The following is a 55,280-nucleotide window of genomic DNA, read 5'->3' as shown; positions in this document are numbered from 1 at the left end:
TCTTAGCCCTGAAAGGGCGTAATCAAAAACGGAGCTCATTCATGCTTTCAATTATCAAATGTAGCATACTATTTAACTTGCACCTTCACCCCTTCAAACATCACCTCATTCTCACTCACTCTCAATTCCTTTCCACTCGAAGTAGTCACATTCTTTAAGCTGACTTCCTTGGATAAGATATAAGGGAATTTCTCTTGGTAAGAATCATCTTTCCTTTGTGGGTTGAAATTGCCGAAAATAGCTGGGCCGGGATAATGCTCAGGATGATTGGAGTCTTCGATTCGTAGGTTTTCAATGATGATCTGTTCTGGCATATAGCAGGTATAGCCAAAGTCATGCTGACCGGAATTGGATCCGCTGATCAGGGAAGCGCTGACTGGCCTGCCTGCTGCGGGTACGAAAGTACAGTCTCTAATAATCAATTTCCCTTCCCATGTACTGCCATAATCCGGCCGTAGGTTGATCAGGTTTCTGCCTCGGATTTCCGAGTTTTCCACAGTGAAGGTTCCAGTGCCGATGGCATTGATCCCCATGTGCCCAAGTGTGGAGTTGCGGATGGAGGCATTTGCCACTCCCATATGTGCATCAAAGCGGGATAAGGTACATTTATCAAAAAGCAGGTTTTTGCTGAAATTGGATCCCATGATGCCCCAGAAGGTACGGTCATCGATGTCGTTGGTTTGCTTGCAGTTGATAAAGGATACGTTTAAAGCTTTGTTCACGATAATATCATAGGATCCCATGGAAACCGTGGTTCCTGCTCTGCCGATGGTCTGGTAGGTTTTATGCCCTGTTAAGGTGGTGTTCTGGACGGTTACGTTAGTACAGTTACTAATATTTAAGAATCCATTGTAGGGAGCTCCCTGATCTCCTTCGCCAGTAATTTTATGTTCTAACCCATCAATTACCACATTGGATCTCTCTATGGAGATGTTTCTACTATAATAGTTGTACTGGGATTCTTCCTGATTGGCAATCGTGGTAAAGCGACCGCCTGTGATCTTTAGTGTTTGATTATCGATAGGAAGAATGGCCATTTCCGTGATCTGGTCAAAATCCCAGATGATAGGCGTGTTCATATCCACGTTTCCATTTTTATCGATCAGAAAAATATCCGTCTGAGATGTGCCATTGTTCACATTGGGGCCAAAACGAATGTATCTTTTCGTGTTTGAATCAGTGACAGTGATCAATGCCGGCCCCGGTAATTTCAAATCGACATTCCCCTGATTTCTTTTCATTGAACTTATGGTCTTCACCTTGTAAGGTTCCAGACTGGAACTGACCAGGAAAACAGGCGCGGTCCGATTTTCAGCCTCCCTGTCATCCACGATAAAGGATGCTTCACCAAAATCTGTATCGGTCTGGATTATCACGGTGAGCTCTTTTCCTCCAATGTAGTAAGTGGCTCCCTTGTCAGCTTTTACCGGCAGTCTATTTTCATTTGCAAATCTATGTGCTGCGGCGATGGCATCTATGTCATCTGTCTTGCCATCTCCTTTGGCACCAAAGTCACTGTACCGAACTGTTTCCGAATTGATCAATTTGGAGTTTGGTGTTGATGAACAGAACTGGATTTTTTCAGGAATTGCCGCGAAAATAAAATGTAGAATTAGGATGTAATAGATCATCTTGGGCTGAATAAATTAAATGCAATGAGGTCATTAAGATGCAATTAATTATGGGGATTTGAAACAGTACAAAGACATGGGTCGTCCGAAGAGTAATAAAATATAACAAAAGCCGAACTGCATACGATGATATTTCGTATTTTTGTTAATAACATTTAAATATATGAAAGTCACTGCTTTAATTGAAGATGAATTGATCCAAGATGTGATGGAGGTCTCTGGAGCCAAAAACATTACTGAAGCGTTGAGGATAGCACTTCGGGACTATTTATCCCGAAAGAAATTACTTGAATTGGCTGATCAAATTGTCGCTGAACCAATAGCTTTCACGTATGGTGCTGACAAATTGAGAGAAACCAATCAGCAATGAAGCAGGTTCTTGTCGATACCTCAGTGTGGATAGAGTTTCTAAAAGGTAATCAGGATTTTTTCGCTCCGATGATTGATTTGATGGAGAAAGGCGAAATATATTCTTTGGAATTGATCTTTGCCGAGTTACTTCAAGGGGTAAAGAATACCAGAGAATTAAATTTGATCAAAGATTTCTATAGACAACTTCGGATTTTGGATCAGCCGGGATTGATTTTTGAGTCTGGAGATTTTTCTAGAAAAGGGGGATTGATCAATCGTGGAATAGGATTGATTGATGCAGTAATCATTCATTCAGCTGAAAGATTTGGGTTGGAGATTTGGACTCTTGATCGCAAGATCTTAGCTTTTTCGGGTTATAACAGAATTTATAAACCGTAGTTGACTTCAGTGCAAGGGGATACTACAGACTATTTTTTGAAAGATTTGCTTGGCACAGAAAGCAGATTTCATTTTTAGCGTCCCTTTGAGATTCTCCTATCAACCGGTTTTTTGGCTAGTTGGTAGTATTCCTTTTGATTTTTTGGAAATCATTTCCTAACTCATAAGAAAGCCCTCAGCCTTATGACAAGCAGAAGATTATTTCTCCAAAAACTCAGTGCAGGAGTTGCCATTCCAAGCCTAGTTTCCTTTAATTCTCCGACCCAGGTTACTTCGAAATCAATAAACCACTTTCTGCAAGGAGAGGCATTTTGGGGTGATTTACGTAAAAAATTCCCCTTACAGAACAATAGGGTTTACTTGAACAACGGAACCTTTGGGCCATCTCCAACTGTGGTCTTGGAAGCTTTGCAAAATTCCTTTGTCGAGACAAATATCAGTGGAGAATATGGTCATATTGGGTCAGAGCGTGAGAAATTGGCTGCTTTTGTGGGAATCAAAACTTCGGAGATTTCACTTACCCATAATACTACTGAGGGGATTAATATTATGGTTTGGGGGCTTCCGTTGCAAGCCGGAGATGAGGTGATTATCACCTTCCATGAGCATGTTGGGAATGCACTGCCTTGGTTGAATCGGGCAAAATTACATGGAATTGTATTGAAGCCTTTTGAGCCCAAAGCTACTCAAGCTGAGAATCTGGATTTGATCAAAAGCCTGGTGACCTCCAAAACCAAAGTGATCGCAATACCACATGTCACTTGCACTGCAGGGTTGGTTTTTCCTATCAAAGAGATTTCTGCTTTTGCGAGAAGTAAAGGGATATTTACTGCGATCGATGGAGCACATGGAGCTGGAACATTCGATCTGAACTTGAAAGAGCTGGGTTGTGACTTATATGCAAGCAGCTATCATAAATGGGTATTGGGACCAAATGGAACAGGCTTTCTATATGTGGGGGAGGAGATTTTAGAGCAGATCCAAGCTTATCAGGTTGGGGCGTATTCTGATTTGGGGTGGGATATGCATCAAAACCCGCCAGAGTTCAAAGGCTATGTGCCTACTGCGCATAGATTTGACTATGGCAGCCAAAGTTTGCCAATGATACGGGGTGCTGTAGCGGCTGCTAATTTCCATGTAGAGATAGGGAAAGGGAGAATAGAAAGTAGAGTAAGGGAGCTAAATCAATACTTGTTTGAAGGACTTGCTGAAATGGATTCTCAGCTGGATATTTTAAGTCCACAAGAGCAAGAATCCCGTATTAGTATGGTTACTTTCAAACCGAAGAATATGGATTACCAGCAAGCTGCCGGTTTGATCAGTCAGCAAGGTTTTCGGATCCGCCAAGTCCCCGAGAGTAAACTGGATGCGATCCGAATTTCCACTCATATCTACAACAGCAAGGAGGAAATAGACAGTTTTCTAGAAGTGACTAAAAATGTGTTGGTTTAAGGTTTTTGCTTTTTCTTCAGCCTCTAGAAATCTAAACTGGCTAATTGCCATGATTAAATCGAGCGGTAAGGGTCTGTCAAATGGGAATTGAATGGCTCCCTTGGAAGTCACATAGCCCTTAAGTTCTTTTTTGAACTCACTTACACCGCTATTGGTAGGGTAAAAGCCAATGTGCTTTTTAGCTGCTGCAAAATAAACCAACACCTCAGTGGTCTTGTACGCAGGCATACTGTAGCTGATGACTTCTTTGGCTTTAGGGATAGATTTCAAGATAATCGCCCGCATTTGCTCTAGCTTTTCTCTCACTTCAGGAGGGTGCCAGCCGAGGTATTCTTCTACGGAGGATGGTTTAGGGTTCATCATTTTAGAGGGGCTAGATTTTCGTCATTAGACTTATGATTGAAGAAGATAAGGTTCCCTATATCCAGGGGTCAAAATGCCACCTTATTCCAGTTTATCCGCAGCAGGAACCAATTTAGCACTCAAATCCGGGTTTTCCATATCCTTGTCCAATGGAAACATGGGACGGTTGATACGCTTGTAGCCAAGACGTTCCAGATCCTGATCTACTCCGCCCGGAGTCAAGGCCATGATCCAATCTGCCCGCATATCATACAATTCAGGAACGAGGTAACCGATTTTGACCACCACGATATCAGCTTCTCTTGGATTTAACCCAAGGTTGGTGAAGTCACTTTCGTTATGATAAGGCTTACGTTTTTTGGTGACGATCACATGCACCGAGCCTGCTCTCACGACAACTTCAACTTCTGCTGCCCCATCCCCTTCCTTGATCGCTTCAACAGTGCCTTTTAGCGTCACAGGAGGAGCAAATCTATCATCGATCGCTGCTCCTGCCGTCCCTTCGACTTTAGCTCCCACGCCAGCTGCAATCGCCTTTTCTACAAACTCAGGGCCGGGAATAGATGCATAAATCAATGTGGGCCCATTCTCCGATTTAAATTCAGGTCTTTTCAGGATTTCAGTCAACGTCCAAGTCACATCGCCTGCACCACCGGCAGTGGGATTATCGCCCATATCAGAAATCAAAAATGGTTTTTTTTCACTGGCAATTGCCATGTCCAGACTTTCTTTCAAGGAAGCCACTGGAGCTACAAATTCGAATTCATTACGAACATCCCAGAAGCTCTTTGCCAATTCCTCAGCTGATTCTGTCACGGTTTTTTCATCATCGCCGGTCACCATTACTACGGCATGGTTTCTAGGTTCATCTGCCCATGCATAGCCAATCCAGATAGCGGCATCGATCACACCTTCCTTTTTGGTTATGGGATCTACTTTTGCATAGAGGCTTTTACCTGGATCAATTCTCGTACTGGTCTTTTCGCCAGGAAGCAATATAGGGACAGGTATCCAAGCTTTATAGGCAGGCTTTCCCTTTCCGCTTTCGAGGCGATCCAGAAGATTTTCTACCGCTCTTTGTTTTGATTCCAGCGCATCCTCATGAGGTGCCATTCTGTAGCAAGTGATCAAATCCGTATTTTCTGCAAGTCTCCAAGATACATTCCCGTGCAGATCCATGGAGGTAGAAATCAATGTTTTGGGACCAACAACATCCCGTACCCGAATGATGAAATCTCCCTCCGGATCATCCAATCCGACCACGCTCATCGCTCCATGGATATCAAAGAAAAGGCCATCATAAGGCAAGTTTTCTTTTAGCATGTCCAGCGTTTTCCCGACCAATTCTTCGTATGCTTCACGGGTCACTATGCCACCTGGAATAGCATGGCCTCGAAGTGTCGGAAACCAATCGGCCCTGCCACGGTTCTCTGAAGTAGAATCCAAAAAAGGGTAATAATTGAAAATGTCAGTGCCAACTCTGGTCCGGAAGGCGGCCACATCAGAAGTAGCAGGAGAGAATGTGCTGGATTCTATAGCCAAGCCTGCGATGGCTATTCTGGGAAGCGATTGTGATTCTTCTTTGGGAGAACAGGATATTAAAACTGAAATGAGACAAAGATGTGCGATTAGATTTCTCATAGTTGTAGTGATGTGGTCGTACAAAGTGTGATAGGTAAATCACAGCTTTCAATTTAAGCCATCATCTCCAGACATTCATGATTTTTTTTAAGAACGGCGTTATTCTAAGTCTAGAATTTTTTAAAAGAAATTTTATTTGTTGTTGCGTGGATTTGCTAAAACCTGCGTGGTATGTGCGAACCTATCCAGCCAGCCCCGGTGATCTTTCCTGATGAAGGTCACCATGACGGTCCCGAAAAACCAGATAGCCAAGAAAAGCAGGTAAAGGAATAAATACAGCCTGTCGTCAAATCTTGTATCAATGAGGAATTTGGAAATCTCACCAACCAAGAAAGGAAGAATCAAAAATATACCGTACCTGGCTAAGAGATCCTTATAGGTCAGCTTGAGACCATCCATTCTTATGATCCGAATCCCGAGAAGCTTCTTCCCAATGGTTTGTCCATTGCTGATTTTGCTTACAAATACGAAATAGAAGAAAATCAGACCGACTTTCATCAATGATAACACCCAAATATTGTCACTAAGCCCCTCTATGATATAGGAAGTGAATAAAATCACCAGTAGTGAGTCCACAAAAATCGCTAAAAAACGCTGTGTCAAGGTGACTTCTGTTTGATTCAGCAGAGGTTTACTTGATACATTGGGTAAAATGTCAGAATATCTTGCGATCACAAAACCAATGAAACACCCAAAAGTATTGGTGATCAAATCATCTACTTCGAAATGCCTATACCTGCATGGATACAATCCATAAAGAGCTGTCAACTGGGTGATTTCAAAAAAAAGCGAGGTGAGGAAACCAATCAAAGTGGCTATAGCGGCATTTTTGATTTGGAAGAGGTATTTAAGAAAAAAACCTAGAGGCATTAATAGCAAAACATTGAATGTTGTCACCATAAAGGCATTGCTTCTTACAATGCTAAAAAGAGAGATATTGCCTCGAACCTCCCGAAATGTGTCTTTTACAAAGCGAAAAGGGAAAAAACTCGGGATCAATTTTCCAATCCTCCGTTCACAAAATCCTTCTGTAATCTCCGGGAGGGGAAGAACAGTCAGAAAAAAAGCAGTCATCGCATAAAACGAGAAAATGTAGAATACCACGCTTCTGTCAACCTGTACATAGCCGATTTTTCTGTACTGGATATAGACAAACGGGACAATGCTCAGTAGAGCCACAAAAGGGAAATAAATAATTGAAGTCCGTATTGCTTCAAAATAGTTGTTCATGCTCTAGTTATTGGCTTCAATGGAATGCTGTGGTTTATGATGCTTCCCTGTTAAAAAAAATAATTTCACAATAACCGATCCTTTTGGGCATAAATTCATAGAATAAAGCATTGTTAGATTGTTAATTTTGGCTAAACATATTCTCACCTATGAAATCGAGCATGTCGAAAACGACACACAGGGAGGTGATTATTCACCGTGCGAGATTCCATGTGACCATAAAGATTCAAAATATAATCACATGAAAAGCGATATCACCATAGCAGATGCTCAGAAGCAGGTTGATCATTGGATCAAAACTGTTGGCGTAAGATACTTCAATGAATTGACCAATATGACCATCCTGATGGAGGAAGTAGGGGAACTGGCCAGAATCATGTCCAGGGTCTACGGGGAACAATCCTTTAAAGAATCTGATAAAGGCAAAGACCTCGGGGATGAAATGGCTGATGTGCTGTGGGTTCTCATTTGCTTGGCTAATCAAACTGGGGTAGATCTGACAGAGGCGATGAAGAAAAACTTTGAGAAGAAAAATATCCGGGATATTTACAGGCACAAGAACAACCAGAAGCTTAAGTAGCAGCTTTTTCAATTCTTAATGCGTGAAACAGGAATTGCCAGCAAAATGGAGGAGGACCATCTAAATAGTCTGGATTGTAAAAATCAGAGTTGGCTATCAAGCCAACTCTGATACCTTATACAACTTCTGTCCATACGGAAACTGAGCCTGGTCCACAGTGGAATTTTGCCCACCCTGATTCATCCACCCACACTTCATCATGGATTTTTCCTAACACATCTTTAAAGCTTCTACCGGCATATCTTGTCCCGATTTCCATGGAAATGGTGGCGCCATCGCTGGTGGACATTACTACGGCGCATCCTCCATGCTCGTCATTTCCTGTCCTGGTCCACCCAATTGCAGTTGCGGATTCGAAGTAGTCCCGCTGTGTTCCGAATGCGAAGTCTTTGCGGACATAGAGCATAGGCTCTAATTCGTCCACCCGGTTGATGAAAATCTCATAATCTTGCCCATCATCTCCTTTATCCCAATAGCTTGCTCCAAACAAATCTGGATAGAATACGCATGGATAGCCATCTTGGCGCAACAAAATCATTGCATAAGCTAATGGTTTAAACCAAGATTCTACAGGAGCTTCCAAGGCTTGAAGGGGCTGTGTGTCGTGGTTATCGACTAGTGTCACTGCAAGTTCCGGAGAGTGCGATACCAATGTTTTATCAAAAATCTGGCGTAAATCATACCCACTTCCTGAATTAGAGGCTATATGGAAATTATGTTGCAATGCCGAATCGAATAGGCTCATCGTGCCCTCAGTAGCATCGATGTACCGAGTAAGTAGATCCAGATGTCCAGGAGCCCAATATTCTCCTACTGCAAATATGTTTTTCCCGATCCGTTCCCTTAGAAAATGCAGGAACTCTTTGAAATACCATGGAGGGATATGCTTCACGGCGTCCAATCGTACTCCGTCGTAATAGGTCAATTCATGAAGCCATGTAGCATACTTGAGAAGCTCATCACGGACTGCAGGATTTCTGAACTCTATGTCACAAAACATCAAGAAATCATAGTTTCCTTTTTCGCTATCGATCATTTCCTCCCAATCATCTCCGTATTCACTCATAAGATTGAATATCCCGTGCTCTTGATTGCGGTGGTCATAATCTACTCCACTGAAGCAATGCTTATCCCAGATAAAATCAGAGTATCTGCCATTTCTTCCAGGGAAAATAAAGCGTGTGAAAGATTCTATTTCGTAAGGCTCTGAGATGTTTTCCAGCCGGTTTGCTTCATTCACTTTTACTACATGCATCAATTCTGGTTCGTCTCCACCAGCTTTGTGGTTGAAAACAAAATCAACAATCACTTGTACTCCTCGATCATGTAGTGCTTGGGTAGCTTCTATGAATTCGTCTTTGGTGCCGTATTTAGTTCTTACGCTTCCTTTTTGGTCAAATTCTCCCAAGTCAAATAGGTCATAGGAATCATACCCCACACTCATGCCCCCAAGTTGTCCTTTGGAAGCTGGAGGCAGCCATACACTGGTGATTCCTAGATATCCCAGATATTCTGCTTTTTCTTTTACCTCTTTCCAAAGGGTATCTTCTGGAGAATACCAATGGAAAAATTGCATCATCGTACCGTTTTTCATAGCTAAAAGTGGATTGGTTGGTGGTCAAGCTTATCGGTAAACGCTAAACCTAAAGAATGGTTTTGCACTATTTTTAAGTGCCTCAAAAAATAACTGCGATCCGATAAAAAATAGGAAAATATTTGGTATGCAAGTGAATTATGGAGATTTTACCAATTATTTATAGCCTTTAGTGATTCATTCTCCACTTTTCCGATCAAACTAAAAAGATCAAGAGTCAGGCAGAAATCTATATCTGAATCGATGTTGTGGTTTTGAAGGCGTTTGGCATGGGAAGCTTGGGAAAGGAAGCCTTTAAGGTCATGCCCTTCCTTCTCAAACAAGGATTTCATGGCTATGGCTCCGTCATCCTCGGCTTTATGCGTGGCTTCTAAAGCTTTTGCCAGCGCTCCCGCATAAAGTGAATCTTCCAGGTTGAATTTTCCTTTCCAGCCTGCACAGTGGATCAAGACGTCTTTATTACGGGATTGTATGTAGCTGACCGTAGCTTGAAGGTTGGGAAAGGCCCCAATTAAAATTTCATCAGCTCCAATTGATTTGGATATTGCCAATGTGCCATTCGTCGTAGTCATGGCGAGTTTTTGGCCATGAAATTCTCCTGAAAGGTAAGCCAGCGGTGAGTTGCCTAGCTGGAAACCATCAGCGGTAATTCCATTTCTCTCCCCTGCTATCAGGTATTTGTTGGCTGCCATTGCCCGGCATTCCTCCAGGTCTGCACAGGTTTTTATCTCAGAGATACCATTGGCCAGAGCCGCAACCATAGTGGAAGTAGCACGAAAAATATCGACTACTACCACTATTTTTCCCTGTAGTTCATGAAGATGGATCAGTTCTGGACTGAAGCAGATTTCTACTTGTTGCATTATGCTTTGAGAAGTGGGAGTTTCTCCACTTGAGCTTTAAGATTCTTGTTTCTCACTTGGATGAAAATCTCCGTTCCCACCTTGCTGTATTCTGTTTTTACATAACCCAAACCGATTCCCACTCCCATGCTTGGAGACTGGGTGCCCGAGGTCACTTCACCGATTTCAATGCCTTCAGCATCTACAATCTTATAGTGTCCTCTAGGAATGCCTCTTTCCTGCATCACGAAACCGACTAATTTTCTGGAAACTCCTGCTTCCTTTTTGGCTTTTAAGGCCTCTGAATTGGTGAAGTCTTTGGTCAATTTGGTGATCCAGCCCAGCCCGGCTTCCAGTGGACATGTGGTATCGGTGATGTCATTTCCATACAGGCAGTAACCCATTTCCATTCGGAGCGTATCTCTTGCACCTAGCCCTATGGGCTTGATGTCAAAATCTTTCCCAGCCTCGAAAACCGCATTCCAAACATGTTCAGCATCTTCATTTTTCACGTAAATCTCAAAACCGCCTGCCCCAGTGTACCCTGTCCCGGAAATGATCACGTCCTGCACACCGGCAAATTCTCCTACGGTGAAATGATAGAATTTTATCTCTGCTAGATTAACAGGGGTCAGTGCTTGAACAGCTTCTATTGCTTTTGGCCCTTGGATGGCGAACAAGGAAATATTGTCTGAAATATTTGTAAGCTTAGCTCCCATGGTGTTGTGCTTATTTACCCAAGCCCAATCTTTATCAATATTGGAAGCATTGACTACCAGCATGTATTTTTCGTCATTAAATTTGTAAACGATCAGATCATCTACAATTCCACCGATTTCATTAGGGAAACAAGAGTATTGTGCCTGTCCATTGACGATTTTAGCAGCATCGTTTGAAGTTACTTTTTGAATTAGGTTGAGCGCTTCGGGGCCTTCTACCAGGAATTCTCCCATATGGGACACATCAAAAACGCCAACGCCATTTCTTACACAGAGATGTTCCTCATTGTCTGAACTGTAGCGTACGGGCATATTATAGCCTGCAAAAGGCACCATTTTGCCACCAAGGGCAATGTGTAAGTCGTTAAGTTGGATTTTTTTGATTTGCTCTTCCATAATTTGGGTTAAATTTCCAGTGGGCAAAGGTAAGGATTGACACGAAAAATGCACTAAAAAAGGCAACCTGAGAGGCTGCCTTCTAATATTCATCAGGAAAATAGATTTATACAGAGAAGCTCTCTCCACATCCACAGGTTCTGCTGGCATTCGGATTCACAAATTGGAAGCCTTTGCCGTTCAGTCCATCGGTGAACTCCAAGGTTGTTCCTGCCAAGTAAAGCAAGCTTTTCCGGTCAACTAGGATTTTCACCCCCTTATCTTCAAATACATGGTCTGTTTCCACCTGGGTGCCATCAAACCCCAAGTCGTACATGAGACCTGAGCAGCCACCACCTTTCACAGAAACACGGATATTTTCATTTTCTGCACGTCCTTCCTCTTTTTTGAGCTCCAGGATGCGCTCTTTGGCTTTGTCAGAAACGATTATCATATCTTTATATATTACTTTGTTACTTTGTCTTAAGTTGAAGTATTGGGAAAACAGTCAGACTCCCAAAATGATTCAATGCAAATATAGCAATTTTAAACATGAGGAAAATCGAGCATATCGGCATCGCTGTGAAGAATCTGGAAAGTTCAAATTTGCTTTTCGAGAAATTATTGGGGAAAAAGCATTTTAAAACAGAGGAAGTTGACGGGGAAAAAGTAGCAACTTCCTTTTTTCAGATAGGGGAGACAAAAGTGGAACTGCTCCAAGCAGTTGATGAAAGCAGCCCAATTGCCAAATATTTGGAAAAAAGAGCAGAAGGAGTGCATCATATCGCATTTGATGTGGAGGATATCCATGCGGAAGTGCAACGGCTGAAGACTGAAGGCTTCGAAATCCTGAATGAAACGCCCAAACTTGGGGCGGACAATAAATTAGTGGTATTTTTGCACCCACGGAGCACAAATGGGGTGTTGATTGAGCTATGTCAGGAAGTGAGTTGAGAAGTCAGAGGGGGTAAGGTTGTAAAGTTTGGTGTACTTTGATATTCTTGATTGGTAGATTGAAAAATTGGAAAAATTCCCTCCTTAAGTTGTTTAAGGGTGGCAAGGTTGAAAGGTGGTAAAGTTTATAAAATGACATCAACTCTACTGTGCATCTCGTAAATCGTACTTCGTAAATCTAAATTATCATGAAGTGCCAAAATAATAAATGAGTTAAAACCGTTGCGCCGCTGTGTCGCCGCGAGAAAAAATACTATGTCAGAAAAGAGAACAGAAATAAGTGATCTGGGTGAGTTTGGATTGATCGATCATCTGAGTGAGAAAGTTGTTATTAAAAATCCAAGCACACTGAAGGGTATCGGGGACGATGCTGCGGTGCTTGAGGCTGGGGATATGGTAAAGGTAGTCACTACAGACATGCTTCTGGAAGGGGTTCATTTTGATTTATCCTATGCCCCCCTGCCTCACTTGGGCTTCAAGGCTGTGGCGGTGAACGTTTCTGATGTGGCGGCCATGAATGCTGTCCCCAAGCAGATCACGGTAAGTATAGCGCTTTCCAATAGATTCTCGGTAGAAGCGATTGATGCACTATATGAGGGGATCCATGCCGCATGTGAACACTATGGAGTGGATTTGATCGGTGGTGATACCACGGCTTCTAGAAGTGGTTTGGTGATTTCCGTCACTGCGATAGGTGAGGCTAAGCCAGAGCAAATCTCTTACAGATCAGGAGCCAAAGAGAATGATATTTTGTGTGTGACAGGTGATCTGGGTGCGGCTTTGGTTGGATTGCAGATCCTGGAGCGTGAGAAGGAAGTTTTTCTTGCGAACCCGGACATGAAGCCGGATTTAGGGAAATATACAATCGTGACAGGACGGCAGCTTAAGCCGGATGCCCGTGTGGATATCATCCATGAATTTCGTGAATTGGAAATAGTGCCGACCAGCATGATGGATATCTCGGATGGTCTGGCTTCAGAGATTTTCCATATCTGTAAAGCTTCAGGGGTAGGAGCGACGATCTATGAGGATAAGTTGCCGATCGACAAGCAAACGTTTGACACGGCCGTAGAATTGAACCTTGATCCGATCACCTGTGTGATGAATGGGGGAGAGGATTATGAATTGCTGTTCACGATTGATCAGAAGGACTTTGCGAAGCTGGAGAAACATCCGGATATCCACTTCATCGGACATATCACTAAAGCTGAAGAAGGGAAGTTCTTGGTGACCAAAAGCGGTACTGCGGTTCAGATCAAAGCGCAGGGCTGGAGGCACTTTTGATTGGAATTTCAATCAATATTGGTTTGAAGTCTTCAGGATTGGCCCTCGCTAGTAAAAAGCAAAACACCTCTTCAATTAATTTTGAAGAGGTGTTTTAATGTGTGAGAATCCTTCTTAGCTCATCTAGCCGAGATTAAGTCTCAAGAATTACTTTTTCAGCATTAACCAGCCCCTTGGATCTACAGTTGGCTCGCTGGTGCTATTAATCAATAGTGGTTGCTTACCTAGGTTTATAGTCTCTATTCCCTTTTCAGTTTTTAGTTCGACTGGCAGTTGGAAATCAATTCCTTGGAGTGAAACTTCGAAGCCCCTCTTTCCTTTTTTTAAGATTTTTACCTCTGGAATATCAGTTGAGTAAAGGTATAACTGAAAAAATCCTTCCAAATCTTTTCCTGTATATGAGTTGACAAAATCGATAAAGTCCCGGGTATTAACTTGGTTTTCGTAGGTAAATCTAGGGTCATTCGCGAAAGATTTCAACATCGGAAAGAAAACATCATCACCTAAAATCCAGCGTAAGGAGTGCATTATGAAAGCTCCTTTTGTATAAATTTCCGAGTGATAGGCTTCCTCTTCGGTACTGTTTACAGGACTGACTACTGGCTTGGAATGTGCGATCTGCTTTAGTGTACTTTCAGCTTTTTTTAAATAAGCTTCTTCTCCGCCATGCTCCCAATAAAACAGCCAGTCTCCGTATGCTGTAATACCCTCGTGAATCCAGAAATCTGCCCAGTCATCTACGGATACCTTATTTCCAAACCATTCATGACCCAATTCATGGTGTAATAAATTATCATAGTTGACAGAACCCATTTTCACGAATCTATAATTGTTTCCATACGCATTGATAGTCTGATGTTCCATGCCGAGATAAGGAGTCTCCACAATTGCAATCTTATCTTTTGGCCAAGGGTATGCTCCAAAATATTTCTCGTGAGTTTGGCTGGAAACGTTTAGTACCTCTAAAATATCTTTTGCCTTGGCTTTGTTTTCCTGCAAAACCCAGACATGCATTGGGATTTTGTCACCGGAAACAGAAGTGAAGTTTTTCTCTTCTTCATGAAAAATACCCATAGTAAAATTGATTCCATAATTGTTAATCGGATAATCCGTAGTCCAAAAATAAGTCAGCTTTTCATGCTCTTGTTTGATCTGATCAAGGCGGCCATTAGCTGCTACGAAGTAAGGTTTGGGAACGGTAATTAACAGGTCTACGCCTTGTGAAGCTTCTGAAGAAGGGTGATCCAGAGCAGGCATGAATATCTTGGCGCCTTCTCCCTGAGATGAAAGCCCTACCCAATCATTTCCTAGTTGATCTTTTTCCCAGGTAAAACCACCTTCCCATGGTGGGTTAATAGCAATTGGGGTTTTTCCTTCATAGAAAATGTCCACGGCATCACAAGAGCAATTAGTAACTAGAATATCTAGGAGGTCATTTTTATGGGAATACGCAACTTCCTCTCCATTGATTTGCACTTTTGTGACTTTATATTCATCGATTAGGTCTAGTCGAAGGGTATCCAGCTTATTAACAGACGAAAAAGTAACTGTGTTGTTGCCTTTTATTGATTTGCTTTCTGGATAAAGCTCTAGTTCCAAGCGATAATGTTTTACTTCAAACTTTTCTTGAAGCGGATCAATAGGGCCGCCCCAATCCCAGTTTTGGCCAAAGCCCCAAGAGATCGAGGCAAACAGTATTATAATAACAGAAAGAATAGTTTTCATAAAATTAGGGGTGTGGGTTTCAGGAGTAAAATCTAAGATATTTTAATTAATTGCTTTTGGATTTAAGCGGTTAAGTTTTGTTTCTATTAAAGGGGATGAGCTTTTGTGTGACTTTTCTTTAGTGATGAGTCTAAAACCAAAAAACCTCTTCAAAATCAATTGAAGAGGTTTTTTTATAATTTGAAATCTATTTCGGATTAACCGATAGATACTCTTTTGAATGCAGATACAGTCATTCCCTTGCTTACAGAGTCAAGGTACTGAGCAATAGATTTGCTGCTGTCTTTGACGAAAGTCTGGCTCAATAGCGTGTTTTCTTTGTAGAACTTGTTCAGTTTGCCCAAAGCGATCTTTTCAAGCATTTCTTCAGGCTTGCCTTCAGCTCTAGCCTGCTCTTTACCAACTTCGATTTCTCTTTCTACTACAGAAGAGTCCACCCCGTCTTTGTCAAGAGCCACTGGGTTCATAGCCGCGATTTGCATAGCTACGTCTTTTCCGGCTTCTTCCACATCTGTTCCGTTCGTATTGGTCAAGCCTACCAAAACACCTAATTTGCCATTAGAGTGGATGTAAGACACTACCGCTTCAGCAGAGATCACTTCATAGTGTGAGATTTCAAGTTTCTCGCCGATCTTACCGGTCATCTCAGTGATTTTCTCAGCTACGGTGATGTTCTCAAAAGGAAGGGCAAGGATTTCTTCTACAGAAGATGCGTTGTTTTCTACAGCAAGATCAAGTAGGGTATTGGCAAATGCACCGAATTCTTCATTCTTGGCCACGAAGTCAGTTTCGCAGGTCAAAGTAAGCAATGTGCCTTTGGCTCCGTTTTCTGTCACTTTAGTCACAGCCACACCTTCTTTGGTCTCACGGTCAGCTCTGGAAGCAGATACTTTCTGACCTTTTTTTCTGAGGATGTCCACAGCTTTGTCAAAATCGCCTTCTGATTCGGTAAGTGCTTTTTTGCAATCCATCATACCGGCACCGGTCATTTGTCTCAGTTTGTTTACTTCTTGTGCAGTAATTGCCATTGTATTGTCAGTTTAAAATTAAACGGATTATGTTTTGTCTAAAAAACTTCGAAGTTCAATAGGAAGACCTTCGAGGTTTTGTATTTTATAATTAGTAGCATTTTCATTAAGGGGAAACCTCAAAGGACAAATGCAGCTAAAACAAAAAAATTGAACATAGGCCGAAACCTGATGTTCAATTTTTAATTTATTTCAAATCAAGTTGTGGATTATTCTTTTGTTTCGGCGTCCACAGCTTTCTTAGCTTCTTCCTCTTCAGAAAGTTTAGCTTCTTCTTTGTCTTTCTTACGTTCTGAAAGACCTTCTTCGATTGCTGCGCCGAACGCTTTAACTAGTAAAGAAACGGACTTGAAAGCATCGTCATTGGCCGGGATCGCAAAATCAACCTCGTTCGGGTTAGAGTTCGTATCCACCAATGCGAAAACAGGGATACCAAGCTTTTTGGCTTCGGCAATTGCGATGTGTTCTCTTTTGATGTCCACTACAAAAAGCGCTGCAGGGAGTCTGCTTAGGTCAGCGATACCGCCAAGCACGTCTTCCATCTTGTCTTTCTGACGGGAAACCATCAAACGTTCCTTTTTCGCAAGGTTCTTGTAAGCTTCCTCTTTCATCAATTTGTCCAAACCGGACATTTTCTTCAATGATTTGCGGATAGTCGCGAAGTTGGTCAACATACCACCTAACCATCTTTCGGTCACGTAAGGCATGTTCAGTCTTTTCGCTTCAGTAGCTACAAGGTCTTTCGCTTGCTTTTTGGTAGCAACGAACATCACTTTTTTGCCGGAGCGTACGATTTGCTTGATAGCATTAGATGCTTCGTCGAGGCTAGCAAGCGTTTTGTTTAGATCGATGATGTGGATACCATTTTTCTCCATGAAAATGTATGGAGCCATTCTCGGATCCCACTTTCTCGTCAAGTGTCCGAAGTGGACACCAGCATCTAGTAAGTCTTTATATTCTAATTTGGCCATAATATAATTTGTATATTCTGAAGTAAATCCAGATTAACGTTTTGAGAACTGGAATTTTCTTCTTGCTTTTCTACGTCCTGGCTTCTTACGTTCCACCATTCTAGGGTCACGGGTAAGGAAACCTTCTTTTTTCAAGGCAGGTCTGTGTTCTGCGTCGAATTCACACAAAGCTCTGGAGATAGCCATACGGGCTGCTTCCGCCTGACCTTTGATTCCTCCTCCGTCCACGTTGATCTGTATGTCGTAGTTACCTTCTACTCCTACTAGAGCCAAAGGCTGCTTCACTACGATCTGGTGTAGATCAAAAGGGAAGTAAACTTCCAGAGATCTGTTGTTTACGGTGATTTCACCTTTGCCCGGAGCCATGTAAATTCTGGCTACAGAGGTTTTTCTTCTACCGATTTTGTTGATCATTTCCATAATAGACGATTAAAGAGTGATGGCTTTAGGCTGCTGTGCCGCATGGGGATGCTCAGATCCTTCATACACGTACAGGTTGCCGTATAATTTTCTTCCTAATCTGTTTTTAGGCAACATGCCTCGTACAGCCTTCTCGATCAAGATTGTTGAAGATTTCTCTTTCAATAGTCTTGGCGTAGAGATACGCTGTCCGCCTGGATAGCCAGTGTGTCTCACATAAACTTTGGAGTCCCACTTGTCACCAGTTAGTCTGATTTTGTCTGAGTTGATCACGATGACATTGTCACCACAATCAGCATGAGGAGTGAAGCTAGGCTTCGTCTTACCTCTCAAGATTTTCGCTACCTCACTAGCCAATCTACCCAAAACTGCTGCTTGGGCATCCACTACCACCCATTGCTTATCTGCAGTCGCGGCATTGGCTGATACGGTCTTATAGCTCAAAGTATCCACTGTGTAACTGTTTAATATTTAGCTTGTTAAATTTATTTCACCCTCAAAAAGGGACACAAAGATAGGAGTATTTTGTTTTCGATGCAAAATATTTCCAATACTAAGTCCTAATTTTCACAGGCTTAGCGTTTTACTACCGATAAATACAGGGCTTTTTTCCGCTTTTGGATTCGATATCTTTCAGCTGGTTTTTTCCAATTGATTGACCAAAACCTTGAAATCCTTCGGGTAAGGCGCATTTACGTTTATTTCTGTGCCGTCTATACCCTCAAAACCAATCGAATAAGCATGAAGCGAAACCCGCTGCATAATCGGTAATTCTTCTGTCTCTTTTTTTAAATTGAAGCGGCGCTTGATAGAAGAAAGGTATAAGGGGTTGCCTCCATATAAGGTGTCCCCACAAATAGGCGACTTCAGATAAGCCAAATGAACTCTGATCTGATGCAGTCTCCCAGTGATGGGCTTGCACTCGACCAATGTATGTGCGTAGTAAGTCTTCAACGTGTTGAAAACCGTCTGCGCGGGCTTGCCGTCCTTACTTACTTTGGCGATTCCTTTGTTGTTGGCCAAGAGATTTCGATCTACCAGCTCATCGCTGAATTCCTTGATCCCTTCCACCACCGCGTGATAGACTTTGTTGACTTTCCTGTTTTCAAACTGCATGGCTAAATGCCTGTAGGCCGCTGGATTCTTGGCAACAACTAGACATCCTGAAGTTTCCTTATCCAATCTGTGGCACAGTTGGGCATCGGGGGTGTATGCCTTGGCAAGGTCTAGGATGTTCTGCGCTTCGTGCCTGTCGTCTAAGCTTGACAGGTACGGCGGTTTATTGATTACCAGGTAATCCTCGTTTTCAAACAGAATAAGATTGTCAAAATCTACTTTCTTCATGGATTCTCCTGCCTCTTTCAATTGAGGCTGCAAAAGTAAGAAAAAAAGGATGTTTAAAAAACCTCTCCCGTTTTTATTGCAGGAAAATCGCTTTTACCCCAAAACCCTTCAAGGGATCGGCGGGAAAAGATTGAAACTGAATGAAATAATTGTATTTACTTTCTACTTAACCCTTGAAGGATTTCTCCCCTTTAGGATTATTAAAGGTAATTTCCCTGGCTTTTATTCTTAGGATGTTAATACTTTCAGTTTGTCTTCTGATGTGTTGGTTTTCACCAAAGGCAAAGAAAAACTAAAAATCGATCCCTTGCCGACTGTAGAGCTCACGGAAATCTTGCTTTTGTGGCCTTCTAAGATGTGTTTTACAATTGCCAAACCTAAGCCGGTACCGCCTTCTTTTTTGTTTCGGCTTTTCTCCACTCTATAGAATCGCTCGAATATGCGTTTCAGATCTTCTGGCGGAATCCCCTGCCCATCGTCTTTTACATCTACCTGAATGCTGTTTTTATGGGTAGTCATGGAGACTTTCACCTCCCCGCCATTATGATTGTACTTCATGGCGTTGAAAATCAAATTCTGGCAAACCCTGTAGATTTTTTGGCGGTCACCATTGGTCATGTAGGTTTTTCCGGGCTCTGCCTCGAACTCTATGTGCATGTCGCGTTTGGAGGCTTTGTGTTCCAGCTCCTCCATTACTTCTTCCAGAAGTTCTTTGAGGTCAAAATCCTCAAAATTGAATTTAATCACCCCGCTTTCCATCTGGTTTAGCGTAAGTAGATCCTGAACCAGAACATCCAGTGAATCCAGACTTTTTGCTGCCCGCTTCAGGAACCGCATCCTGACCTGCTTGTCATCTATGGCTCCATCCAATAAAGTATGGATGTATCCTTGTGTTGCAAAGATCGGTGTCTTTAACTCATGGGATATATCGGCTATAAACTCTCTTCTGAATTCCGCGTTTTTCTGTAGGGTGTCTATCTCCTTTTGCCGGGCTATTGCATAGGAGTTGATTACTTTGTTGATTTTTCTCAGAGGGGAAATAGAGGCTTTTCTGCTTTTGTCGCTGATCTCGGAGAGATCTTTTCGTTGGATTTTTTCCAGCAGGGAATAGATGTCTCCTATTTCTTTGAAAATCAAAAACTCCAGCATGAAAGAAATCAGCAAGTAGGACGAGGAAAACGACACTCCCCATGCCACAAAAAGTAAAATCGGAGTAGCTCCCTCCATCAGGGACAAGAAAGCCATAACCAGAGCCGAAATGGCTATGGAAAGGATCAAAGAAATTCCCCTGGAAGTGGTAAACATTTATTGGCCTAATTCGAATTTGTAGCCTACACCTTTAACAGTAGTGATGTATTCTTCTCCGATTTTCTCCCGTACTTTTCTGATGTGTACATCCACAGTCCTTGCCAAGACAAATACGTCAGCTCCCCAGATATTTTGGAGCAGTTCATCCCTACTGAAAACGATATTAGGGTTTTTGGCCAGAAAATACAACAATTCAAATTCCTTCTTTGGCAGGGTGATGGTCTTGCCTGATTTATCTATGGTGTAGCTTCCCCTGTCAATAATCAAATCCCTGATTTTGATCTGGACCTGTTCTTGTTCCTTTTTGGATTCGCGTCTGAACAAAGCGGAAATCCTGCTCATCAGTGCTCTAGGCTTGATCGGCTTGGTGATGTAATCATCTGCACCTACGTCAAATGCCGCCACTTCGGAGTATTCTTCCATCCTTGCAGTCAGGAAGATAATAAAGGTGTTTTTGAGTTCGGGGATTTGTCTGACTTGAAGGCAGGTTTCTACCCCATCCTGATTGGGCATCATGATATCCAGCAGGATTACATCAGGTAAAAATTTCGAGGCGGTCTTCACTGCTTTAACCCCATCTTCTGCTGTGGCCACTTCATACCCCTCTTTTTGAAGGTTGTATTTCAGAATTTCAACAATATCAGGTTCATCGTCAACAACCAGGACTTTGATTTTTTGCTTATCGCTCATCAGTGATGTCTTAATGTTTTGCTCAAAATTAAGAAATATTAAAGGATAGTAACCAAATAAAAATTTGTCTGTCCTGCTGCTATTCGATAAAAATGATAGTTAAGATTTCGAATTCGGTAGAAATGTTATCTGTATGTTACGGAAGTTTTACTTAATTGTGTTTTAATCCCTTGGCGGTGACAATGTCGAGATTCAATGAGCCTATGAAGAGATTTGCCTTGATCTTCACGGGTATTTTGTTCTGATCCTTGGTGACCCAGACCTTCACGGGGTATTCACCCCTGAACAGTTTATTCTTTGGTAGCTGTGGTGAAAAAATATAGGTCTCTTTCTTGCCAAGATTGGTGTTCAGCGTTTCTGCACCTTCGTAGATTAATTTTATGTTATATATTTCTTTATCGAAGAATCCTCGGATGATTATGGTGTCTCCCGCCTTCATTTTACTCAGATCTTGAGCCCTCAGGTAGTAAAAGCCACTGACCAAGTCCTGCACATGGCCTGGGAGATCAAATTTTTTGGTTTCTTTTAGGTTTTTGTTTTCCCTGTCGAATAGCTCTAGGGTGGCGTTATTGTTTTCCTGGTCAAAGTGTACATACTCATGTTTTCTGTACTTGCCTTCTTCAATATGCCTGTAAGACATGGATGGTAGCTTGGAATCTATATCTAAATAGGTACCCCAGTTATCATTCACTTTGCCGAAAATAGTCGCCGCTCCCTTGGTTTTACCGTACACATCTATTTTATAATGAGGCTTGTTGTTTTGCTCATGAGGTTTTTTGGAAATCTGCATCTTTGCGTCAGCTAGATTCAGCCATCCGTAAGACACCTCGAAAGACAACTCCTCTCCAAATATATATGGAGGGGGAGTGCTGTTCTGACCCTCTGCAGAGAGTCCGGCGAAGGTGAGAAAAAGCAGGAGAGTAAGTGTTCCTAGGATTCTTTTCATAAATTAAACTGACAATACCTGACGAAAAGAGTGGCATTTCGTAGGTATTACGAAAAAACGTGCCGAAAGGCGATTAAAATTACGAATTTGCCATTCCAAAACAATAGTACCGGACATCTTGCGAATAGTCCACCGTTTATTTACTTTCATATAACTATAGATACTAACAAATGCAAGCATGAGTAATAACGCTGAAAAATTAAAAGCCCTACAACTGACCATCGATAAGTTGGACAAAGCTTATGGCAAAGGTACCGTCATGAAGTTGAGTGACAACAAGGTCGTGGATGTCCCTGCGATTTCTACCGGTTCATTGGGATTGGATATTGCTTTGGGGGTAGGCGGAATTCCCCGCGGCAGGGTGATTGAAATATATGGGCCGGAGTCTTCAGGTAAGACTACGTTGACGCTACATTGTATAGCGGAAGCGCAGAAAGCCGGTGGATTGGCGGCTTTTATCGATGCAGAGCATGCTTTTGACAAGAGCTATGCGGAAAAGCTGGGTATTGATACAGAGAATCTTCTGATCTCGCAGCCAGACAATGGAGAGCAGGCTCTTGAGATAGCTGAACATTTGATCCGCTCCGGTGCGATTGATATTATCGTGATTGATTCGGTCGCCGCCTTGGTGCCAAAAGGCGAGCTGGAGGGCGAAATGGGAGATAGTAAAATGGGGCTTCAGGCCAGGTTGATGTCCCAGGCCTTGCGGAAACTTACCGGGGCAATCAACAAAACAGGATGTTCCTGCATATTCATCAACCAGCTACGGGAAAAGATCGGTGTGATGTTTGGTAACCCTGAAACAACCACCGGCGGGAACGCTTTGAAGTTCTATGCTTCCGTGAGATTGGATATCCGAAGAATCGGGCAGATTAAAGAAAGTGCGGATAATATCCTTGGCAACCGGACCAAAGTGAAAGTAGTCAAGAATAAAGTATCGCCACCGTTTAAAGTTGTCGAATTCGATATCATGTATGGGCAAGGGATTTCCAAAGTGGGAGAAATCATTGACCTTGGCGTGGAGCTGGATATCATCAAAAAGGCAGGTTCATGGTTTTCCTATAATGGGGAAAAACTGGGGCAGGGACGAGAAGCTGTCAAAACACTTCTGTTGGACAATCCTGAGCTGATGGAAGAACTTGAGTTGAAAATCAAAACTGCCTCGGGGCTGTCCTCATCGAAAGCTACCAGCGAAGCAGTAGAGCAAGAAGGAGAATAAATCCAGTCATTATAGCTACTTCCAATAATCCAATAAAAGATAGGGCGATCATTTGTTTGGTCGCCCTATCTGCTTTTATGGTGTCTTAGCATGTCCCAAGGGAAGAGCTATATTGGTTAGGTGCTCTTTATTGTGCCGTAAAAGGTTAGGGATGGATTCCTGAGCTACCTGGTTTAAGTCGTCCTAATAGCTTCCACAGGATCCATTCTGGCAGCAAGTGTGGCCGGTACTATTCCGGAAACTACCCCGATGGCTGTGGAAATACCAAGCCCTAGGATGATGTTAGCTAAGGAAAGCACGACTTCCAAACTTCCCAACTGTATAAAGGTGAGGCAATATACTATGAGTATTCCCGCTATTCCTCCTATCAGACTCAGACAAATAGATTCGAACAGAAATTGAAATAGAATAAAATAGTTTTTAGCTCCAAGTGATTTCTGGATACCAATGATATTGGTCCTTTCCCTGACGGAGACAAACATGATATTGGCTATGCCGAATCCGCCCACCAGGATGGAGAAGCCTCCGATCACCCAGCCTGCAACAGAGATTACGTCGAATATGGAGCCTATTGCATTCTGTATGAATTCAGTTTTGTTCAGTGCGAAATTATCCTCATCCCTTGGTCTTAAGCCTCTTTTGGCCCGGAGCAGTCCGGTCATTTCGTTTTCCAATGCTACGAGTCCAATGTCCTCTTCCAGTCCTTTCACCGCGATGGTGGGTTCTAGGCCGTTTCTCCCGGTATAGTACATTTTATTGAAGGCACCATAAGGGATCAAGCAGGCTTCGTCTTTAGAGGGAGCATCAAACAAGCCTTCTCCTTCCTCTTTAAATACCCCGATCACAGTGAATTTCATGCCCTTTATTTTGATCTGTTTTCCGATCACCTCCTGTTGGGGATAGAGGGTGTTTGCGATCTTCCTTCCTATAATGGCGAAATTCCTTGATGCCTTGATTTCAGATTGGGTAAAATACCGGCCTTCTTCAAGATCCACTTCATATACGTCTTGATAGGAATAAACAGCTCCAGTGAGCGACATTCCTTGGTAAGCATTGCTTCCCGCTTTCACCGTGGTATTGGACGATGCCGAGATGGTTACGGCCTCAGCTGCAGTGAGTCTTTGCTGTAGAAACTCATATTCAGCTACAGTGCCCGGAGGCCTTTGAAAGTATTTCCACCAAGGGTAATCCTGAGGGCCACTTGCAAAAGGAAACCGATCAACCCGCATCACATTTGTCCCTAAAAAAGAGAAGGAGGATTTGATGTTTTTTTCCAATGAATCCACTAAAGTGAAAACAGCAATGATGGCAAAAATACCCACTGTAACTCCCAAAAGAGATAAAATGGTGCGGGTCAGATTAGTCTTTAATGCTGAAATCGCAAAGCGAAAACTTTCCCATGAGAGTTTGAAAAAGAGCATGTTTTTGTATCTGGTTTAAAACAATTCGTTAAGTTAGCTGAAATTGCCTGATTTTGTTAGTATCTTTGCATTTTTTAGAATTATTCTAAATCACTCAAGACATCTAAAATACATAAAATACAAGACACCTAAAATATATCTATGAAGTCGAGCATGTCGGAAACGGCATAAAATTGGCATGATTATCAGCCATGCAAGATTCCACCTGCCTGCTGGCAGGCAGGTATGGCCTTTAAAAGACAAATAATAAACATATGAAATTATCAGATTTCAAATTTGACGTTCCAAAAAAACTAATATCCCTTTATCCTGCAGCTAATCGGGATGAATCCAGACTGATGGTTGTCCATAGGGATACGGGCAAAATCGAACACAGAGTTTTTAAAGATATCACCGAATACTTCGGTGATGGTGATGTCTTTGTCACCAATGATACAAAAGTTTTCCCGGCCAGACTATATGGCAACAAGGAAAAAACCGGAGCGGAAATAGAGGTGTTTCTTTTAAGGGAGTTAAATGCGGAATTAAAGCTTTGGGATGTTTTGGTAGATCCAGCAAGGAAAATCAGAGTAGGCAACAAGCTGTATTTTGGAGACTCGGATCTAGTGGCAGAGGTGATTGACAATACTACGTCCAGAGGGCGGACTATCCGGTTCTTGTTTGACGGAACAGAGGAAGAATTTCACAAGACCATTGATACTCTAGGAGAGACTCCGCTTTTGAAAGAATTTATAGAGAGAAAGGTGGAGGCAGAGGACAAGGAGAGATACCAAACTGTATTTGCCAAGAATGTAGGAGCGGTGGCCGCGCCTACCGCAGGATTGCACTTTACTCCCCACTTGCTGAAAAGACTGGAGCTAGAAGGAGTGGATGTGACTTCCATTACCCTCCATGTGGGCTTAGGTACCTTCCGTCAGGTGGACGTAGAGGACCTGACCAAGCACAAAATGGATTCTGAAAACTATGAGATTCCTGATAATACAGTGAAGTTGGTAAATAGATCATTGGATGCTAAAAAGAAAGTGGTAGCCGTAGGGACTACCTCTTTGAAAACTATAGAGTCTTCGGTCACGGCAAATGGCCGCCTGAAAGCTAGTGCCGGCTGGACGGATAAGTTTATCATTCCGCCATATGAATTCAAAATAGCCAACGCGCTGATTACCAACTTCCATCTTCCGGAGTCAACATTGCTGATGACAGCAGCGGCTTTTGGAGGGTATGATTTGGTGATGAAAGCATACAAAGAAGCCATCAAAGAAAAGTATCGTTTCTTCTCCTACGGAGATGCGATGTTGATTCTCTAAAATACAGAAAGCTCCGAAAGGGGCTTTTTTTATGGTTACACAGATATAACTTTGCAGTAAAACCTGAGGGCATATGAATCCTTACTTTTGCGGAAAATCAATATGACAAATAAAGCTGCGATCTTGGTGGCAGGAGGCAAGGGTACACGGATGGGTGGTCCTGTGGCCAAGCAATATTTACCTATTGGGGGTGAGCCGGTACTAATGCGTACGCTCTCTGCGTTCCATCGTGTAGATCCTTCCATTGATTTGATTTTGGTGCTGCCAGGGGATGATTTTTTATATTGGGAGGAATTGTGTACAGCCTATAAGTTCGCTGTTCCTCATCGTGTGGTAGCAGGAGGGAATTCCAGGTTTCAGTCCGTGCGAAATGGGCTGGGTGCTCTGAAACCAATAACTGAGCTGGTGGCCATCCATGATGGGGTGAGACCCTTTGTGTCCGGGAAAGTGATTTCCGAGAGTTTTGAAGTGGCCGAAAGAAGAGGGAGTGCCATTGCTGTGATCTCATTAAAAGATTCTATCAGGAAGCTTACAGATGATGGGAAATCGTTCTATGAGGAGCGCCAGTATTTCAGGTTGGTGCAGACACCTCAGACTTTTCAGGTAGAAAAAATCAAAAAGGCTTTTGCGGTGACCGAGCTGCAGCAGTTTACCGATGATGCCACAGTGTATGAGAATCAAGGCTGGCAGGTGACACTGATCTCAGGAAATGCTGAAAACATCAAAATCACTACCCCTGAAGATATGGATCACGCAGAATTTATTGCTGCTAGGGAGTTGACCCGTCGGTAAGGATTTATCCTGAAATTTCACCGACTTTTTAGGTGGGCTTACCGACTTTTGACTGTATCTAGCCTTTTTCATGTTTCAGGGCAGGATAGACTCCTGTATTTTCGATCATCTTTACTTTAACAACCAAGCGATGAAACGAAATAGAGTAAACAATAATGATGGAGGGATGATCTTCGGGTTCATAATCCTGGCAGTAGGTGTCTTGATTTTACTGAGGAAGTTAGATGTGTTTTATCCTGATTGGCTGCTTTCCTGGCCTATGATTTTGATAGCCATAGGGGTAATCACACTCGTGAAACATGAATTTAAGAGCATCTTTGGCGTATTGATGCTGGGTGTAGGTGTGTTCTTTCTGTTGGAGAGGGAATTTAATTTTCATTTCGGATTGCAGCGATTTATATTCCCAATAGCGTTGATCCTGGTGGGTATATACCTAATAACCCAAAAGAGAAGGGAGCAGCAGGTGCTTAGCGATATACAGCATAAAATCAGGAATAAATCTACGGCTTCCACAACTCCAGGTGAAGAAGACAAGAAAGAAGAGAAATCAGGTTTTTCCGGTGAATCCAGTGACACAAAAGCTTTTGCAGGCATGTCTGGGGTATCCGGGACCAGTTATTCGGATACAGCTTCTATTGATTCTATCATGAGCGGGATCAATAAACGGATGATTACAAAGAATTTTCAAGGAGGGAAACTGACAGCTGCTTTTGGAGGAATTGACCTGGACCTTACGCAGTCCGATTTTTCAGGGATGGTCACACTCCAGGTAGATGTGATTTTCGGAGGTATCAAATTGGTCGTGCCTCCTCACTGGGATGTGCGGGTGGAGGTGACCAATATTGCGGCGGGAGTAGAGGATAAGCGTATCTATCGCCAATCTGAAGTGGATCAGGATAAGGTCTTGGTGATCAGAGGGACAGTTTTCTTTGGAGGTTTGGAAATCAAATCTTATTAACGAAATTCCTTCCTGTAAAACTGTCAATCTTTTGTTTTCAAGAGCATTTTCCAACCCCGCTAAAAGTACCTGGATAGTCCAAGGAGCCGGAGTAATCTGGTTCCTCGGATCCTTTGGTGTGCTTGTTTTTTATGGGATTTCCCAGTCCATAGCTATCGTCGATGCCCTGGTCTTTGCTTTGGTCTTTATTTTTGGAGTAACCATCATAGACCGGACATTCAATTTTTATGTTCCTTCAGGTCGTAATAATAGCATGCTGTTAATATTCCCTTTGCTCTATAGTTTTGCGGCTATTTACTTTCATTATCAGCTCCTGAAGTGGATTTATGACGAAGAAGAATGGTATTTGGCTTTTCTTCGCGAAAATTATCTCCTACGATGGACGATTCTGGGAGTCACTGAAATTTTTGTGGCGGTTTTGGCTTTGGCGGTATCCAAGCTTGAAGAGCAAAAGGAAGTAAAAAACCGGGAAACAATGATGAATGAGCTTTCCAAAGAGGCTGAACTTTCCCAACTCCGCCAGCAGCTACAGCCTCATTTCCTCTTCAATAGCCTCAATTCCATCTCTGCCCTCACCGTAACCCAGCCTCAAAAAGCCAGGGAAATGGTACTGCAGCTGTCGGACTTTCTCCGGGGGACAATCCGAAAAGATCATCAAAAGTGGGTGAGTCTGGAAGAGGAATTGAATTACCTGAAGATGTACCTGGATATAGAGCGTGTGCGGTTTGGCCATAGATTAGAGATAGAATTTGATGTGGGGGATGAATCGAATTCCATGCGTTTGCCTCCCTTACTGATCCAGCCACTTCTGGAAAATGCCATTAAACATGGGCTTTATGAAATCACTGAAGCGGTCAAGATAAAGATTCATGCCTACAAGGAGCAGAATTATTTATTGGTGCTAATCGAAAACCCCTTCGATCCGGAGCTCGCCGCACCGACAGGAACAGGCTTTGGTTTGACTTCGGTGGAGCGCAGGCTGTTTTTGCTTTTTGGAAGGAAAGACCTACTAGAATCGAAAGCTATAGACTCTATTTTTACTGTAATTTTAAAAATCCCCCAACTGAAATGATCAAAACACTAATCATAGATGACGAGCCATTGGCTGCGAGTATTGTACAGGAGTTTTTAGCCGATTTTCCACAGTTTGAGTTGGTAGGGGTTTATGAGAATGGATTTCAGGGGCTTAAAGCCATACAAGAGCATGAACCAGACCTGATATTACTGGATGTGCAGATGCCGAAAATCACGGGGTTTGAAATGCTGGAATTGTTGGATGAGCCTCCGGCGGTGATATTCACCACAGCTTTTGACCAATATGCTTTAAAGGCTTTTGACACTATGGCAATTGATTACCTTCTGAAGCCATTTTCCAAAGTTCGTTTTGCGCAGGCTATAGAAAAGTTTTTGACTCAACAGGGTGGTGCCACAGTACCTAATCAGAACTTGAATGAGCTGGCCGAGAAAAGAAACCGCCTGGTTGTACGGGTGAAGAATGAAATCAAAATCATTCCCACCCATGAAGTGAGTTATTTTGAGGCCGAAGATGATTACATCGCTATTCATTCTACTTCGGGCAAATACCTGAAAAAAATGACGATGAAGTCATTGGAGGAGGCTTTGGATCCTCTCATGTTTGCACGTGTACACCGATCTTATCTGATCAATTTGAATGAAATCACTAAAATTGAGCCTTATGAGCGTGAAAATTACCTGGTGATGCTTCGGAGTGGCGAGAAAGTGCCGGTGAGCAAAACGGGCTATTCCAGGCTGAGGCAGGTGCTTGGGTTGTAGTTGTCGGTCGTTGTTTTTGGTTTATATTATACTGCGCTAATTTTGATCCCTTGCCGGTTCAAGTCTCCAGTTTGGTTCAAGTCCCCTGACTTGGACCTTATAAACTGCAGTCTTCAGACTGCTATGTTTTGAAAATGAAATGGAAGTCAGGAGACTTCATTACCGTAAGTCCAAGTCTAAAGACTTGAACTAAAATTGTAAAATCAGCCTAAAAAAGAGCTGAAAGACCAATATCTAAGCCCAGTCCGTTAGGGCTGGGTGAAAAACATAGGGAAATCCACCCATAGCTCTCAAAGAGCGGGATCCAATTGATCTAGGTTTTTGAATCCGGGGTCAATTGAAAACAAAAAACCGTTCGTGTGACACGAACTGCGACAGAGATTGTGTTTGATTCTTCAGACTGCCCTATTTTTAACTAGTTCATGAATAATAATTTTACTTTTAAGTGGCTTATTACTAGTGAATTAATATGTTTTTGAATAAGGGGAAAAATCAGAGATCAGAAAAGACTATACTTTTTGAAAGGCAGTCAGGAGACTGCAGTATTTTAAGTCCAAGTCTGAAGACTTGAACTAGAACGTACTTTAATCCAAGCCTGAAGACTTGGCCAGAGGAGTGCCCTCTGCGAAAATCTTTGTGCGCTTTGCGGATACAAAAAAGAAAAGCCCTGATCAGTCAGGGCCTTTTGCATTTAATATTCGTCCTCGTTGAAGAAGAAGTCGTCTTTGGTCGGGTAGTCAGGCCAAATCTCTTCGATGGTCTCATAAGGTTCTCCATCATCTTCTAATTCCTGAAGGTTTTCTACTACTTCCATAGGTGCGCCGGATCGGATGGCATAATCGATTAATTCATCCTTGGTGGCTGGCCAGGGTGCGTCCTCTAGATAGGATGCTAATTCAAGTGTCCAGTACATAATGTTTATTTTAAAGGAGTTCCGGAGTTTAAGGGTTGCAAAATTATTCTTTTTTTGAAATATTCAGCGGTGTAAAGATTATTTAAAAGAAAGTTGTTTTAAAATATAATTTTTCACGTCAACTTTTCTCTTCACAGCAAATAATTTTTTCTTCATCATGACATCAAAATCAGCTGACTGTACGCGAAAATTCTCCGTATTGTTTTGCGCGGCTTCCAGTTCGGTCTGATCCCTTTTCAGCAAATCTTTCAATAAAGCTGTTTTTATCTGAATTTGTTCAGATTCGGGTTTTTCATCAAAATCCGGGTATTTACCATGTACAAGCTTTTCCAGAAATGCCTTTTCAAATACGATATCCGAAAAGAACTGGAATGACCTGACGAGAAGATTGGCTTCCCGTGGTTTGCGCTGGGGCAGTTTCCTCCATTCTTCCTGGATCGCCTTGGCTCTTCCTATCAGTTCATAGGAAGACGGCTTCGCCGCCAGTCCCTTGATCTCTTCGGTTAAAGTCTCCACCTTCCGCATGAGTTCCCGAGGGTTCATCTGTGGGCCGGTCTGTAGCGTCCTTTTGTACCGGGAGAAAATCCTGTTGTTCAGTCTGGAGAATTCATCCCAGAGCGGCTGTCTTTTTTCAGCGGGTACCTTACCGGCTTCTTTCCATTGGCGCTGGATTTTCTTGGAGATATCAAACGCGATCTTTGCATCAGGGAAATCATGGGCCTCTCTGGCCTGTACTACCAGTGCTTCATAGACTTTGATGTTTTCTTCTGCCTGTAGTGCCAGTCCTTCAAAGAAATGTCTTCTGTTTTCGAAGAAATGCTGCACCAATGCATTGAAGGTGTTTTCTACTTCTTCCTGATATTCTTTGTCCACAGGGCCTGTTTTGATCCAGCGAAGCTTGAGCTCTTTGTAAAACTCAGTGGTTTCCTTCCAGTCAGTGTCGTCTTTTCTGGCTTCAGCTTCCAAAATCAACCCTTTTTTTACTTCAAGGTTTTTGGCTCGGTTGACCTGAATAATCTCATTCAGAAGTTCCTCTTGCTGGTTAAGGTCATTGATCAGTGGTTCAAAATCCCCTAATGCATCAGACTGCATAAGCGATTCTCTAAGGTGAATCAGTTTCATAAGGAAAGATCCTTTGTTCTGGTTCTCCTCAATGTCTTTTTTGAGTTTGGCTACTTTCTCTTTAAGATGCTCAAATCGCTCCTCAAAATACTTGAGTGTAGAAGCTTCATCCTCTTTAACTTCCCCGATTACCCGGTCTTCCTGCCCCAAAAATCCCCTCAAATAAACTTTGTTGTCCTTGATATATCCATACGGATGCTCCATTGCTCTACGGTAGGTTAGGTGGCGGTTTTCGAATTTCCGCAAATTAATTAATTCAAAAGCACTTATCCTAAGAAAGCGGTTTTTTTGCCATCTTTGATTCTTAAGCGCAATTTTAAAGTAAAAATATAACGCATGAGTTCAGAAAAAATCATCTTTTCCATGGCAGGAGTTTCAAAAATTTATCCGCCACAGAAAAAAGTCCTCAAAGATATCTACCTTTCTTTTTTTTATGGAGCCAAAATCGGCGTCCTGGGTTTGAATGGTTCGGGTAAGTCATCTCTCCTAAAAATCATCGCCGGAATGGATAAGGAATTCCAGGGAGAGGTGGTTTGGTCCCCAGGGTACACCGTAGGAATGCTGGAGCAGGAACCAAAACTTGATCCTACCAAAACAGTGAAAGAGGTGGTGGAGGAAGCCGTGGCTGAAACGGTCGCTTTGCTTAAGGAATTCGAAGCCATCAATGAGAAGTTTATGGATCCGGCACTGATGGAAGATCCGGACGCGATGAATGACCTGATCGAAAAGCAAGGCGTGGTTCAAGAGAAACTCGACGCTGCCAATGCTTGGGAACTTGATGTGATGCTGGACAAAGCCATGGATGCGCTCCGGCTTCCACCAAGTGATGCTAATGTGGCAAATCTTTCCGGTGGTGAAAAGAGACGAGTGGCACTCTGTCGCTTGCTTCTCCAAGAGCCGGATGTATTGCTGCTCGATGAACCTACCAACCATCTCGATGCGGAATCGGTGCATTGGCTGGAGCAGCACCTGCAGAATTATAAAGGAACCGTCATTGCAGTCACCCACGATAGGTATTTCCTGGATAATGTAGCGGGTTGGATTCTGGAACTGGATCGTGGCGAAGGCATACCGTGGAAGGGGAATTATTCCTCTTGGTTGGATCAGAAGCAAAATAGATTGAAGCAGGAAGAGAAGACTGAGTCAAAGCGTCAGAAGACATTGGAACGCGAGTTGGAATGGATCAGGATGTCACCTAAAGCCCGACAGGCGAAAGGTAAAGCCCGTCTTAGCGCATATGATAAATTGGTCGGCGAGGAGTCCAAGGAGAAGGAAGCAAAACTGGAATTGTTTATCCCTCCGGGGCCGCGATTGGGAGCCAAAGTGATCGAAGTGAATGGCGTGTCCAAAGCGTATGGAGATAAGCTGCTTTTCGAAAACCTGACTTTCGCCCTACCCCAAGGAGGTATAGTCGGTGTGATCGGGCCAAATGGTGCGGGTAAATCTACGCTGTTCAAACTGATCACCGGTCAGGAAAAACCGGATGCGGGTAATTTTGAAGTTGGGGAAACTGTACAGCTGGCCTATGTAGATCAGGGACATGATATTCTCGATCCGAATAAGACGGTTTATCAGACGATTTCCGAAGGGAACGAGCTGATGAAGCTAGGAAACAAAGAGGTGAACTCCAGAGCCTATGTATCCAAATTCAACTTTGGAGGAGGAGATCAGGAAAAGAAGGTCGGCGTGCTTTCCGGTGGGGAGCGCAACAGAGTCCATCTGGCGTTGACGCTGAAAGAAGGTGGGAACCTGTTGCTATTAGATGAGCCTACCAATGACTTGGATGTGAACACACTTCGTGCGCTGGAAGAAGCCTTGGAAAACTTCGGTGGCTGTGCAGTAGTAATCTCCCACGACAGATGGTTCTTGGATAGAATCTGTACGCATATTCTGGCTTTTGAAGGAGATTCACAGGTGGTGTGGTTTGAAGGCAACTTCTCCGATTACGAAGAGAATAAGAAAAAGCGCCTAGGCGATGTAGAGCCGAAGCGGATTCGGTATAAGAACCTGAAGTAACCTTTGAGGCGTCACCCTGAGCGAAGTCGAAGGGTCTCCTCGAAGGTTTAGTTTGGAAAGATAGGCAGTCTCAGTGATCTGTGTTCAGTGGAATGAAAAGCTGGATTCAGAAATTTTACCTGCCGAAGGTAGGCTGAAAATTGTTTCGTCACTGCCAGGCACGAAACAGTCTAAAAGAAAACCTCCGGAGTAGAGAATACTTCGGAGGTTTTTACTATTGATTTCACACAAGCTACTCTTTAAGAGCCCACCTAGTTGTTTGATAGTATGTGGGCTTTTTTCTGAAAGTCTAAAATAGTTCCCGCGGATTTTCGCAGATAAAGACGCAGATCAGCGCGGATTACAAGAAAAGGAAGTTATTCTTTCATTTCCGTTTATGAAACCCTAGTTCATTAATGTTTTTGAGTTGAGTGAGAAGGACTTAAGTTGAGTGATAAACTAGGCTTATGATTTTTTTTGGAAATTTTAAGGAAAACCAAGGTGGTTGTTTTTTAGGCATTTCAAAAATTATATTTTTTACATAGCAAGAAAAGCATGTGTCTGTAAAATAATATTCTGCGTGCACTTGTTTTTGTTGTTTTTTGGATTAATTCAATATTTTATTGGATTATATGAATGTTGTTTTTTTTAAATTATATTTTAATTATTGTTCTAAGTTCTTCTTTTTCCATAACTGCTTTTTTATGAGAACACTTTTACTGCTTGTCTTTTATTCGATCAGTTTATTCCTGATTTCCTACTTCTTGCTGGATGTGGAAGGGATGGTGGTCAATGCTTTTGCTGGCCAAACCGAGATGGAGATTCCGGAGAATGTCTTGTTGGATGCGCTGGAGGATATGCGCTATTGGAATAAATTCAGCGTGTTGTTTACCTTTTTGCTTTTGCTGGTAAAGTGCTGCCTAATAGCACTAATTCTGTATGCTGGGCTTTTCTTTGCTAATCTTCATAGAGAGGTCAAATTAGCCAGACTTTTCAAAGTTGCGGTTTTCTCAGAAAGTATTTTGGTGATTGCTGGATTGGTCAAAGTTGTGATTGTATCCGTAGGGGATTTTACTTACTCAGAATTTGCAGTGTTTTATCCTCTTTCGGTATTGACTCTTTTTGATCCCAGTGAGATAAACAGTTTACTGATCTATCCACTTCAATTGGTAAATCTTTTTGAATTAGTTTATTGCTTTTTACTGGTGTTTTTTTTCCAGAATGAGACAGGACTTTCTTGGGGAGATAGCGCCAGAGTGGTTTTGACATCTTACCTGTTCGCCTTAGTCTTTTGGCTTGTCCTGATTCTGTTTTTAACTCTCAATTTCACCTAAAACTTTTACACCTATGAGAAAGATAGTGTTAATCTCCCTTGCTCTGATTTTGTTTTCAGCGGTTGCGTACCTAGGTTATTCTATTTTGCAAAAAGACAAGCAGGAGGAAATAATCTGGAAACAGATTTCTAAACTCCCTGATTTTACCTTAAGTGATGTAGAGGGCAATTCCCATTCATTGAAAAAACTAGCGGAAAATAAAGCAACCCTTTTGGTGTATTTCAACTCTACTTGTGAGATCTGTCAAATGGAAATGAATACCATTTCAAATCGGGTCATGGAATTTGAAAGCTACCGATTGATTTTTGTGACAGTTGAATCCCCTGAAGAAATCACGGGTTTTATCACAGAATTGCAAATGGAGAGCAGGAAGAATGTACATTTTTTGGTTGATTCGGAGATGGAAGTTGCAGGCTATTATGGGGTCAAAGGTGTTCCAGCTCTCTTTATTTATGACAGCACGGGTAATCTTGTGGATAGTTATACTGGTCCTGTGAAAGTAGATCTGATTCTTGACAAACTTAAAGAAGGAAAGGAGTCTGCTCTATGATCTACAATCCTAAAAAACTTAAAAAATTTCATGTAGATCAACTCGGGGAATATGCCTGTGGTTTGGCTTGTCTTTGTACCATTTCTAATTATTACGGTGCTGAATTTTCGCAGGAAAAACTTCGGGATATAAGTGGAACTACCCAAAGCGGAACCACTTTACTGGGATTGATACAAGCTGCCCAGAAGATTGGTTATGAAGCAAAAGGATTTGAAGCAGAGCTAAGTAATTTATCTGAGCTTAAAGGCCCAGCAATTTTGCATGTAGTTCAAGATCAAAACCGAGAACATTACATTGTTTATTTTGGATTTGTTGAAGGAAAGCACTGGATAAGTGATCCAGGTGTAGGGATTCAAGGAATGGCAGATTCCGAACTGATGGCACAATGGAAATCTGGAATACTTCTTCGCCTTGAGCCGAATGATTCATTCCAAAAGAAAACTATTGTCTCAAAGTCTAAAAGGAAATGGTTTATATCGCTAATTGAAGAAGATATTCCAATCCTACTAGTGGCCACGGTCTTAGGTAGCTTAATGGCTATCACGGGTCTCTCTACTGCGATTTTTTCCCAGCGTCTGATTGATGATTTTTTACCTAATCAGGCTTATGAGAAAGCTATATATGGTGTTATTGCACTTTGTTTTTTGCTCGCTTTTCGCGCAGCGTTAGGATATATCCTAGGGGTTTTTATGGCTAGGCAAGGTCGGGATCTGAATGTCCGGATAGTATCTTCTTTTATCAAACGGATATTGAGATTGCCGATGAACTACTTTAGAGGGTATAGTACTGGCGACCTGATTGCGAGAATGAACGATTCATTGAGGATAAGGAATACGGTTTCTCTTATCACAGGTACCGTGATTATCAATCTGCTTGTCGTAATCGTTTCCCTAGCATTTGTATTTTATCAGTCGTCCTTAATCGGATGGATTTGTTTAGGGGGAGTGTTGTGCTTTTTGGTGATTGGTTGGAAATATAATGAGCCAATACTATCAAAGCAAAAAGAAGTCATGGCTGCGCATTCTCTTAACGAAACTCAATATGTGGACAGCCTGACGGGCATGCATGTGCTTCGATCCTACAGCAAAGAGGATGAGTTTCAAAAAAGGATTGAAGGCGTGTATAGTAATTATCAGAACAAAGGATACGATCTGGCGATAGTCGGTAATAGCTTTTCCTTTTGGACTCAGTTGATCGTGGCAATCTTTCTCAGTTTGCTGTTTGGAACTGGGGTTTATATGATTTTTGAGGGAGAGCTGCTTCTTGGTGAATTGATGGCGTTGATCTCAGTGGGGAGTTCCACAATTCCTGCAGTGGCCGGGCTAGTTGTAGCTAATATTCAATTTCAGGAAGCTAAAGTTGCCTTTGATAGGCTTTTTGAGATTGCGGGTTTGGAGACAGAAGCAGAGGAAGAGTTGAATATCGAGAAAGAAGATTCTGCAAGTACTTCGTTGCTTGAATTAAATGAAGTGAGCTTTCGATATCCGGGAAGAAGCCAAATCCTTAAAGAGGTGAGCTTTCTTATTCAACCCGGAGAACTTATTTCACTTTTTGCACCCGTTGGAACTGGCAAAAGTACCTTGGTGGATTTGATTCAGCGATTCTATAATGAAGAATCAGGAACGATCAAATTAAATGGCCAGCCTGCAAGTAAGCATTCATTGGCTCAATGGCGAAGTTCGCTCGGAGTGGTCAATCAAAAGGAGAAAATCTTCAATTCTACTGTCTTTGATAATATCGCTATGAGCAGCGATCCAAAAGAGCTTGAGCGGATTGCAAAAGTCGGCGAAGAGCTGGGACTTTGGGAGCTTTTTCTAGGATTGCCACAAGGCGTGATGAGTCTTTGCGGGGAGGATGGACGGAATCTATCTGGAGGACAGCGACAGTTAATGGGTATTGTGAGAGCGCTAGTCAGAGAACCCGAAATCTTAATTCTCGATGAGGCTACAGCAGCGATGGATTTTGAGCTGGAAGATCAGTTGCTCGGACTCATTCGGAAATACATAACTCAGCGACAAGCAGGAATGCTGGTGATCACGCATCAGCCTACGTTGGCAGCACGGGCTGATCGAATACTCCTATTGAAAGAGGGTAGAATTAGCTATACTGGAACGCATGCAGAGCTAATGCAATATGAAAATGGATATTCCAGAGCTATTAACCAATTACTTCAACCAAGCAGATAAGATTATGGGAGGGATGAAATACTACGAACGGACGAAATTGATTATTGAACTGATCGAAAAAGAGAAAACTGGGAGTCCAAGCGAACTAGCAGAAAAGCTAGGGGTTACAAAGCGTACAGTGTTTAATATTCTGGATGATCTTCGATTGACATTACCAACAGCAATAAGTTATGATTCAGAGAAAAAAAGTTACGTTTTTCTGAAAAATAAATGATTGGGTGAAAGTTTTTTTCACCGATGTGAATTTAAGTTTAGGTATTATTAATTAAGTTTCTAACTTTAAACAACAAGATTATGAAAGAGTTGAGTATTGAAAAAATGGAGATGGTGATTGGTGGAGGCTTGCGAGAAGATCTTATTGTTGGACTCGCATGTGGTTCTACAATTTTACTTGCGGCTACTCCAGTTGCACCATTGGCAATTTTAACAGGGAATGTTTGTGCAGTTGGACTTATTGGTTATGGACTTGGAAAATACTAATATTATGAAGGAAGTTTCGATTGAAATATGCGAAAACATCTCTGGAGGTGGTTTTTGCCAAGCGGTGGCTGTGGCTGATGCAGTGGTTGTATTAGGGGGGGCTGCTAGTCATTTTGGGTGGTTAGCTTTAAATCCTGTAGGTGGAACAATCCTTGTAGCCGGGGGAGTAGCTTTGGTTGGCGCAAGTTTGTATTGTGCTTTTTCATAATATGAAAGTTCTTTTTATTATTGGACTATTCTTGGCTTTAACTCCCTTGAGCGTTATGTTGCTTATGCCAGAATATTTGAAACAATCCTTTATACCTGGATCTCTCGGAATGATAATAATTACAGGTTTCCTGATTTCAAAATTTATTTTAAATAAAAATATTATAGACAAAGATACAGAAAAATGAAGTTATGTAATTAGATATCTATATAATTATATGGTGTATTTAAAATGTTATCTCCTACTATCTGAGAAATGGTCTAAAATTTAGAGACGCTACCTTGAGAAGGTTTTCCCTTTCTTTATTTTTAGTCACTACAGATAATAAATATAGCGTATGAAAAATGTACGTTTCTTTGGACAGCCACCTCTAGATGTGATTTAATGTCCGTTTGAACTGAGGCTGTCTCAAAAAAAGATAGTTATAAAGGCTAGTCGATTTTCCGACTAGCCTTTCCTGTTTTACTCAAAATTTGTATTTTGAGGTGTGCAAAAACAAGACTTAAATGTAGCCTTTAAGGACTACAATCCCAACCAATTGATGTTTTTTCCGCCGAGTCTGGAAGAGCTTATTGTGCCCCACTGGGGAAGCAGTGTGTCCGGTTTAACTGTGTCAATGGGGAAAATAGGTGTTGGTACTGCGCTTAATTGGCTCAATAAATCCTTTTGGAATGGTTTCTGAGATGGTGCAATTTTCGTTGGTCTTGCTTTATCTTTTGCTCCTCATACCTAATTGTTCGGTGAAATTGCAATTGTTTGGACTATCTGTTGTGGAATGTTTCAATGGGCAAGCAAAGTGATTATTTATTCTCACATTACCACTAAGGTTAACTAAATACTTTAGTGGTTTTAAATAAAAAAACATGTATATAACCAGTAACATAAAATTAATACCGAGATTAGTCTTAATGTTAATAGGTTTAGGTCTTTTATTCTATGATAAAACTATAGCTATATATTATATCTTTATAGCGCTTTCAATTATGATCATAGCTGATTTAGTTTTTAAGAAAAGATCTAGAAATCAAGCATAAAATTTCTTTATTAATCACCTTTTTGAACAACTTAGTAATTAAATTATAGTTGTAGTTTGAAAATCATAATGATCATAAATAGTGATCATAATTTGATTAAGGGGGTGTGTGGGTGTATCAACTCCTCAGAAGCCAGGAATTTTATTTGAGACTAATTACCGCCCTAATGAGCTTACCCTGTAGGTGAAGTTAAATACCAGTTTGGACTGAGTGGAATTTGTAATTCCAACCTCATATCTTTACCAATTTGGAATTGGCTTTAGATAACCTATTGAAAGTGATGTGTTTAATTTGCTATTAGATTCATAATATCTCGAAAGTGTTCTCCAATTTTAATCTAAAGATTCTAAACCTTCGAGGTTTTTAAAACCTCAAAGGTTCTTCGTATCACTGAAGCTATTACTTCCTCTTCAGCTTGATCACCGTAATCTCCGGCCAAATGCCAACCCGTCCTGGAAAAGCCAAAAACCCAAATCCTCGGTTGACATGTAAGTATCGGCCTAGTTCTTCGTATAGTCTGGCCCATTTTGGGTAGCGAAGAGAAGCCGGGCTCCATTTAATAAAACCGGGGATCTCGATCCCAAACTGCATCCCGTGGGTATGTCTGCTTAAGGTGAGATGGATAAATTGGGAGAAGTTTTTTACCTGCTCATCAAAATGGGAAGGATCGTGGCTCATCAATATTTTAAAGCTTTGATCGCTGAGGTTTGCCGCAGCTTTCTTTAGGTCTCCGTACTGCCCGAATCCTTTTCCCCAGTTCTCCACACCGATCAGATCTATGCTAGCTTCGACTCCGCTAAAGGCTGGCTTTTGAAGCTTGACGCTTTCGTTTCGTAGTAGCCTAAAGCCCAGTTCTTCGCGGATTTCATATAGGCGCTGCATATTGGCTTCTTTCGCCTCCTTACTGGGCCATGTTATATAGTCCCCATAGCCATGATTGCCTAGTATAGAGTACTTGCCCATGGGAGCTTTCAGCTTTTTGAAAGTCTCAACGAGAAATGCTAGCTAACTTGATTTACCTGTGCTGAGATGAGGTAATCCGACTCCTGAAAAAAGTCGGGGAAGCGAATAATTTATTAACTTATGGAAAAGTTTAAGGAATTGAGTTTGGAGGAGATGCAGGAGGTGGATGGCGGTGGGCCTGTAAGAGATTGGTTTTGTAAAACCACAATGAAGGTTGTTGAATGGTGGAATTCATCGGATGAGCCTGTTTATGATCCTTGTGCAGAATTCGGTTGTGTTTTAGTATAAATTTCAAATTCAAAAAAAATGGAAAGATTTAAAGAATTATCTAACGAAGAGCTCCGAAACATAAATGGTGGTGCTTGGCCATTAATTGCCAAAGCAGTAGTTTGGGTAGTGGGTGCCTGTGCTGCAGGGGTTGCCGGATATTATGCGGTTGAAGCTGTTCAAGGAATTGAGGATGGGTTAGATGGCGAATGCTGTGACTGCGAATGCTAAAATAGAATTCAAATATTAAGGAGAACCACTTTAAAGTGGTTCTCCTTGTTTTTTTTTATTGAAAAATGGAAGAAATTAAAAAACATATAAGTAATTTTCTTACATCTATTATTATTGTCTTAGTTATTTACTTTGTATCAAAGTGCTTTTTCGGATTTAAACAGTTTACCTCTAAGCATCTGTCAATAATGATTCTTTTTGTCTTTTTTTACTGTTCATTTTTTCCATTTCCTAAACAAATTAAGAAAAGACATAATAATGGTAAATAGTTGTTCCTAATAGTGGTGTAATAATCGGCTTAAATGTAACTATGATTAGAGAATTAATTCAATTTTTCCGCCTCCCAAAACAGCTAGAAGAATTTCAGCTCATGACTTTTAGGCGATTTATTTACCTATTGGTGATAACGTTTCTTGTTATTGCTCCATACTCTGCTTTGATTTATGCGTTGGGTTTGGACGAACTGGAGAATGCTGTGATGGAAATGTTGAAGGAAACTCCGGTTTTAATGGTTTTTGCAGGGATTTTCATTGCCCCGCTTTTGGAAGAGCCTATATTTCGACTTCATTTGGTTCGAACTAAAAAATATGTTTTGTGGAGTTTGGGTTTATCAGTATTGCTTATTTCCGAATTTTGGTATCCAGTCATTATACTCTGGATCTATCTGATTTGGCTTTTGATTCGTATTTCGAAAAACAATCCTCCGCCGTTGAAGCTGGTTGTTTATGGTTCTGCTGTGTTATTTGGATTGATTCACTTGGGGAACTTTACGAGTTTTGATTATGCCACGCAGTTTTATCTTATTCCTATATTGGTCGGAGCCCAGTTTTTTGTTGGGTTGATCATCAGTTATATTAGATTGAATCATGGGATGATTTGGGCAATGATTTTTCACGGAGTGTACAATGGGATTTTGATTGGAACTCATCTATTATTCTTTGGTGGGGGAAATCCGGTATAAGAATTTGAAGTAAAATCTGAAAGCTGAATTCAGAAGTCTGAAAAAGTCATTTGTGTAGCCCTTTGGTATAGTCAAATATCAGTTATACCCACGGGGTGGAATTTGTAGCTCCACTCTCATATTCTCACCAATTTTTAATTGGCTTTGTTTGGTGTCAAGAGTTTCCAAAGTTGGTGTTAGGTTTTTGGAAATGCCTTTACACTTTTTAGCAGTTCGGTAATGGGATTTTAGTTTGCTGCTCAGGTCTCTTTTTCCTCATGATCAAATAGAGGTTTTATGTTCTACTAAATTTTAGTAGTTTAGCTAAAACTATAATCTTATGAAACTCCTTTCTCTTTCGTTTTGTCTGCTAGTGCTCATGATTTCCTGTGCCGAAAAATCAGCTACACGTGATTCTGATCGTGAATTTGAACTGGTAAAAATTGATTCTTTAGTGATGGATATTCTGGAGCCCGTTCATGTGCTTGACTACCACCATGAAAAGGGACTTTATCTGCTAGTGAAGCAAGCCAGTATGGAAGGGCATTATTATATGGTCAATAGCTCAGGAAAGATTCTAGCTGAAAATAAACTTTCGGAGGGGCCTGATGCCTTTGGGTTGGTGCTGGTAAGGGCGGGCTTTGTTGAGGATGAGATCCTATTTATTTCAGAGGGGGAAGCCTTTGTCTATGATTTGGAACTGAAGCAGAAAAGGAAATTTCCTTTCGAGCAAAGAGTCCGGGCCCGATTGGTTCACTTTTCACTGGACAATCTCAGTACTTTCAGATCTGCAGATGGGGAGCTAAGTGCAGTTGCTAATCTGAATGATGGCTATTTGCAGCCTTATCCGGTGGATTATTACGATACGCTTAGTATGGTTCACCTGATGGATATTCAAACCGGGGAAGTGAAAAAGGGTGGGCGTTTGGATGAGAACAGCAAGTTTCGGTCGGGACAGTTCTATCCTTCTATGGATAAACCTGTGTTTTTCTCAGGTCCCAGGTCCAGTTACATTTCTACTATTTTGTATGGGGATACTACGCTGTATCAGTTGGATCCAAGCGATGGTTTTAAAACAGTCAACAAAATAAAGTTGGATCGTCTCAAACCTGATCAACTGATAGACATACCGATGACTGATGCATCTTACACCACAGTAAAAGAATACCGGACACAGAACCATACCATGGGAGGTGCTTTCGATGAAATGGTAGGATTTGGGGATGAAATGCTTGTGGGGTACAGAACAGGTGCGGATCCAAATCTGGTTTTTGAAAATCAGAATGAAGAACAGCGAAAGGCAGAGGCAGCTTCTAAGAAGCGATTTTTCTACTATATCAAGGACGGAAAGCAACTGGGCAAACCGATACCATGGACACTTCCCGGAAGGTTAAAGCTTAATGTAGGGCCAAGGAGGTACTTGCAGACTGGCGATCAAGCCGAACTTCATGAGTATGAAAAGGACTATCAGTGCTATTATATCTATGAGTTGAGGGAGAAGGGATAGCATTTTTGCGAATCTGATTATCCACAATGATGCCAGTAGCCATATTTTCTATCTTTTAGTGGTTGGAAGACAGGAGACAGAAGACGGAAGAGGCCCGTGCTCTTCGAGATTTGTAATCTCGAAGTTTTGAGATCCGACGATCGAGGTTCAGGATTGCAAATCCTGAGCAGTTAAATTACCTGCACTTATATATTTTAAATTAATGCTAAAGGTTCAATTTGGCAATTTCCCTTTTTTAAAGGGGGCAAGGGGGATTTTTCTCATTCTTCGACTATTGATGAATGTCGTGGATTTAATCTCGAAGTTTGACCTGAAGATTTGAGATCCTACGGTCTAGGTTCAGGATTGCAAAACCCTGAACAGCTAGAGCAAGATACTTATCATAAAATTTTTATCTTTTACCTTTTAAAATCAATAACCGACAACCTTAATTGGCATTAATGAAGAAATCAAGCGATCTGGATTTCGATAGGATCAGCAAGTATTATAACCAAACTGACAAGACTGGATTTTTCCAGAATATTTCTTCCAAGCTTTGGAATGATCTGGGAATGGATGAGGTGTTTCTCCGAATCGATCATACCCTTACCAAATACGGAGAGCAATACCTGTATTCTTCCCTTAGATTGGTGAAAGAAGGGGATTTACTAGATGAAAGGTTAGAGTCAACAATTCAGACGTTTGAGAATAACCCAGGTTTTGAATCTTTTATGACGCGTAAGCTGGAAAGCTTATCAAAGAATGATTCCTATTTCTTGTGTAATGTTTTTCAAAGAGAGACACCTCAAAATCCATGGTTTATGTTGTTTTACATACTCTCGGCACTTTCTGTTATAGGAGTGATCTCGTCATTATTCATGCAATGGATGATTTTACCGGCAATACTGGTGATCACCTGCAATTTCTTTATCCATTATTGGAGCGAACTGAATGTATCTCTTGAGTCAAGGACATTTGGCCAGCTAGGAGAAATGTTAGCCATGTCGCAGCTCATTCTGAAAGAGTCAAAAAAACAAGGAATTTTCATGCCCAAACAGCCCGAAATCGAAAAGGTAGGATCACTCATCTTTAAGGCATCCGTGCTTAAACCAAGAATGAAAGGGTTTGGTGAATTGGCGGAATTGGTGGGGTATATAACTGAATTATTCAAAGCCGCTTTTCTGATCGAAACTCTTCTTTATTATTCTATTCTCAAGGAAATAGGAGAGAAGCGAAGTCTGATCGAAGAGAATTTTGATTACGTTGCTTACCTGGATTTTGCCTTATCCATTGCACAACTTAGGAAATCAGATCCTTTTATCACCGTGCCCAAGGAGGGTACTTCGCTCCAGATTGATGGCAAAGGAATGTTTCATCCCTTGCTTTCATATGCAATCCGAAATTCTATTCGTATTGACCGAAATGGTGTTTTGATAACCGGTACAAATATGTCAGGCAAAAGCACATTCCTTAGAATTATAGGATTGAACTGCCTTTTGGCGCAGACTATTAATTCGGTTTTTGCTCAGGAAATGATTCTTCCAAAGCTGCATATCCATTCTTCTATTCAGACTTTTGATGAGTTGGAAAGTGACAAAAGTTACTTTTATAGTGAGGCCGAGACTATGAAAGAAATGCTCACTGTTGATCATGAACAGGGATTTAACTTGCTATTGATAGACGAGATTTTCAAGGGGACAAACAGCCGGGAGCGGTTGGTGATTTCCTCGGAAGTATTGCAACAGCTTGCTCAGGAGAATTCTATAGTGATTGCCACAACCCATGACTTGGAGTTAGTTCATGGGCTCCCTGATTTTATATTTTTCTACTTTACCGGACAGGATGTGGCTGGTAACTATCAATACGATTTCCGGCTCAGGGCTGGAGTGTTGCAGAGCACCAATGCTGTTTTTGTACTGAGGGATATGGGGTATCCAGAAGAGGTTTTGGGGAAGATCAGGGGAAGGTTGACCTAATTTGGGAGGCGTGGATAAAAGATAAAATCAAACTCTATAACAAAAGCCTCCGTTTACTAGAAGTTTATTAGGTTGGTAATCATTAGTTTAATGGATTAACTTTAGTGAAACATTATATCCATTGGATGCCTGTTCACGTAGTTCTATTAGTTGGATCTAAATTTCAGAGAATATGCTAAAGCTACTTGTTTTTTGTACACTGATGCTTTTTTGGTCAAGAGCTGATAAGCAAACTGAAAGGTATACCGTCACATTCGATATCAAAGATATCATGAATATGAGCGGGAACTCTGAGTTAGTGAACGGTGATGGGCAAGTCCTTGGTAAGATTGAGTTGAGAAAAGATGGGGTTTCAGTGGACGACCTGATTGTGGCTAAGATAGATGGGGTCTATCAAATCTTAGGATCGACTAATGCTGGGATTACTTTAAACACATCAATGACTAAAATAAAAGACAGTCGAGATGGGGAACTTGTATGGAAAAGAGAGATGCTTTCTCAGAATGGGATTAGTTGGTCTTCTGAGGGAAAAACAGGCGTTGAATTGAAGACAGTGATTGGCAAAGGAGAGGTGACTATCAAGCTAGAGGAAAATTTGGATCCTGGTTTACGGGCAATGCTTTTGTTGGAAAGAATACATTATATACGAGCAATATTGATTTCTGGATATTCTTTTAGTTAGGTCTCTAACTATTGGGATATGAAATTCCAGAGGTTTTCAAAGACCAAAAACTGAATTTAATAATTTTGAATCGGAGAATAACGGGCGTGGATCAAATAGCTAGCTTCGGTAAGCTTAAGGAAATAGGTGAAGTCTTTTAGAAATTCTAACTCGTCACCATCTACCACAGAGAAAGAGAATGTTGCCATTTCGCGGAAAGAATTCCATCGTTTTATCCATCCTTTCAATTTCCTGCGCTTGAAAAACTTCCGTAAAAATGAACTGGGATCGAGTATTTCATCATGACTAAGTTGTTTAGGGGCATAGTCAATTAGATTAAAGATGCATTTATCACTCGCTGGCTCGATAGAGAATTCCTTATCCCGACTTTCAATAATTTGATTCCAAGTAAGTGAGCTGGCTGAAATAGGAGGGAAATTCCGAAGTTGATGGCTGGCATAAATCAGTTTTAGAAAGAGCTGACCCTGATAGAATATGCAGTCTGGAAATAAGATCTTGTAGTCTGGAGAAGTGTCAAATACTGCGTTTTGAATCATCGTCACATGGGAAAGCCAAAATGGCAAGGGTGCTATAGATCCAAACAGCTCCTTAATAACCTGATGTGCTTTTTCAGGAGAAGTACAGGTGTACTCTTTTTTTAACGTGCTAAAGGTATTTCCCATAATTTCAGACGTTTGTACTTAATTTATGATTCAAATTTGAACGGTTACGCTCAGCGAGGAGCATTATATTTCTCAGGTATTTTTTAGCTTAAAGTGCCTAACATACAGCAGGTAAGTGGCTTCCAGTAGCTTATGAAAATCCTGAAAATCATCTTGAAACTCTTGTAAGGCATCAGGTTCGAGACAGGTGATGTCGCTAAATGACTCTTCGATGATTTCATTCCACCTCCTCGCCCAGACGGGACATTTGCGGCGGTAGTAGAAGTCCTTAAGAAATAGATAGGGATCTATGATTTGTTCTTGGCTCAGGAATCTGGGAAGGAGGTTGATTCTGTTTATGAATAGCGTTGCGTTCTTCTTATCTCTTTTTAAGATCAGTTCATCCCAATGTGGGGTAGGGCAAGCTGGAAAATTGGTCTCACGGTAAAGAAAATATCCTATATAGACAATCCGCAAAAATTCTGCACCCGCATACAGGATTGTTCCTGGTGAATGTGATGTGAATGACGGATTTTCCTGAACAACATATTCGAAAATAGCGGAGATCTTCCTTTTCCAGTAGGATAGATTAGCAAAGTCACAGAAAAAGTGATATAAACCTCCATGGCATTCTTCCAAGGATTCACATATTCGGTCTCCTTCAAATGTATTTAAGTAGTCGTCCATTTTCTAGGGGTTTAGGGTATTGGCTACCTGATATTCCAGTTCTTTCTGCTGATCAATCAGCCCTTTGATGGTTTGGGATGAGCTGGTATCAATGGTAGTTGAATTCTGTCCTCCTATAGTGAAGGAAGAGCTGACCAAGTTTGAGATGTGTAGGACTAGTGTCATGATTTTGGCTATTAGATGTTGATCCAAATTCATAGGATTCACTGGGATGAACTATTCCATTCTGGAATAAGGTGTTCTGGAAAGGGAATTATTTATTCGGGTGGTAAATACCACTCGATTGATAAACGGAGGAATGCTCGAGATCTGTCTGCTATTGCTAAATGTCATTCCGATACTGAAAGCCTGAATTAATTTTATGAATATGCCAGTAGGAGTATAATAAAAAATCGTCCGTCCCGATGGGACTTAGCTAGAGCATATTGTAATTCATAATTCCAGAGGTTGAAACCTCTGGCAAGAAGATGGATCGTCCCGCTGGGACTGATAAGGAATAGGCAGGTTTAAATGTATCTGGCGAGTATATGGGCCGTTTGGCTCGGAGGGGCGAGCGTAAAGGATTTGTCCAGCGGGCAGCCAGGCTGCAGGGCAGGTGGAATAAATCTGGAGCTAATGCCGTAGGCATGACCGATCCTATAGCCAGCCATTTCAATGGCTGGAAAACATGATCGATCGAGAATTCCAGTAAATGCTGTAGGCATGGCCGATATAGCAGGGGCTGGCGAAACCTAATCGCTACAATAATTTTTGCTCCGCCGCGTCAATAAAGGCTGAATTGGCAAAAGAATTAGAGACAGCAAATGTCTTGATTCGTGTGGGCATACTTGGATATAATCATCCACCAGAATATCTTAGTTTAGTCAATTCGGCAGAAATTCTTAATTTCCCTTTCTAAACACTTCACCTATGAACGAAAAGATCCACCACGGCAGAAATATCAAGCGCTTCAGGGAAATGATGGGCATCAAGCAGGAAGCCTTGGCCTTTGAGCTGGGGGAGGACTGGTCCCAGAAGAAAATCAGCCTACTCGAGCAAAAGGAAGAGATAGAGGATGGATTGCTTCGCCAAGTGGCTGATATTTTAAAAGTGCCAGCGGAGGCGATTAAAATGTTTGATGAAGAACAGGTGGTGAATATTATTTCCAATACTGTCAACAACAATGATAACGCGACTGGTAATTCTTTGTATAGCTATTATCCAACCTTCAATCCTATTGATAAAATTGTTCAACTCTATGATGAAAAAATCGCCCTTTACGAGCGGATGCTAAAGGAAAAGGATGAAATGATTGGACGATTGGAGAAGTTGCTGAACAAATAAAATTACTAACCCTAAAGACAGAGAAGTCTTTCTGGGGATATTTAAGCCATGCTCGAAAAGGGTTCCTTAGCATCTACTTACATAGACCAAGGCAAATTACAAATTTGTTAGAACATAAATGTGTAGTTACAGCTCACCTAGCCCTATCTATATTTCTTTTACTCTTAGATGGTGAGAAGCCGTGTACCTCGATTAGCGGTTCGTATAATTTTCACAATCTTACACCCAAGCCCCAAAATATATTAGGTAATTAGTTGTTTGCTGTTATTTTCAGTACTTGATTGGTCAATTCAATAATCTCAAATTCATATATTTTTTCTGAGTCCGAATTGTAAATTTTAAGGATTTTTGTTTTTTCATTGTACTCCCAACTTCCTTTTGCCATATAATGAGCATCATTAGCAGCTAATACGCTATATTCAATTTCTCCATTATCATCAAAAACGAAAACTTGTCTATACCTGCTTGCAGGGAAATCATCGTGATTACCGGGTCGGTAAATTTCAATTTCTTCAGAAGTCTTCTCTTCAAAAGATTCTATCCATTTCATTTTAAGAATGGATGTTTGGATTATTTCATTGTCTTTGTCACACCCCGGAATGGAGATAATCAATAGTAAGGCAAGAGGTAAAATACTTAGGTTTCTCATAAGAATGGTTTAAATTATTAGGTGTTGTCCAAATGGTTGCTTTTTATGACCGCCAACACCTCTATAAATCCCATTAAGCTTTTTTATTTCGCCTGTAACGGGATTTCCCTCAGGTCTCTAGGTAGTGTTGCAACTAAATTAATGATTTCGTCGAGTTTGACAAGCGGACTCTTTAGATTTTTGTGATTTAGATGGCTTATAGTATTAATGGGCAAATGGTCTTGGACTCCGCTAGACTGACTTAGGTTGAAGTTGGGTTTGATTCCTATACCTCTTGAATTCTTGAAAACCTTCCCTACTTCCTCTTCAACTTCAGCACCGTAATCTCCGGCCAAATGCCGACCCGACCAGGGAAGGCCAAAAATCCAAATTCACGGTTGACATGTAAGTATCGGCCAAGTTCTTTGTTATAGTCTGGCACATTTTGGGTATTGGAGATAAGCCGGGCTCCACTTGATAAAACCGGGGATCTCGATCCCAAACTGCATCCCGTGGGTATGTCCACTCAAGGTGAGATGGATGAGTTGGGGGAAATTTTTCACCTGCTCATCAAAGTGTGAAGGATCGTGGCTCATCAATATTTTAAAGCTTTTATCGCTGAGTTTTGCTGAAGCTTTTTTTAAGTCTCCATATTGCCCAAATCCTTTTCCCCAATTTTCCACCCCGATCAGGTCGATTTTTCAAGATAATTTTTGAACTCTAATGCATATATTTGTGTATCATGTTGTGTACACAAATATTAAAAACCATGGTTGTAGTAAGCACAAGAGAATTTCGCCAAAATCTCAAAAAATATCTGGATTTGATTGATAAGAATGAGCGGGTTATCATTCAGAGAGGCAAGGATAAAATTTATGAACTATCAAACAATGTGAAAAATGATCGCTTCTTTGATGATCCTGCAATTCAAGAGCGAATATCAAAAAGCATTCAGTCCTACAATGAAGGTAAAACGGTAAAGTTAACTGACGATCAATTGAAGGAACTTCTTGGTTTATGATTTTTGAGATTGTTTTCACTTCAGAAGCATTGGAAGATATTGAGAAACTAAAGAAAACTGGCAACAAAATTCTAGTAAAGAAGCTGTTCACATTAATCCAGGAACTAAAAGTACACCCCGAAACAGGCAAGGGTAAACCCGAAAAACTTAAATACTACCAGCAGAACACCTGGTCGAGAAGGATCGACAGAAAGCACAGGCTTGTTTACCTCATTGACGGTTCAAAAATTGTAGTGACAGTTTTAGGTGCTTATGGCCATTATGACGATAAATAAAGCTCACCTTGCACTGTTTATTTTTAATGGTCATATTGAATCTCGCATTCTTGATAATCATGCCAATGTGTGTCCTATTTCGACATACTTGATTCTCCGTTCGGTTGGCTTGGCCGAAAATAACCCCGCCCTGTCGCGTAGGCAAAAGGTCAAGACTCCAGCAAAACTTCATGCTGACCTTACCTAAAAATACCCTCAAGCCTACACTATTGTTTCCTCTTCAATTGAATCACCGTAATCTCCGGCCAGATACCAACCCGCCCTGGAAAGGCCAAGAATCCAAATCCACGGTTGACATGTAGGTAGCGACCTAGTTCTTCGTATAGTCTGGCACATTTTGGGTATTGGAGATAAGCCTTTCCCCTCTTGATAAATCCGGGTAATAATCCTTTGCTTTACGAACTGCCTTATACAGCCTGCCCCACGAAGCAGGAGACGGTGGTCATAAATATGTGAGGCGCAGCGTGAGCTTTACAGCTCACTGTCGTCCATTCTACCTGCAAAATGTTTTTTACATCTGAAGACTCAAATTGATTTTAGCTCCCAAAGCATTAAAGATTCGCATCACGGTCTCAAAAGTTACATTTCCGGTGCTATTTTCCAATCTTGATATTTGAGCTTTTTTTACACCTACCAACTCTCCCAGTTGTTCTTGTGTTAGTTTTCGTTCTTTACGGGCAGTTTTAATCATATCTCCTATGAGTTCAAGTTTTAATTCAAACTCATATTCATCTCTTTCTTTTGTGCCCTTTTTCCCGATTAAAAGGTCTTCTGCTTCGTCTAATTTGTAGCTCTTCATCTCTTTTTACTTTTTAGGTAATTCGTTCTAATCTTGTCGGCTTTCTCAATTTCCTTTTTTGTCAACTTTACCCGTTTTTTTGATAATTCCGTGTGTAGCGAAAACAAGCGTTTCATTTTTATCCTCTTTATCCCAAAACGCTAAAAGCCTGTATTGAATTCCTGAATATAAGGTTCTAAATTCCCAAATTTCGCTGGTTAGTTTTTTGAAAAATTTTGGGTCGGAATGCTGTTCAGCTCGTCTAATGTTCTGAAATATTTTCTTTCGTGCCTTTAAATCTTGCTTTTGGATAAATTCAAAAGCCTCTTCTAAGAGTTTTGTTTCAAATCGTTTAACCATTCATTTAATTGTCAGATAAAATTACGATTCAAAGATATAAAAAGTTTCGTTATATGTAAACTATTTAAGGGTTTTAACACGTACTTCCTTCCCGAGATTCGGGGTAAGGTGATGGGATAGCCTGATTCGTCCTAAAAAAGTATACAGATTAGACACCTCCTAGGTGACACGGATTACAAATTCCAACCAACAGCTACTACTTCCTCCTCAACTTCAGCACCGTAATTTCCGGCCAGATCCCAACCCTCCCAGGAAAGGCCAAAAATCCAAATCCACGGTTGACATGCAGGTAGCGGCCTAGTTCTTCGTACAGTCCGGCCCATTTCGGGTAGCGGAGGTAAGCCTTTCTCCTCTTGAAAATCCGGGTAAGAATCCTTTGCTTTACGAACGGCCGTATATAGCCTATCCCGATGTGTAGGGAAAATCCGACTATGTTAGTTCTTTTCCACTATGTTTTGGATTTCTTTTTTCAATTCAGGTAGCTCTGGAATCATTATCGTCCAAATGGCTTCGTCAGAAATGCTATCCTATTCGTGAGCAATTCTATTTCTCGTCTTCCAATTCTTTAATTAAAAGTTTAATCTCCTTATCTGGAATTGAAGACCTTTCAGCTTTAGTAAAAATAGCGATCAGAAATATGGTGGATTTCGAATATACTACGTAGGTGATCAGCCTAGCCGATCCAGATTTCCCTTTGTTCATACTGGATATTGGAACCCTGACTTTGTAACAATTTTTGTAAACAGGATCACCCAGAGACGGTTTTTCCAAAAGTTCTACCGCTATTTTGTCCAAGTCGGCTAAGATTGAAGGGTGTTTTTTCTTTAACTTCTTTAATTCCCTCCCGAAACTTTTGGTAAAAGCTAATTTATAGGTCATTTTCCATTTCTGAAAAGGACGAATAGGTTTTGTATTCGACTTTCCCTTCTTCCATAGCCTTTGCCTCTAGATAGCCCTCTTTAATGTCAGATAGGATTCTGTTTTTTGCAAAAACATCTTCTGTAACTACCTGAAAACTAATATGCATAGCTTCAAGCAATGATTTGACTAGATCAAGCTTGGATTTATCCGTCGGTTCAATTAAGATTTTCTCCATATGACAAATTTACAAATTTTAAAAGATTAAAGTTTCAAAACTTTGATTAATAATGGGTTATAGAAAGAACAGCTTTTCGGCTGTTCTCTATTCCCAAAACCGCTTGGCAAGTTCAAATTCTTCTCGGCATTGTTCAAATCCTTTTTTGCATAGGTCAGAGAATAAGCGTGCTTCCTTTCATGCTTGCCCGACTTTAGCCTTTCGTGCCGTTCCTTTGCTTTTTCAAAAAATAGGATGGTAATATTCCGCTGATTCAGGGATAGAAAGATTGTTGTAATTGGATCGGTTCTCGTTGTACTCGGCTTTCTGAGTGACTTGTCCTAAAAAATGTTTACTGGTTAGACAGTTCATTGGTGACACGGATTACAAATTCCAACGTATTGGGAGTTTATCCCGAAATATGCATTAGCAATTCTAATGTCCATTGGCTCTTCCGCTCTTCAAGTTCCGATGAATACCGTGGGATGTCAAAAGCAGGCTCTCGCCTTTTCCAATTTTTTTTCTGACTTTTCACTTTAGCTTTCTGACTTTCTCTTCACCCATCACTTCTTCTTCAACTTAATCACCGTAATCTCCGGCCAGATACCTACTCGGCCAGGAAAGGCCAAGAATCCAAACCCACGGTTGACATGTATGTAGCGACCTAGTTCTTCGTATAGTCCAGCCCATTTCGGGTAGCGAAGAGAAGCCGGGCTCCACTTGATAAAACCGGGGATCTCGATCCCAAACTGCATCCCATGGGTATGTCCACTCAAGGTGAGATGGATGAGTTGGGGAAATTTTTCACCTGCTCATCAAAGTGTGAAGGATCGTGGCTCATCAGGATTTTAAAGCTTTTATCGCTGAGTTTTGCTGAAGCTTTTTTTAAGTCTCCATATTGCCCAAATCCTTTTCCCCAATTTTCCACCCCGATCAGGTTATGCTAGTTTCGACTCCGCTCAAGGCAGGCTTTTGAAGTAAGTTTTTAGGCTTGTAGCCTTTTTCTAAAAGTCGGTTGATACATTCAAACACGACAAAGTTTTCTGGATCAGTGAAGTTGCAGGTTTGTCTTTCATTTACTTTCAACCCCTTTTCTTCAGGGTAGATGAGCTGTTCCTTCTTGAAATCGACTTTTAAGAGAACATCTAATTCTTTGAACTCCTTCGTGAAACTGTCACCTATTCCTTGAAAACTAAGCTTTATTAGTACTTCCTTGAAATTGTCTTTTGTTATTATCTTAAATTATTTCTATCAATTCCTTCTTCAGCCATTCCGAGGCTATAGCTTGATTGTATTCAATGCCAGGTCTGAGCAATGCTTCCATATCACCTGAGAAATCCGGATCGTTTTCTTTTTCTTCCAGATTAATTAGAAACTCTTTTTGGCTTGGTGGTTTTTTGTCTGTTGAAAACTGCGTGTATTCTTTGAAGCAATTCACTATTTCTTCAAAGTTTAATTCATGATGGTGTCGGGCATAAAATAAATCAAATAAGTCTCGGCCTTTACTTCTTTGATAAAGTGCTCTGAGTTTTGTTCCTAGCAATTCGTTAAGGCTGTAAGTTCGAATTTGAACCTGTCCTGAAAACCAATCACTTTTTACTTCAAATGGAAAATCTACCCAATCGAGAATGTTGAAATGCTCCTTGCAGTTGATTTCTAGTTTTAGCCTCAATCGTATTTCCTCATATTCGGAGGTAAACCGGTAAAGAGCTTTGATGCCATGACCTCTATTTTGAGTTCTTCTGTCTTCTTCAAAAAAAGTAATCACTTTACCTAATCTTTCCATGATTGGCTTGATAGGCCCTGGCTTTATTTGGACCAAATCAATATCTTCTGAATATCGAGGGGCAGGATTCAAATACAATTTATGAAGTGCAGTTCCACCTCTGAAGGCAAGGTTTTCTTTAAGAAAATCGTCAGCAAATATCTCAACAAGAGCTCGGCTAATAATCAAATCTTGCTCTACCTGAGAAAATTGTTTCCATGGTGCAAACTCTTGCCACTGCGCTATGTAAGGTTTGGGGATCATAAATCACTTTCAAGTTTGATATTCACGTCCACTTTCCAACGATTATCAACCGATCCTGCTTTCTGGTTCTTCTTTGGGGATAGAAGTACAGGGAAATACGGTGCTGTTTTCAGGTAATTAGAAATTGCACTGAGGTCAATACCTGTTTGTTGTTCATCCAGAATAAATGCCAGTCGTTGAATGGTGCTTCGATGTGGGTACCATGTCAATAGGTCATTTAAATCTTTATTAGTGATTTCCTCTGCCAATTCCTCGAGAATTGCCAGCATTCTATTGAGGCCTCCAAGTTTGGTTTGATGATGTATCAAATCAGCAGCCGTCAATGCAGGGCTAGAAATATTAAAATATCCAGCATCTGATTTCTTTTCAAGAATGTTTTTGGCAGGCCATTGAGAGGCAGTAATGAACTTAATGTCAAAGCCGTTTTTTTTAATCTCGTTCAGTTTAGGTTTTTCAATCATTACATAGTCTCTATGGATTTGTTGATGGCTAGCACCGTGGAACCTAGCTGCCGAATAAAAACCTAAATAGTAGTTTCTGTTTAAGCTTTGAAAAAGCTTGTGAATATAAAGCTGAATGGGGATGTAGCCTTGTTTTGAATACCGGGGAGGTATAATAAGGTAGAAACCTTTTCTAAGGTTGGTGATCTCTTTTTTTTCAACTAATCTGGCGAGTTCAAATTTCAGGGATGTATCGGTCGAGTCGGATTGATTGCTGATTTCTTCAAGTGAGAATGAATAGTTTTCTATTGATAGTAGGTG

General features: G+C 41.3%; 63 protein-coding genes and 2 pseudogenes (1 of these 65 cut by a window edge). 29 read left to right on the top strand and 36 right to left on the bottom strand.

Annotated features, from left to right (window positions below):
• Window positions 1–68 precede the first annotated feature (68 nt).
• Entirely contained in the window at window positions 69–1,631 is a 1,563-nt protein-coding gene (locus LZF95_RS07265) for a hypothetical protein (RefSeq protein ID WP_233754313.1), read from the bottom strand.
• A 163-nt stretch (window positions 1,632–1,794) separates the two neighbouring features.
• On the opposite strand from LZF95_RS07265, the gene LZF95_RS07260 reads away from it, so the two are divergent.
• The 3 genes from LZF95_RS07260 (at window position 1,795) to LZF95_RS07250 (ending at window position 3,833) form a co-directional block, all read left to right on the top strand.
• Entirely contained in the window at window positions 1,795–2,001 is a 207-nt protein-coding gene (locus LZF95_RS07260; protein WP_233754312.1) for a type II toxin-antitoxin system VapB family antitoxin, read from the top strand.
• The gene (locus LZF95_RS07255; RefSeq protein ID WP_233754311.1) at window positions 1,998–2,381 is read left to right on the top strand and encodes a PIN domain-containing protein; all 384 of its coding nucleotides are present in this window, start codon (window positions 1,998–2,000) and stop codon (window positions 2,379–2,381) included. Before LZF95_RS07260 ends, LZF95_RS07255 begins: the two co-directional genes overlap by 4 nt.
• A gap of 183 nt (window positions 2,382–2,564) precedes the next feature.
• Window positions 2,565–3,833 (top strand): aminotransferase class V-fold PLP-dependent enzyme, encoded by a 1,269-nt coding sequence (locus LZF95_RS07250; protein WP_233754310.1) that lies wholly within the window; start codon window positions 2,565–2,567, stop codon window positions 3,831–3,833.
• Here the strand turns inward: LZF95_RS07250 and LZF95_RS07245 are convergent.
• The 3 genes from LZF95_RS07245 to LZF95_RS07235 all read right to left on the bottom strand — a co-directional run bounded on the left by LZF95_RS07245 (window position 3,804) and on the right by LZF95_RS07235 (window position 7,067).
• Window positions 3,804–4,196, bottom strand: a complete 393-nt coding sequence (locus tag LZF95_RS07245) for an iron chaperone (RefSeq protein ID WP_233754309.1) — start codon at window positions 4,194–4,196, stop codon at window positions 3,804–3,806. The genes LZF95_RS07250 and LZF95_RS07245 overlap by 30 nt on opposite strands.
• 81 nt (window positions 4,197–4,277) lie before the next feature.
• Window positions 4,278–5,837, bottom strand: coding sequence for a M81 family metallopeptidase (locus LZF95_RS07240; RefSeq protein WP_233754308.1), 1,560 nt, complete (start codon window positions 5,835–5,837; stop codon window positions 4,278–4,280).
• A gap of 132 nt (window positions 5,838–5,969) precedes the next feature.
• Window positions 5,970–7,067, bottom strand: coding sequence for a VanZ family protein (locus LZF95_RS07235; protein ID WP_233754307.1), 1,098 nt, complete (start codon window positions 7,065–7,067; stop codon window positions 5,970–5,972).
• Between the two features lie 241 nt (window positions 7,068–7,308).
• Between LZF95_RS07235 and LZF95_RS07230 the strand changes: the two genes are divergently transcribed.
• The gene (locus LZF95_RS07230; protein ID WP_233754306.1) at window positions 7,309–7,647 is read left to right on the top strand and encodes a nucleotide pyrophosphohydrolase; all 339 of its coding nucleotides are present in this window, start codon (window positions 7,309–7,311) and stop codon (window positions 7,645–7,647) included.
• A gap of 115 nt (window positions 7,648–7,762) precedes the next feature.
• Here LZF95_RS07230 and LZF95_RS07225 read toward each other — a convergent pair whose 3' ends face one another.
• From LZF95_RS07225 to LZF95_RS07210, 4 genes are all read right to left on the bottom strand, one after another.
• The gene (locus LZF95_RS07225) at window positions 7,763–9,241 is read right to left on the bottom strand and encodes an alpha-amylase (RefSeq protein WP_233754305.1); all 1,479 of its coding nucleotides are present in this window, start codon (window positions 9,239–9,241) and stop codon (window positions 7,763–7,765) included.
• A 149-nt stretch (window positions 9,242–9,390) separates the two neighbouring features.
• A complete protein-coding gene (locus LZF95_RS07220) occupies window positions 9,391–10,104 on the bottom strand; it encodes a 2-phosphosulfolactate phosphatase (RefSeq protein ID WP_233754304.1) in 714 nt (237 codons plus the stop codon).
• Complete coding sequence (gcvT, locus tag LZF95_RS07215; protein ID WP_233754303.1) at window positions 10,104–11,198, bottom strand: glycine cleavage system aminomethyltransferase GcvT; 1,095 nt, start codon at window positions 11,196–11,198, stop codon at window positions 10,104–10,106. Before gcvT ends, LZF95_RS07220 begins: the two co-directional genes overlap by 1 nt.
• A 106-nt stretch (window positions 11,199–11,304) precedes the next feature.
• Window positions 11,305–11,631: an iron-sulfur cluster assembly accessory protein gene (locus tag LZF95_RS07210; RefSeq protein ID WP_057937435.1), complete on the bottom strand. Its 327-nt coding sequence runs from the start codon at window positions 11,629–11,631 to the stop codon at window positions 11,305–11,307.
• A gap of 98 nt (window positions 11,632–11,729) precedes the next feature.
• Between LZF95_RS07210 and mce the strand changes: the two genes are divergently transcribed.
• The gene (gene mce, locus LZF95_RS07205; protein WP_233754302.1) at window positions 11,730–12,131 is read left to right on the top strand and encodes a methylmalonyl-CoA epimerase; all 402 of its coding nucleotides are present in this window, start codon (window positions 11,730–11,732) and stop codon (window positions 12,129–12,131) included.
• Between the two features lie 255 nt (window positions 12,132–12,386).
• Complete coding sequence (gene thiL / locus LZF95_RS07200; protein WP_233754301.1) at window positions 12,387–13,415, top strand: thiamine-phosphate kinase; 1,029 nt, start codon at window positions 12,387–12,389, stop codon at window positions 13,413–13,415.
• Between the two features lie 147 nt (window positions 13,416–13,562).
• Here the strand turns inward: thiL and LZF95_RS07195 are convergent, their stop codons facing one another.
• From LZF95_RS07195 to LZF95_RS07155, 9 genes are all read right to left on the bottom strand, one after another.
• Window positions 13,563–15,140, bottom strand: a complete 1,578-nt coding sequence (locus LZF95_RS07195) for a M1 family metallopeptidase (RefSeq protein WP_233754300.1) — start codon at window positions 15,138–15,140, stop codon at window positions 13,563–13,565.
• Between the two features lie 197 nt (window positions 15,141–15,337).
• Window positions 15,338–16,168: a translation elongation factor Ts gene (gene tsf / locus LZF95_RS07190; RefSeq protein WP_233754299.1), complete on the bottom strand. Its 831-nt coding sequence runs from the start codon at window positions 16,166–16,168 to the stop codon at window positions 15,338–15,340.
• 209 nt (window positions 16,169–16,377) lie between these two features.
• Entirely contained in the window at window positions 16,378–17,139 is a 762-nt protein-coding gene (rpsB, locus tag LZF95_RS07185) for a 30S ribosomal protein S2 (RefSeq protein ID WP_111612706.1), read from the bottom strand.
• A gap of 33 nt (window positions 17,140–17,172) precedes the next feature.
• Window positions 17,173–17,559 (bottom strand): 30S ribosomal protein S9, encoded by a 387-nt coding sequence (gene rpsI, locus LZF95_RS07180; protein ID WP_057937431.1) that lies wholly within the window; start codon window positions 17,557–17,559, stop codon window positions 17,173–17,175.
• A 9-nt stretch (window positions 17,560–17,568) separates the two neighbouring features.
• On the bottom strand, window positions 17,569–18,012 hold the full coding sequence (rplM, locus tag LZF95_RS07175) for a 50S ribosomal protein L13 (RefSeq protein ID WP_233754298.1): 444 nt from the start codon (window positions 18,010–18,012) through the stop codon (window positions 17,569–17,571).
• Window positions 18,013–18,192: 180 nt separating this feature from the next.
• Window positions 18,193–18,903 (bottom strand): RluA family pseudouridine synthase, encoded by a 711-nt coding sequence (locus LZF95_RS07170; protein WP_233754297.1) that lies wholly within the window; start codon window positions 18,901–18,903, stop codon window positions 18,193–18,195.
• Window positions 18,904–19,131: 228 nt separating this feature from the next.
• Window positions 19,132–20,208, bottom strand: coding sequence for a cell wall metabolism sensor histidine kinase WalK (locus tag LZF95_RS07165; protein WP_233754296.1), 1,077 nt, complete (start codon window positions 20,206–20,208; stop codon window positions 19,132–19,134).
• Window positions 20,209–20,901, bottom strand: coding sequence for a response regulator transcription factor (locus LZF95_RS07160; RefSeq protein ID WP_233754295.1), 693 nt, complete (start codon window positions 20,899–20,901; stop codon window positions 20,209–20,211).
• 151 nt (window positions 20,902–21,052) lie between these two features.
• Entirely contained in the window at window positions 21,053–21,847 is a 795-nt protein-coding gene (locus tag LZF95_RS07155; RefSeq protein ID WP_233754294.1) for a DUF3108 domain-containing protein, read from the bottom strand.
• 178 nt (window positions 21,848–22,025) lie between these two features.
• Here LZF95_RS07155 and recA point away from each other — a divergent pair, with 178 nt between their 5' ends.
• The gene (recA, locus tag LZF95_RS07150; protein WP_233754293.1) at window positions 22,026–23,066 is read left to right on the top strand and encodes a recombinase RecA; all 1,041 of its coding nucleotides are present in this window, start codon (window positions 22,026–22,028) and stop codon (window positions 23,064–23,066) included.
• Between the two features lie 173 nt (window positions 23,067–23,239).
• Here the strand turns inward: recA and LZF95_RS07145 are convergent, their stop codons facing one another.
• Window positions 23,240–24,487, bottom strand: coding sequence for an ABC transporter permease (locus LZF95_RS07145; protein ID WP_233754292.1), 1,248 nt, complete (start codon window positions 24,485–24,487; stop codon window positions 23,240–23,242).
• A gap of 254 nt (window positions 24,488–24,741) precedes the next feature.
• Here LZF95_RS07145 and queA point away from each other — a divergent pair, with 254 nt between their 5' ends.
• The 5 genes from queA to LZF95_RS07120 all read left to right on the top strand — a co-directional run bounded on the left by queA (window position 24,742) and on the right by LZF95_RS07120 (window position 29,335).
• Entirely contained in the window at window positions 24,742–25,791 is a 1,050-nt protein-coding gene (gene queA, locus LZF95_RS07140; protein WP_233754291.1) for a tRNA preQ1(34) S-adenosylmethionine ribosyltransferase-isomerase QueA, read from the top strand.
• 102 nt (window positions 25,792–25,893) lie between these two features.
• Window positions 25,894–26,583 carry a 2-C-methyl-D-erythritol 4-phosphate cytidylyltransferase gene (locus tag LZF95_RS07135; protein WP_233754290.1) on the top strand — a complete coding sequence of 230 codons (690 nt, stop codon included), beginning with the start codon at window positions 25,894–25,896 and terminating at the stop codon, window positions 26,581–26,583.
• A gap of 130 nt (window positions 26,584–26,713) precedes the next feature.
• Window positions 26,714–27,541, top strand: coding sequence for a DUF5668 domain-containing protein (locus LZF95_RS07130; protein ID WP_233754289.1), 828 nt, complete (start codon window positions 26,714–26,716; stop codon window positions 27,539–27,541).
• A gap of 31 nt (window positions 27,542–27,572) precedes the next feature.
• Window positions 27,573–28,613, top strand: a complete 1,041-nt coding sequence (locus LZF95_RS07125) for a sensor histidine kinase (protein ID WP_233754288.1) — start codon at window positions 27,573–27,575, stop codon at window positions 28,611–28,613.
• Complete coding sequence (locus LZF95_RS07120; RefSeq protein ID WP_233754287.1) at window positions 28,610–29,335, top strand: LytTR family DNA-binding domain-containing protein; 726 nt, start codon at window positions 28,610–28,612, stop codon at window positions 29,333–29,335. Before LZF95_RS07125 ends, LZF95_RS07120 begins: the two co-directional genes overlap by 4 nt.
• Before the next feature lie 691 nt (window positions 29,336–30,026).
• Here the strand turns inward: LZF95_RS07120 and LZF95_RS07115 are convergent.
• Both LZF95_RS07115 and LZF95_RS07110 read right to left on the bottom strand, forming a co-directional pair.
• On the bottom strand, window positions 30,027–30,248 hold the full coding sequence (locus LZF95_RS07115; protein WP_024284896.1) for a DUF2795 domain-containing protein: 222 nt from the start codon (window positions 30,246–30,248) through the stop codon (window positions 30,027–30,029).
• Between the two features lie 78 nt (window positions 30,249–30,326).
• A complete protein-coding gene (locus LZF95_RS07110) occupies window positions 30,327–31,574 on the bottom strand; it encodes a DUF349 domain-containing protein (RefSeq protein ID WP_233754286.1) in 1,248 nt (415 codons plus the stop codon).
• A gap of 132 nt (window positions 31,575–31,706) precedes the next feature.
• On the opposite strand from LZF95_RS07110, the gene ettA reads away from it, so the two are divergent.
• The 8 genes from ettA (at window position 31,707) to LZF95_RS07070 (ending at window position 38,805) form a co-directional block, all read left to right on the top strand.
• Window positions 31,707–33,386, top strand: coding sequence for an energy-dependent translational throttle protein EttA (gene ettA / locus LZF95_RS07105; RefSeq protein ID WP_233754285.1), 1,680 nt, complete (start codon window positions 31,707–31,709; stop codon window positions 33,384–33,386).
• 683 nt (window positions 33,387–34,069) lie between these two features.
• A complete protein-coding gene (locus tag LZF95_RS07100) occupies window positions 34,070–34,699 on the top strand; it encodes a hypothetical protein (protein ID WP_233754284.1) in 630 nt (209 codons plus the stop codon).
• A 13-nt stretch (window positions 34,700–34,712) separates the two neighbouring features.
• On the top strand, window positions 34,713–35,249 hold the full coding sequence (locus tag LZF95_RS07095; RefSeq protein WP_233754283.1) for a peroxiredoxin: 537 nt from the start codon (window positions 34,713–34,715) through the stop codon (window positions 35,247–35,249).
• Window positions 35,246–37,435 (top strand): peptidase domain-containing ABC transporter, encoded by a 2,190-nt coding sequence (locus tag LZF95_RS07090; protein ID WP_233754282.1) that lies wholly within the window; start codon window positions 35,246–35,248, stop codon window positions 37,433–37,435. The genes LZF95_RS07095 and LZF95_RS07090 overlap by 4 nt, the downstream gene beginning before the upstream one ends.
• Window positions 37,389–37,649 carry an HTH domain-containing protein gene (locus LZF95_RS07085; RefSeq protein WP_306422293.1) on the top strand — a complete coding sequence of 87 codons (261 nt, stop codon included), beginning with the start codon at window positions 37,389–37,391 and terminating at the stop codon, window positions 37,647–37,649. Before LZF95_RS07090 ends, LZF95_RS07085 begins: the two co-directional genes overlap by 47 nt.
• Window positions 37,650–37,729: 80 nt before the next feature.
• Window positions 37,730–37,915, top strand: coding sequence for a hypothetical protein (locus LZF95_RS07080; protein ID WP_233754281.1), 186 nt, complete (start codon window positions 37,730–37,732; stop codon window positions 37,913–37,915).
• 4 nt (window positions 37,916–37,919) lie between these two features.
• Complete coding sequence (locus LZF95_RS07075; protein WP_233754280.1) at window positions 37,920–38,123, top strand: hypothetical protein; 204 nt, start codon at window positions 37,920–37,922, stop codon at window positions 38,121–38,123.
• A gap of 487 nt (window positions 38,124–38,610) precedes the next feature.
• Complete coding sequence (locus LZF95_RS07070) at window positions 38,611–38,805, top strand: hypothetical protein (RefSeq protein WP_233754279.1); 195 nt, start codon at window positions 38,611–38,613, stop codon at window positions 38,803–38,805.
• Between the two features lie 751 nt (window positions 38,806–39,556).
• Here LZF95_RS07070 and LZF95_RS07065 read toward each other — a convergent pair.
• The gene (locus LZF95_RS07065; protein ID WP_233754278.1) at window positions 39,557–40,120 is read right to left on the bottom strand and encodes a metallophosphoesterase; all 564 of its coding nucleotides are present in this window, start codon (window positions 40,118–40,120) and stop codon (window positions 39,557–39,559) included.
• 120 nt (window positions 40,121–40,240) lie between these two features.
• On the opposite strand from LZF95_RS07065, the gene LZF95_RS07060 reads away from it, so the two are divergent.
• The 6 genes from LZF95_RS07060 to LZF95_RS07035 all read left to right on the top strand — a co-directional run bounded on the left by LZF95_RS07060 (window position 40,241) and on the right by LZF95_RS07035 (window position 45,702).
• Window positions 40,241–40,408, top strand: coding sequence for a bacteriocin class II family protein (locus LZF95_RS07060; RefSeq protein ID WP_233754277.1), 168 nt, complete (start codon window positions 40,241–40,243; stop codon window positions 40,406–40,408).
• Window positions 40,409–40,618: a class IIb bacteriocin, lactobin A/cerein 7B family gene (locus tag LZF95_RS07055; protein WP_368670768.1), complete on the top strand. Its 210-nt coding sequence runs from the start codon at window positions 40,409–40,411 to the stop codon at window positions 40,616–40,618.
• Between the two features lie 370 nt (window positions 40,619–40,988).
• Complete coding sequence (locus tag LZF95_RS07050; protein ID WP_233754275.1) at window positions 40,989–41,579, top strand: CPBP family glutamic-type intramembrane protease; 591 nt, start codon at window positions 40,989–40,991, stop codon at window positions 41,577–41,579.
• A 319-nt stretch (window positions 41,580–41,898) separates the two neighbouring features.
• Complete coding sequence (locus LZF95_RS07045) at window positions 41,899–43,065, top strand: hypothetical protein (protein WP_233754274.1); 1,167 nt, start codon at window positions 41,899–41,901, stop codon at window positions 43,063–43,065.
• Window positions 43,066–43,505: 440 nt separating this feature from the next.
• Complete coding sequence (locus LZF95_RS07040; protein ID WP_233754273.1) at window positions 43,506–45,020, top strand: hypothetical protein; 1,515 nt, start codon at window positions 43,506–43,508, stop codon at window positions 45,018–45,020.
• A gap of 172 nt (window positions 45,021–45,192) precedes the next feature.
• Entirely contained in the window at window positions 45,193–45,702 is a 510-nt protein-coding gene (locus tag LZF95_RS07035) for a hypothetical protein (RefSeq protein WP_233754272.1), read from the top strand.
• 56 nt (window positions 45,703–45,758) lie between these two features.
• Here LZF95_RS07035 and LZF95_RS07030 read toward each other — a convergent pair whose 3' ends face one another.
• The 3 genes from LZF95_RS07030 to LZF95_RS07020 form a co-directional block, all read right to left on the bottom strand.
• Window positions 45,759–46,364: a hypothetical protein gene (locus tag LZF95_RS07030; protein WP_233754271.1), complete on the bottom strand. Its 606-nt coding sequence runs from the start codon at window positions 46,362–46,364 to the stop codon at window positions 45,759–45,761.
• Between the two features lie 72 nt (window positions 46,365–46,436).
• Window positions 46,437–47,030 carry a hypothetical protein gene (locus LZF95_RS07025; protein WP_233754270.1) on the bottom strand — a complete coding sequence of 198 codons (594 nt, stop codon included), beginning with the start codon at window positions 47,028–47,030 and terminating at the stop codon, window positions 46,437–46,439.
• Between the two features lie 3 nt (window positions 47,031–47,033).
• The gene (locus LZF95_RS07020; protein ID WP_233754269.1) at window positions 47,034–47,195 is read right to left on the bottom strand and encodes a hypothetical protein; all 162 of its coding nucleotides are present in this window, start codon (window positions 47,193–47,195) and stop codon (window positions 47,034–47,036) included.
• A 744-nt stretch (window positions 47,196–47,939) separates the two neighbouring features.
• On the opposite strand from LZF95_RS07020, the gene LZF95_RS07015 reads away from it, so the two are divergent.
• Complete coding sequence (locus tag LZF95_RS07015) at window positions 47,940–48,353, top strand: helix-turn-helix transcriptional regulator (RefSeq protein WP_233754268.1); 414 nt, start codon at window positions 47,940–47,942, stop codon at window positions 48,351–48,353.
• 250 nt (window positions 48,354–48,603) lie between these two features.
• Here the strand turns inward: LZF95_RS07015 and LZF95_RS07010 are convergent, their stop codons facing one another.
• Window positions 48,604–49,002, bottom strand: coding sequence for a lipocalin family protein (locus tag LZF95_RS07010; protein WP_233754267.1), 399 nt, complete (start codon window positions 49,000–49,002; stop codon window positions 48,604–48,606).
• Window positions 49,003–49,409: 407 nt separating this feature from the next.
• Window positions 49,410–49,664: a hypothetical protein gene (locus LZF95_RS07005; protein ID WP_306422289.1), complete on the bottom strand. Its 255-nt coding sequence runs from the start codon at window positions 49,662–49,664 to the stop codon at window positions 49,410–49,412.
• 86 nt (window positions 49,665–49,750) lie between these two features.
• On the opposite strand from LZF95_RS07005, the gene LZF95_RS07000 reads away from it, so the two are divergent.
• Window positions 49,751–50,002 (top strand): type II toxin-antitoxin system Phd/YefM family antitoxin, encoded by a 252-nt coding sequence (locus LZF95_RS07000; protein WP_192348279.1) that lies wholly within the window; start codon window positions 49,751–49,753, stop codon window positions 50,000–50,002.
• Window positions 49,999–50,277 carry a Txe/YoeB family addiction module toxin gene (locus tag LZF95_RS06995; protein ID WP_233754266.1) on the top strand — a complete coding sequence of 93 codons (279 nt, stop codon included), beginning with the start codon at window positions 49,999–50,001 and terminating at the stop codon, window positions 50,275–50,277. The genes LZF95_RS07000 and LZF95_RS06995 overlap by 4 nt, the downstream gene beginning before the upstream one ends.
• A 206-nt stretch (window positions 50,278–50,483) precedes the next feature.
• Here the strand turns inward: LZF95_RS06995 and LZF95_RS06990 are convergent.
• The 10 genes and pseudogenes from LZF95_RS06990 to LZF95_RS06950 form a co-directional block, all read right to left on the bottom strand.
• Window positions 50,484–50,624, bottom strand: a pseudogene (locus LZF95_RS06990) (metallophosphoesterase); the annotation flags it as partial.
• A 164-nt stretch (window positions 50,625–50,788) separates the two neighbouring features.
• On the bottom strand, window positions 50,789–51,076 hold the full coding sequence (locus tag LZF95_RS06985) for a helix-turn-helix domain-containing protein (protein ID WP_233754265.1): 288 nt from the start codon (window positions 51,074–51,076) through the stop codon (window positions 50,789–50,791).
• Between the two features lie 45 nt (window positions 51,077–51,121).
• The gene (locus LZF95_RS06980) at window positions 51,122–51,415 is read right to left on the bottom strand and encodes a type II toxin-antitoxin system RelE/ParE family toxin (RefSeq protein ID WP_233754264.1); all 294 of its coding nucleotides are present in this window, start codon (window positions 51,413–51,415) and stop codon (window positions 51,122–51,124) included.
• 196 nt (window positions 51,416–51,611) lie between these two features.
• Window positions 51,612–51,749, bottom strand: a pseudogene (locus LZF95_RS06975) (metallophosphoesterase); the annotation flags it as partial.
• A gap of 209 nt (window positions 51,750–51,958) precedes the next feature.
• Window positions 51,959–52,294, bottom strand: coding sequence for a type II toxin-antitoxin system RelE/ParE family toxin (locus tag LZF95_RS06970; protein ID WP_233754263.1), 336 nt, complete (start codon window positions 52,292–52,294; stop codon window positions 51,959–51,961).
• A complete protein-coding gene (locus LZF95_RS06965) occupies window positions 52,284–52,511 on the bottom strand; it encodes a hypothetical protein (protein ID WP_233754262.1) in 228 nt (75 codons plus the stop codon). The genes LZF95_RS06970 and LZF95_RS06965 overlap by 11 nt, the downstream gene beginning before the upstream one ends.
• Window positions 52,512–53,053: 542 nt before the next feature.
• Window positions 53,054–53,266: a hypothetical protein gene (locus LZF95_RS27670; protein ID WP_306422288.1), complete on the bottom strand. Its 213-nt coding sequence runs from the start codon at window positions 53,264–53,266 to the stop codon at window positions 53,054–53,056.
• Window positions 53,263–53,418: a hypothetical protein gene (locus LZF95_RS27665; protein WP_306422287.1), complete on the bottom strand. Its 156-nt coding sequence runs from the start codon at window positions 53,416–53,418 to the stop codon at window positions 53,263–53,265. Before LZF95_RS27665 ends, LZF95_RS27670 begins: the two co-directional genes overlap by 4 nt.
• Before the next feature lie 309 nt (window positions 53,419–53,727).
• Window positions 53,728–54,519, bottom strand: a complete 792-nt coding sequence (locus LZF95_RS06955; protein ID WP_233754261.1) for a nucleotidyl transferase AbiEii/AbiGii toxin family protein — start codon at window positions 54,517–54,519, stop codon at window positions 53,728–53,730.
• Window positions 54,516–55,280: the 3' portion of a type IV toxin-antitoxin system AbiEi family antitoxin gene (locus LZF95_RS06950; protein WP_233754260.1), read on the bottom strand. It continues 24 nt past the right edge of the window; only the last 765 of its 789 coding nucleotides appear in the window; its start codon lies beyond the right edge, outside the window; it ends in the stop codon at window positions 54,516–54,518. The genes LZF95_RS06955 and LZF95_RS06950 overlap by 4 nt, the downstream gene beginning before the upstream one ends.

It is taken from the genome of Algoriphagus sp. AGSA1, from assembly GCF_021390545.1.
Taxonomy (GTDB): Bacteria; Bacteroidota; Bacteroidia; order Cytophagales; family Cyclobacteriaceae; genus Algoriphagus.
Note: the sequence above shows the minus strand (reverse complement) of the source record. Positions and strands in the feature narration are given on the sequence as shown.

Excerpts from the sequence above, each read along its gene's own strand:
- LZF95_RS07090 (WP_233754282.1), top strand. The coding sequence starts at position 35,246 with ATGATCTACAATCCTAAAAAACTTAAAAAATTTCATGTAGATCAACTC.
- tsf (WP_233754299.1), bottom strand. The coding sequence starts at position 16,168 with ATGGCAATTACTGCACAAGAAGTAAACAAACTGAGACAAATGACCGGT.
- LZF95_RS07050 (WP_233754275.1), top strand. The coding sequence starts at position 40,989 with ATGACTTTTAGGCGATTTATTTACCTATTGGTGATAACGTTTCTTGTT.
- LZF95_RS07240 (WP_233754308.1), bottom strand. The coding sequence starts at position 5,837 with ATGAGAAATCTAATCGCACATCTTTGTCTCATTTCAGTTTTAATATCC.
- LZF95_RS07010 (WP_233754267.1), bottom strand. The coding sequence starts at position 49,002 with ATGAGAAACCTAAGTATTTTACCTCTTGCCTTACTATTGATTATCTCC.
- LZF95_RS07035 (WP_233754272.1), top strand. The coding sequence starts at position 45,193 with ATGCTAAAGCTACTTGTTTTTTGTACACTGATGCTTTTTTGGTCAAGA.
- LZF95_RS06985 (WP_233754265.1), bottom strand. The coding sequence starts at position 51,076 with ATGAAGAGCTACAAATTAGACGAAGCAGAAGACCTTTTAATCGGGAAA.
- LZF95_RS07045 (WP_233754274.1), top strand. The coding sequence starts at position 41,899 with ATGAAACTCCTTTCTCTTTCGTTTTGTCTGCTAGTGCTCATGATTTCC.
- LZF95_RS07265 (WP_233754313.1), bottom strand. The coding sequence starts at position 1,631 with ATGATCTATTACATCCTAATTCTACATTTTATTTTCGCGGCAATTCCT.
- LZF95_RS07065 (WP_233754278.1), bottom strand. The coding sequence starts at position 40,120 with ATGGGCAAGTACTCTATACTAGGCAATCATGGCTATGGGGACTATATA.
- LZF95_RS07170 (WP_233754297.1), bottom strand. The coding sequence starts at position 18,903 with ATGAAGAAAGTAGATTTTGACAATCTTATTCTGTTTGAAAACGAGGAT.
- LZF95_RS07115 (WP_024284896.1), bottom strand. The coding sequence starts at position 30,248 with ATGTACTGGACACTTGAATTAGCATCCTATCTAGAGGACGCACCCTGG.
- gcvT (WP_233754303.1), bottom strand. The coding sequence starts at position 11,198 with ATGGAAGAGCAAATCAAAAAAATCCAACTTAACGACTTACACATTGCC.
- LZF95_RS07160 (WP_233754295.1), bottom strand. The coding sequence starts at position 20,901 with ATGAGCGATAAGCAAAAAATCAAAGTCCTGGTTGTTGACGATGAACCT.
- LZF95_RS07145 (WP_233754292.1), bottom strand. The coding sequence starts at position 24,487 with ATGCTCTTTTTCAAACTCTCATGGGAAAGTTTTCGCTTTGCGATTTCA.
- LZF95_RS07085 (WP_306422293.1), top strand. The coding sequence starts at position 37,389 with ATGGATATTCCAGAGCTATTAACCAATTACTTCAACCAAGCAGATAAG.
- LZF95_RS07250 (WP_233754310.1), top strand. The coding sequence starts at position 2,565 with ATGACAAGCAGAAGATTATTTCTCCAAAAACTCAGTGCAGGAGTTGCC.
- LZF95_RS07000 (WP_192348279.1), top strand. The coding sequence starts at position 49,751 with ATGGTTGTAGTAAGCACAAGAGAATTTCGCCAAAATCTCAAAAAATAT.
- LZF95_RS07255 (WP_233754311.1), top strand. The coding sequence starts at position 1,998 with ATGAAGCAGGTTCTTGTCGATACCTCAGTGTGGATAGAGTTTCTAAAA.
- thiL (WP_233754301.1), top strand. The coding sequence starts at position 12,387 with ATGTCAGAAAAGAGAACAGAAATAAGTGATCTGGGTGAGTTTGGATTG.
- LZF95_RS07165 (WP_233754296.1), bottom strand. The coding sequence starts at position 20,208 with ATGTTTACCACTTCCAGGGGAATTTCTTTGATCCTTTCCATAGCCATT.
- LZF95_RS07030 (WP_233754271.1), bottom strand. The coding sequence starts at position 46,364 with ATGGGAAATACCTTTAGCACGTTAAAAAAAGAGTACACCTGTACTTCT.
- LZF95_RS07230 (WP_233754306.1), top strand. The coding sequence starts at position 7,309 with ATGAAAAGCGATATCACCATAGCAGATGCTCAGAAGCAGGTTGATCAT.
- LZF95_RS07020 (WP_233754269.1), bottom strand. The coding sequence starts at position 47,195 with ATGACACTAGTCCTACACATCTCAAACTTGGTCAGCTCTTCCTTCACT.
- LZF95_RS07120 (WP_233754287.1), top strand. The coding sequence starts at position 28,610 with ATGATCAAAACACTAATCATAGATGACGAGCCATTGGCTGCGAGTATT.
- LZF95_RS07015 (WP_233754268.1), top strand. The coding sequence starts at position 47,940 with ATGAACGAAAAGATCCACCACGGCAGAAATATCAAGCGCTTCAGGGAA.
- LZF95_RS06965 (WP_233754262.1), bottom strand. The coding sequence starts at position 52,511 with ATGGAGAAAATCTTAATTGAACCGACGGATAAATCCAAGCTTGATCTA.
- LZF95_RS07110 (WP_233754286.1), bottom strand. The coding sequence starts at position 31,574 with ATGGAGCATCCGTATGGATATATCAAGGACAACAAAGTTTATTTGAGG.
- LZF95_RS07220 (WP_233754304.1), bottom strand. The coding sequence starts at position 10,104 with ATGCAACAAGTAGAAATCTGCTTCAGTCCAGAACTGATCCATCTTCAT.
- rpsB (WP_111612706.1), bottom strand. The coding sequence starts at position 17,139 with ATGGCCAAATTAGAATATAAAGACTTACTAGATGCTGGTGTCCACTTC.
- recA (WP_233754293.1), top strand. The coding sequence starts at position 22,026 with ATGAGTAATAACGCTGAAAAATTAAAAGCCCTACAACTGACCATCGAT.
- LZF95_RS07075 (WP_233754280.1), top strand. The coding sequence starts at position 37,920 with ATGAAGGAAGTTTCGATTGAAATATGCGAAAACATCTCTGGAGGTGGT.
- LZF95_RS07025 (WP_233754270.1), bottom strand. The coding sequence starts at position 47,030 with ATGGACGACTACTTAAATACATTTGAAGGAGACCGAATATGTGAATCC.
- ettA (WP_233754285.1), top strand. The coding sequence starts at position 31,707 with ATGAGTTCAGAAAAAATCATCTTTTCCATGGCAGGAGTTTCAAAAATT.
- LZF95_RS06970 (WP_233754263.1), bottom strand. The coding sequence starts at position 52,294 with ATGACCTATAAATTAGCTTTTACCAAAAGTTTCGGGAGGGAATTAAAG.
- queA (WP_233754291.1), top strand. The coding sequence starts at position 24,742 with ATGAAATTATCAGATTTCAAATTTGACGTTCCAAAAAAACTAATATCC.
- rpsI (WP_057937431.1), bottom strand. The coding sequence starts at position 17,559 with ATGGAAATGATCAACAAAATCGGTAGAAGAAAAACCTCTGTAGCCAGA.
- LZF95_RS07080 (WP_233754281.1), top strand. The coding sequence starts at position 37,730 with ATGAAAGAGTTGAGTATTGAAAAAATGGAGATGGTGATTGGTGGAGGC.
- LZF95_RS07260 (WP_233754312.1), top strand. The coding sequence starts at position 1,795 with ATGAAAGTCACTGCTTTAATTGAAGATGAATTGATCCAAGATGTGATG.
- LZF95_RS07135 (WP_233754290.1), top strand. The coding sequence starts at position 25,894 with ATGACAAATAAAGCTGCGATCTTGGTGGCAGGAGGCAAGGGTACACGG.
- LZF95_RS07060 (WP_233754277.1), top strand. The coding sequence starts at position 40,241 with ATGGAAAAGTTTAAGGAATTGAGTTTGGAGGAGATGCAGGAGGTGGAT.
- LZF95_RS06955 (WP_233754261.1), bottom strand. The coding sequence starts at position 54,519 with ATGATCCCCAAACCTTACATAGCGCAGTGGCAAGAGTTTGCACCATGG.
- mce (WP_233754302.1), top strand. The coding sequence starts at position 11,730 with ATGAGGAAAATCGAGCATATCGGCATCGCTGTGAAGAATCTGGAAAGT.
- LZF95_RS07245 (WP_233754309.1), bottom strand. The coding sequence starts at position 4,196 with ATGATGAACCCTAAACCATCCTCCGTAGAAGAATACCTCGGCTGGCAC.
- LZF95_RS07095 (WP_233754283.1), top strand. The coding sequence starts at position 34,713 with ATGAGAAAGATAGTGTTAATCTCCCTTGCTCTGATTTTGTTTTCAGCG.
- LZF95_RS07155 (WP_233754294.1), bottom strand. The coding sequence starts at position 21,847 with ATGAAAAGAATCCTAGGAACACTTACTCTCCTGCTTTTTCTCACCTTC.
- LZF95_RS07130 (WP_233754289.1), top strand. The coding sequence starts at position 26,714 with ATGAAACGAAATAGAGTAAACAATAATGATGGAGGGATGATCTTCGGG.
- LZF95_RS07225 (WP_233754305.1), bottom strand. The coding sequence starts at position 9,241 with ATGAAAAACGGTACGATGATGCAATTTTTCCATTGGTATTCTCCAGAA.
- LZF95_RS07235 (WP_233754307.1), bottom strand. The coding sequence starts at position 7,067 with ATGAACAACTATTTTGAAGCAATACGGACTTCAATTATTTATTTCCCT.
- LZF95_RS06995 (WP_233754266.1), top strand. The coding sequence starts at position 49,999 with ATGATTTTTGAGATTGTTTTCACTTCAGAAGCATTGGAAGATATTGAG.
- LZF95_RS07040 (WP_233754273.1), top strand. The coding sequence starts at position 43,506 with ATGAAGAAATCAAGCGATCTGGATTTCGATAGGATCAGCAAGTATTAT.
- LZF95_RS07195 (WP_233754300.1), bottom strand. The coding sequence starts at position 15,140 with ATGAAAACTATTCTTTCTGTTATTATAATACTGTTTGCCTCGATCTCT.
- LZF95_RS07100 (WP_233754284.1), top strand. The coding sequence starts at position 34,070 with ATGAGAACACTTTTACTGCTTGTCTTTTATTCGATCAGTTTATTCCTG.
- LZF95_RS07210 (WP_057937435.1), bottom strand. The coding sequence starts at position 11,631 with ATGATAATCGTTTCTGACAAAGCCAAAGAGCGCATCCTGGAGCTCAAA.
- LZF95_RS06980 (WP_233754264.1), bottom strand. The coding sequence starts at position 51,415 with ATGGTTAAACGATTTGAAACAAAACTCTTAGAAGAGGCTTTTGAATTT.